This window comes from Streptomyces sp. NPDC024017 (assembly GCF_040638895.1).
In the GTDB taxonomy this organism is placed as follows: domain Bacteria; phylum Actinomycetota; class Actinomycetes; order Streptomycetales; family Streptomycetaceae; genus Streptomyces.
In genome coordinates this window covers 1-57,259 of record NZ_JBEZYZ010000008.1, presented here as the reverse complement: position 1 = coordinate 57,259, position 57,259 = coordinate 1, and the positions used below count along the sequence as shown (strand labels likewise).

General features: G+C 71.0%; 49 protein-coding genes, 1 tRNA gene and 1 rRNA gene (1 of these 51 cut by a window edge). 18 read left to right on the top strand and 33 right to left on the bottom strand.

The annotated features are described in order from the left end of the window. The 5 genes from AB0G20_RS22370 to miaA all read right to left on the bottom strand — a co-directional run. On the bottom strand, positions 1–861 hold the 5' portion of the coding sequence (locus AB0G20_RS22370; RefSeq protein WP_361305161.1) for a M1 family metallopeptidase. The gene continues 669 nt to the left of window position 1, outside the view; the window shows 861 of its 1,530 coding nt (coding positions 1–861); the start codon lies at positions 859–861; its stop codon lies beyond the left edge, outside the window. 130 nt (positions 862–991) lie between these two features. After that, complete coding sequence (locus AB0G20_RS22365; protein ID WP_361305159.1) at positions 992–3,166, bottom strand: HD domain-containing protein; 2,175 nt, start codon at positions 3,164–3,166, stop codon at positions 992–994. Between the two features lie 293 nt (positions 3,167–3,459). Further along, positions 3,460–4,332: a diaminopimelate epimerase gene (gene dapF, locus AB0G20_RS22360; protein WP_361305157.1), complete on the bottom strand. Its 873-nt coding sequence runs from the start codon at positions 4,330–4,332 to the stop codon at positions 3,460–3,462. A gap of 51 nt (positions 4,333–4,383) precedes the next feature. Continuing rightward, on the bottom strand, positions 4,384–4,896 hold the full coding sequence (locus AB0G20_RS22355; protein ID WP_361305824.1) for a hypothetical protein: 513 nt from the start codon (positions 4,894–4,896) through the stop codon (positions 4,384–4,386). A gap of 108 nt (positions 4,897–5,004) precedes the next feature. Continuing rightward, positions 5,005–5,943: a tRNA (adenosine(37)-N6)-dimethylallyltransferase MiaA gene (gene miaA, locus AB0G20_RS22350; RefSeq protein ID WP_361305155.1), complete on the bottom strand. Its 939-nt coding sequence runs from the start codon at positions 5,941–5,943 to the stop codon at positions 5,005–5,007. Between the two features lie 181 nt (positions 5,944–6,124). Between miaA and AB0G20_RS22345 the strand changes: the two genes are divergently transcribed. Next, positions 6,125–6,403, top strand: coding sequence for a hypothetical protein (locus AB0G20_RS22345; RefSeq protein WP_361305153.1), 279 nt, complete (start codon positions 6,125–6,127; stop codon positions 6,401–6,403). Between the two features lie 26 nt (positions 6,404–6,429). Beyond that, the gene (locus AB0G20_RS22340; RefSeq protein ID WP_361305151.1) at positions 6,430–6,771 is read left to right on the top strand and encodes an antitoxin; all 342 of its coding nucleotides are present in this window, start codon (positions 6,430–6,432) and stop codon (positions 6,769–6,771) included. A gap of 118 nt (positions 6,772–6,889) precedes the next feature. Here the strand turns inward: AB0G20_RS22340 and AB0G20_RS22335 are convergent, their stop codons facing one another. From AB0G20_RS22335 to AB0G20_RS22320, 4 genes are all read right to left on the bottom strand, one after another. After that, complete coding sequence (locus tag AB0G20_RS22335; RefSeq protein WP_361305149.1) at positions 6,890–7,603, bottom strand: class III extradiol dioxygenase subunit B-like domain-containing protein; 714 nt, start codon at positions 7,601–7,603, stop codon at positions 6,890–6,892. A 58-nt stretch (positions 7,604–7,661) separates the two neighbouring features. Beyond that, on the bottom strand, positions 7,662–9,179 hold the full coding sequence (miaB, locus tag AB0G20_RS22330; protein WP_361305147.1) for a tRNA (N6-isopentenyl adenosine(37)-C2)-methylthiotransferase MiaB: 1,518 nt from the start codon (positions 9,177–9,179) through the stop codon (positions 7,662–7,664). 63 nt (positions 9,180–9,242) lie between these two features. Then, positions 9,243–9,896: a response regulator transcription factor gene (locus AB0G20_RS22325; RefSeq protein WP_361305145.1), complete on the bottom strand. Its 654-nt coding sequence runs from the start codon at positions 9,894–9,896 to the stop codon at positions 9,243–9,245. Further along, positions 9,896–10,957, bottom strand: a complete 1,062-nt coding sequence (locus tag AB0G20_RS22320; RefSeq protein ID WP_361305143.1) for a sensor histidine kinase — start codon at positions 10,955–10,957, stop codon at positions 9,896–9,898. The genes AB0G20_RS22325 and AB0G20_RS22320 overlap by 1 nt, the downstream gene beginning before the upstream one ends. A gap of 110 nt (positions 10,958–11,067) precedes the next feature. Here AB0G20_RS22320 and AB0G20_RS22315 point away from each other — a divergent pair, with 110 nt between their 5' ends. Beyond that, positions 11,068–11,553 (top strand): TrkA C-terminal domain-containing protein, encoded by a 486-nt coding sequence (locus AB0G20_RS22315; RefSeq protein ID WP_361305141.1) that lies wholly within the window; start codon positions 11,068–11,070, stop codon positions 11,551–11,553. A 4-nt stretch (positions 11,554–11,557) separates the two neighbouring features. Next, positions 11,558–12,775 (top strand): cation:proton antiporter, encoded by a 1,218-nt coding sequence (locus tag AB0G20_RS22310; protein WP_361305139.1) that lies wholly within the window; start codon positions 11,558–11,560, stop codon positions 12,773–12,775. 65 nt (positions 12,776–12,840) lie between these two features. Here the strand turns inward: AB0G20_RS22310 and AB0G20_RS22305 are convergent, their stop codons facing one another. Beyond that, entirely contained in the window at positions 12,841–13,248 is a 408-nt protein-coding gene (locus tag AB0G20_RS22305; RefSeq protein ID WP_361305137.1) for a MazG nucleotide pyrophosphohydrolase domain-containing protein, read from the bottom strand. A 97-nt stretch (positions 13,249–13,345) separates the two neighbouring features. Here AB0G20_RS22305 and AB0G20_RS22300 point away from each other — a divergent pair, with 97 nt between their 5' ends. Further along, positions 13,346–14,347, top strand: a complete 1,002-nt coding sequence (locus AB0G20_RS22300; protein WP_361305135.1) for a TAXI family TRAP transporter solute-binding subunit — start codon at positions 13,346–13,348, stop codon at positions 14,345–14,347. 28 nt (positions 14,348–14,375) lie between these two features. Here AB0G20_RS22300 and AB0G20_RS22295 read toward each other — a convergent pair whose 3' ends face one another. Together AB0G20_RS22295 and AB0G20_RS22290 are read right to left on the bottom strand one after the other, a co-directional pair. Next, positions 14,376–15,782, bottom strand: a complete 1,407-nt coding sequence (locus tag AB0G20_RS22295; protein WP_361305133.1) for a HAMP domain-containing sensor histidine kinase — start codon at positions 15,780–15,782, stop codon at positions 14,376–14,378. Between the two features lie 9 nt (positions 15,783–15,791). After that, positions 15,792–16,478 (bottom strand): response regulator transcription factor, encoded by a 687-nt coding sequence (locus AB0G20_RS22290; RefSeq protein WP_361305131.1) that lies wholly within the window; start codon positions 16,476–16,478, stop codon positions 15,792–15,794. Positions 16,479–16,768: 290 nt separating this feature from the next. Between AB0G20_RS22290 and AB0G20_RS22285 the strand changes: the two genes are divergently transcribed. From AB0G20_RS22285 to AB0G20_RS22250, 8 genes are all read left to right on the top strand, one after another. Then, positions 16,769–17,545 carry an amino acid ABC transporter ATP-binding protein gene (locus AB0G20_RS22285; RefSeq protein ID WP_361305129.1) on the top strand — a complete coding sequence of 259 codons (777 nt, stop codon included), beginning with the start codon at positions 16,769–16,771 and terminating at the stop codon, positions 17,543–17,545. 77 nt (positions 17,546–17,622) lie between these two features. Next, on the top strand, positions 17,623–18,468 hold the full coding sequence (locus AB0G20_RS22280) for a glutamate ABC transporter substrate-binding protein (protein WP_361305127.1): 846 nt from the start codon (positions 17,623–17,625) through the stop codon (positions 18,466–18,468). Positions 18,469–18,600: 132 nt separating this feature from the next. Next, positions 18,601–19,278, top strand: a complete 678-nt coding sequence (locus tag AB0G20_RS22275) for an amino acid ABC transporter permease (protein WP_361305125.1) — start codon at positions 18,601–18,603, stop codon at positions 19,276–19,278. Continuing rightward, a complete protein-coding gene (locus tag AB0G20_RS22270; protein ID WP_361305123.1) occupies positions 19,275–20,183 on the top strand; it encodes an amino acid ABC transporter permease in 909 nt (302 codons plus the stop codon). The genes AB0G20_RS22275 and AB0G20_RS22270 overlap by 4 nt, the downstream gene beginning before the upstream one ends. A gap of 279 nt (positions 20,184–20,462) precedes the next feature. After that, complete coding sequence (locus AB0G20_RS22265; RefSeq protein ID WP_361305121.1) at positions 20,463–22,070, top strand: FAD-dependent monooxygenase; 1,608 nt, start codon at positions 20,463–20,465, stop codon at positions 22,068–22,070. A gap of 18 nt (positions 22,071–22,088) precedes the next feature. After that, on the top strand, positions 22,089–22,250 hold the full coding sequence (locus tag AB0G20_RS22260) for a putative leader peptide (RefSeq protein ID WP_324605734.1): 162 nt from the start codon (positions 22,089–22,091) through the stop codon (positions 22,248–22,250). Between the two features lie 96 nt (positions 22,251–22,346). Next, on the top strand, positions 22,347–22,883 hold the full coding sequence (locus AB0G20_RS22255) for a cysteine dioxygenase (protein WP_361305119.1): 537 nt from the start codon (positions 22,347–22,349) through the stop codon (positions 22,881–22,883). Next, a complete protein-coding gene (locus tag AB0G20_RS22250) occupies positions 22,880–23,302 on the top strand; it encodes a rhodanese-like domain-containing protein (RefSeq protein WP_361305117.1) in 423 nt (140 codons plus the stop codon). The genes AB0G20_RS22255 and AB0G20_RS22250 overlap by 4 nt, the downstream gene beginning before the upstream one ends. Positions 23,303–23,413: 111 nt before the next feature. Here AB0G20_RS22250 and AB0G20_RS22245 read toward each other — a convergent pair whose 3' ends face one another. The 5 genes from AB0G20_RS22245 to AB0G20_RS22225 all read right to left on the bottom strand — a co-directional run bounded on the left by AB0G20_RS22245 (position 23,414) and on the right by AB0G20_RS22225 (position 27,919). Next, positions 23,414–23,869 carry a GNAT family N-acetyltransferase gene (locus AB0G20_RS22245; RefSeq protein ID WP_361305115.1) on the bottom strand — a complete coding sequence of 152 codons (456 nt, stop codon included), beginning with the start codon at positions 23,867–23,869 and terminating at the stop codon, positions 23,414–23,416. Positions 23,870–23,977: 108 nt separating this feature from the next. After that, positions 23,978–24,796 (bottom strand): recombination regulator RecX, encoded by an 819-nt coding sequence (gene recX / locus AB0G20_RS22240; protein ID WP_361305113.1) that lies wholly within the window; start codon positions 24,794–24,796, stop codon positions 23,978–23,980. Between the two features lie 3 nt (positions 24,797–24,799). After that, the gene (gene recA / locus AB0G20_RS22235) at positions 24,800–25,924 is read right to left on the bottom strand and encodes a recombinase RecA (protein WP_361305111.1); all 1,125 of its coding nucleotides are present in this window, start codon (positions 25,922–25,924) and stop codon (positions 24,800–24,802) included. Positions 25,925–26,301: 377 nt separating this feature from the next. Continuing rightward, complete coding sequence (locus AB0G20_RS22230) at positions 26,302–27,567, bottom strand: AI-2E family transporter (protein ID WP_361305109.1); 1,266 nt, start codon at positions 27,565–27,567, stop codon at positions 26,302–26,304. A 157-nt stretch (positions 27,568–27,724) separates the two neighbouring features. Next, entirely contained in the window at positions 27,725–27,919 is a 195-nt protein-coding gene (locus AB0G20_RS22225; RefSeq protein ID WP_361305107.1) for a DUF3046 domain-containing protein, read from the bottom strand. 80 nt (positions 27,920–27,999) lie between these two features. Between AB0G20_RS22225 and AB0G20_RS22220 the strand changes: the two genes are divergently transcribed. Further along, on the top strand, positions 28,000–28,944 hold the full coding sequence (locus AB0G20_RS22220) for a hypothetical protein (protein WP_361305105.1): 945 nt from the start codon (positions 28,000–28,002) through the stop codon (positions 28,942–28,944). On the opposite strand, the gene AB0G20_RS22215 is transcribed toward AB0G20_RS22220, so the two are convergent. The 3 genes from AB0G20_RS22215 to AB0G20_RS22205 are packed head-to-tail and all read right to left on the bottom strand — an operon-like array spanning position 28,945 to position 30,829. Continuing rightward, positions 28,945–29,256 (bottom strand): AzlD domain-containing protein, encoded by a 312-nt coding sequence (locus AB0G20_RS22215; protein ID WP_361305103.1) that lies wholly within the window; start codon positions 29,254–29,256, stop codon positions 28,945–28,947. Continuing rightward, entirely contained in the window at positions 29,253–29,975 is a 723-nt protein-coding gene (locus tag AB0G20_RS22210) for an AzlC family ABC transporter permease (protein ID WP_361305101.1), read from the bottom strand. The genes AB0G20_RS22215 and AB0G20_RS22210 overlap by 4 nt, the downstream gene beginning before the upstream one ends. A gap of 23 nt (positions 29,976–29,998) precedes the next feature. Continuing rightward, positions 29,999–30,829 (bottom strand): AraC family transcriptional regulator, encoded by an 831-nt coding sequence (locus AB0G20_RS22205; RefSeq protein WP_361305099.1) that lies wholly within the window; start codon positions 30,827–30,829, stop codon positions 29,999–30,001. A gap of 117 nt (positions 30,830–30,946) precedes the next feature. On the opposite strand from AB0G20_RS22205, the gene AB0G20_RS22200 reads away from it, so the two are divergent. From AB0G20_RS22200 to AB0G20_RS22190, 3 genes are read left to right on the top strand one after another with little or no spacing between them, the layout of a single operon-like run. Further along, positions 30,947–35,863 carry an ATP-dependent helicase gene (locus tag AB0G20_RS22200; protein ID WP_361305097.1) on the top strand — a complete coding sequence of 1,639 codons (4,917 nt, stop codon included), beginning with the start codon at positions 30,947–30,949 and terminating at the stop codon, positions 35,861–35,863. A 59-nt stretch (positions 35,864–35,922) separates the two neighbouring features. After that, positions 35,923–36,744, top strand: coding sequence for a DNA-formamidopyrimidine glycosylase family protein (locus tag AB0G20_RS22195; RefSeq protein ID WP_361305095.1), 822 nt, complete (start codon positions 35,923–35,925; stop codon positions 36,742–36,744). A gap of 32 nt (positions 36,745–36,776) precedes the next feature. Next, complete coding sequence (locus AB0G20_RS22190; protein ID WP_361305093.1) at positions 36,777–37,541, top strand: SDR family NAD(P)-dependent oxidoreductase; 765 nt, start codon at positions 36,777–36,779, stop codon at positions 37,539–37,541. A gap of 288 nt (positions 37,542–37,829) precedes the next feature. On the opposite strand, the gene AB0G20_RS22185 is transcribed toward AB0G20_RS22190, so the two are convergent. The 10 genes from AB0G20_RS22185 to AB0G20_RS22140 all read right to left on the bottom strand — a co-directional run bounded on the left by AB0G20_RS22185 (position 37,830) and on the right by AB0G20_RS22140 (position 53,062). Further along, entirely contained in the window at positions 37,830–38,123 is a 294-nt protein-coding gene (locus tag AB0G20_RS22185) for a hypothetical protein (RefSeq protein WP_361305091.1), read from the bottom strand. 199 nt (positions 38,124–38,322) lie between these two features. Continuing rightward, entirely contained in the window at positions 38,323–38,793 is a 471-nt protein-coding gene (locus AB0G20_RS22180; protein WP_361305089.1) for a DNA starvation/stationary phase protection protein, read from the bottom strand. 250 nt (positions 38,794–39,043) lie between these two features. Continuing rightward, the gene (locus AB0G20_RS22175) at positions 39,044–39,424 is read right to left on the bottom strand and encodes a helix-turn-helix transcriptional regulator (protein WP_003993396.1); all 381 of its coding nucleotides are present in this window, start codon (positions 39,422–39,424) and stop codon (positions 39,044–39,046) included. Positions 39,425–39,533: 109 nt separating this feature from the next. Then, positions 39,534–40,079: a CinA family protein gene (locus AB0G20_RS22170; RefSeq protein ID WP_361305087.1), complete on the bottom strand. Its 546-nt coding sequence runs from the start codon at positions 40,077–40,079 to the stop codon at positions 39,534–39,536. Next, positions 40,076–41,029 carry a CDP-diacylglycerol--glycerol-3-phosphate 3-phosphatidyltransferase gene (pgsA, locus tag AB0G20_RS22165; protein ID WP_361305085.1) on the bottom strand — a complete coding sequence of 318 codons (954 nt, stop codon included), beginning with the start codon at positions 41,027–41,029 and terminating at the stop codon, positions 40,076–40,078. Before pgsA ends, AB0G20_RS22170 begins: the two co-directional genes overlap by 4 nt. Next, positions 41,026–42,525: a 30S ribosomal protein S12 methylthiotransferase RimO gene (gene rimO / locus AB0G20_RS22160; RefSeq protein WP_361305083.1), complete on the bottom strand. Its 1,500-nt coding sequence runs from the start codon at positions 42,523–42,525 to the stop codon at positions 41,026–41,028. Before rimO ends, pgsA begins: the two co-directional genes overlap by 4 nt. A gap of 93 nt (positions 42,526–42,618) precedes the next feature. After that, entirely contained in the window at positions 42,619–43,467 is an 849-nt protein-coding gene (locus tag AB0G20_RS22155; RefSeq protein WP_361305081.1) for a RodZ domain-containing protein, read from the bottom strand. A gap of 263 nt (positions 43,468–43,730) precedes the next feature. Next, positions 43,731–46,484, bottom strand: coding sequence for a DNA translocase FtsK (locus AB0G20_RS22150; RefSeq protein ID WP_361305079.1), 2,754 nt, complete (start codon positions 46,482–46,484; stop codon positions 43,731–43,733). 127 nt (positions 46,485–46,611) lie between these two features. Continuing rightward, complete coding sequence (locus tag AB0G20_RS22145; RefSeq protein WP_361305077.1) at positions 46,612–47,292, bottom strand: response regulator; 681 nt, start codon at positions 47,290–47,292, stop codon at positions 46,612–46,614. A 307-nt stretch (positions 47,293–47,599) separates the two neighbouring features. Further along, on the bottom strand, positions 47,600–53,062 hold the full coding sequence (locus tag AB0G20_RS22140; RefSeq protein WP_361305075.1) for a HAMP domain-containing protein: 5,463 nt from the start codon (positions 53,060–53,062) through the stop codon (positions 47,600–47,602). Positions 53,063–53,442: 380 nt separating this feature from the next. Here AB0G20_RS22140 and AB0G20_RS22135 point away from each other — a divergent pair, with 380 nt between their 5' ends. After that, a complete protein-coding gene (locus AB0G20_RS22135; RefSeq protein ID WP_361305073.1) occupies positions 53,443–56,196 on the top strand; it encodes a SpoIIE family protein phosphatase in 2,754 nt (917 codons plus the stop codon). Positions 56,197–56,239: 43 nt separating this feature from the next. On the opposite strand, the gene AB0G20_RS22130 is transcribed toward AB0G20_RS22135, so the two are convergent. The 3 genes from AB0G20_RS22130 to rrf form a co-directional block, all read right to left on the bottom strand. Then, a tRNA-Thr gene (locus AB0G20_RS22130) sits at positions 56,240–56,315 on the bottom strand. Between the two features lie 75 nt (positions 56,316–56,390). After that, on the bottom strand, positions 56,391–57,053 hold the full coding sequence (locus tag AB0G20_RS22125; RefSeq protein WP_361305822.1) for a DegT/DnrJ/EryC1/StrS family aminotransferase: 663 nt from the start codon (positions 57,051–57,053) through the stop codon (positions 56,391–56,393). A 114-nt stretch (positions 57,054–57,167) separates the two neighbouring features. After that, positions 57,168–57,259 (bottom strand): 5S ribosomal RNA (rrf, locus tag AB0G20_RS22120); the annotation flags it as partial.

The following is a 57,259-nucleotide window of genomic DNA, read 5'->3' as shown; positions in this document are numbered from 1 at the left end:
GTACGTCTCGAAGGGGTAGCGGCCGACCTTGCTCTCCATCCAGGCGATCTGGCCGGGGGTCTTCTCCAGCCAGGGTTCGAGCGCCTTGCGGTGCTCGGTCGGGACGACATCCCGTACGGGCAGCCCGTGCGGGCCGGTGCGGTGCAGCACCGTGGAGCGGCCGATGGAGACCTGGGTGAGCTCGGTGGCCATGGGGTGCTGGGTGCGGTAGGTCCAGGTCGTGGACCCGCCGGACTTGTCCACGCCGGCGGGCAGCCCGTTGGCGACGGCCGTGTGACCGTCGGGAGCGGTGACCCGGATGGTGAACATCGCCTTGTCGGAGGGGTGGTCGTTGCACGGGAACACCAGGTGCGCGGCGTCGGCCTGGTTGGCCATGGCGAGGCCGTCCGCAGTGCGCACCCAGCCGCCGTCGCGGCCCTCGACGGGCACGGGATCACTGGTGTGCCGCACGGTGATCCGCATCCAGTTGCCGTCCGAGACCGCGTCCTCCGGCGTGATCACCAGGTCCTCGCCGGCGGTGCGGAACTCCGCGGGGTCGCCGTCGACCTCGACCGACTCGACCGTGCCGTGGGCGAAGTCCAGGTTGACGCGGTCCAGGTCGGCTGTCGTCCAGGCGTCGATGGTGGTGACGGCCCGCAGCGGCTCGCTGTTGCTGCCCGGATAGGTGAAGGAGAGGTCGTACGACGCCACGTCGTAGCCGGGGTTGCCGAGGTGCGGGAAGAGCCGGTCGCCTACGCCGAGCGGGACGACGGGGGCGCTCGCGGCGACGAGGCAGACGGAGATCGCCGAGGTGAGCAGGGCGGCGGCGGTCCAGGGCCGACGGGTGGGGGTGGTGGCCTGGCTGTGGGGGGTCAGGAGCATGCCCCACGGCTATCAGCGCGCGGGCGAGCGGCGGGGACGGCGCGCTTCCGTCCCACCCGAACCGGGGACCGGGGCCTGCGCCGGGTGCCGTCCCCGCCGCCCGCGAGGCCGTCCGGACGCCCGGGCCGGTTCAGCCGCCCTGGGGCTGCGGTTGCGCCCGGCTGACGTCGTACACCCCGGCCACATTGCGCATCGCGCGCATCAGGGCGGGCAGGTGGCCGGCGTCCGGGAGCTGCACGGTGTAGGTGTGCCGCACCTGCTGCTGGGTCGGGGGCTCGACGGTCGCCGAGACGATCTCGGCGCCCTCGGAGGCCATGGCCTCGGTGAGGTCGGCCAGCAGATGGGGACGGACGAACGATTCGGCGACCAGGGTGACCCGGCACTCGGCGGCCTCCCCCCAGCGCACGCCCACCTCCGCGCGCCCCCCGTCCTTCATACGCGCCACCGCGGCACACTCCACCCGGTGCACCGTGACCGCTCCCCCGCGCACGGCGAAGCCGGTGATGTCGTCCGGCGGTACGGGCGTACAGCAGCGGGCGAGCCGGACGGTCGCGCCGGGCAGGTCGGCGAGGACGGTGCCGGTGGCGGAGCGGTCGGCGGGCTGGCCGGAGGCCGCCTCCGGCTCGTGTACGTCGGCGGGCCGGAGGGCTGTCCGGTCCTCGGCGATCCGGGCCTCGCTCTGCTGGGACTCCGCCTGGACCGGGTGGGCGGCCAGCCACCGCTGGATGGCGATCCGGGCCGCGGGCGTGTGGGCGTGCTCCAGCCATTCCCGGGAGGGCTCCGACACCGCGTCCTGGCCCATGAGGAGCTGGACGGTGTCGCCGTCCTTCAGGACGGTGCTCAGCGTCGCCAGGCGGCCGTTCACCCGGGCGCCGATACAGGCGTGCGCGTCCTCGCCGTACTGCGCGTACGCGGCGTCCACGCAGGTCGCTCCCTCGGGCAGGCCGAGCGTGCCGCCGTCGGGCCGGAAGACGGTGATCTCACGGTCCTGGGCGAGGTCCTCGCGCAGGGTCGACCAGAAGTGGTCGGGGTCGGGTGCCGCCTCCTGCCAGTCGAGGAGCCGGGAGAGCCAGCCGGGGCGGGTGGGGTCGACGCGCTCGCCGTCGGCCGGGTCGTCGGGGGCCGGTGCGTAGGGGTTTCCGAGGGCGACGACACCGGCCTCGGCGACCTTGTGCATCTGGTGCGTGCGGATGAGGACCTCGACGACCTGGCCGTCCTCACGCGCCACGGCGGTGTGCAGCGACTGGTACAGGTTGAACTTCGGTACGGCGATGAAGTCCTTGAACTCCGAGACCACCGGCTTCATACAGGTGTGCAGTTCACCCAGGACGCCGTAACAGTCGGCGTCCTCGTTCACCAGGACCAGGACGCGGCCGAAGTCGGAGCCGCGGAGCCGGCCGCGTTTGCGGGAGACGCGGTGCACCGAGACGAAGTGGCGAGGCCGGATGAGGACTTCGGCCGGGATGTCCGCCTCGCGGAGCACACCGCGCACCTCGTCGGCGACCTCGGCGAGCGGGTCGTCCGTGCGAGCCGCGTTGCGGACGATCAACTCCCTGGTCTGCGCGTACTCCTCGGGACGCAGGATCGCGAAGACCAGGTCTTCCAGTTCGGTCTTGAGCGCCTGGACGCCGAGCCGTTCGGCGAGCGGGATGAGCACGTCACGTGTCACCTTGGCGATGCGCTCCTGCTTCTCGGGGCGCATGACGCCGAGGGTGCGCATGTTGTGCAGCCGGTCGGCGAGCTTGATCGACATGACGCGGACGTCGTTGCCGGTGGCGACGAGCATCTTGCGGAAGGTCTCGGGTTCGGCGGCAGCGCCGTAGTCGACCTTCTCGAGTTTGGTGACGCCGTCGACGAGGTAGCGGACCTCCTCGCCGAACTGGTCGCGGACCTGGTCGAGTGTCACGTCCGTGTCCTCGACCGTGTCGTGCAGCAGGGATGCCGTCAACGTCGTGGTCTCGGCGCCGAGTTCGGCGAGGATCAGGGTCACGGCGAGCGGGTGCGTGATGTACGGCTCGCCGCTCTTGCGCATCTGGCCGCGGTGCGAGGACTCGGCCAGCACGTAGGCGTGGCGCAGGGGTTCGAGGTCCGCTTCGGGGTGGTGGGCGCGGTGGGCCTCGACGACATGGCTGATGGCGTCGGGCAGCCGGCCACGGGCGGCGGGGCCGAGCAGGGCCGCGCGGCCGAGGCGGCGCAGGTCGATCCGGGGGCGGGCCTTTCTGCGGGGGGCTGTCGGCGTCACCGGTCCTGACACCGCGCCCGGCATCGGGCCTGGGGTCACGGAATTCGTGGCCTCCGCACTCATGGGCACCTCCGGCTGCGTCAACCGGCGGACGGGGTGCCCCAGGACACGGCTCAGGGGGCGGCTTCGGTCCCCCGTCCGGGCCGGTGCTTGATGCTACCGAGCCCACCACGCCCGACTGACCGCCTCTCGCCGAGCGTGAAACTGATCACCCATTCGAGGGACGAATGTGAGGTTTGTACCCCCATACGTCTCGACCCTCACGATGCGATTCCCGCCAAGTGGCCGGTTTCCAACGGTGGTTTCGGGTCGGGTGGCCGAAGGTGCGCGGGTGTTTCAGGACGACCGGCCCCGGCTCACACGGACGTGGCGGCTTCCAGCCAGTCCGCGTCGATCTCGCCCTCGGCCACGATCACGGCCGGGCCGGTCATCTCGATCTCGCCGTCGGGCCGCTCGGTGATCACCAGCGTGCCGCCGGGGACGTCCACGGTGTAGGTCGCGGGGGCGCCGGTGGCCGTCGGGTCGGCGCCGTCGCGGCGGGCGGCGGCCACGGCGACCGCACACGCGCCCGTACCGCACGAGCGGGTCTCGCCGGAGCCGCGTTCGTGCACACGCAGCGCGACGTGCCCGGGGCCGCGGTCGACCACGAACTCGACGTTCACCCCGTCCGGGTAGGCGGCGGCCGGGCTGAAGGGCGGCGGGGAGAGCAGATCACCGGCGTGCGCCAGGTCGTCCACGAAGGCGACCGCGTGCGGGTTGCCCATGTTGACGTTCCGCGCGGGCCAGCTGCGCTCGCCGACGCTCACCGTGACGTCGCCCTCGGGGAGCACCGCCCGGCCCATGCCCACGGTCACGTCTCCGTCCTTGGCGATGTGCACCGTCTTCACGCCCCCGCGCGTGGCGACCGCGAGGTCTCCCTCGGTCACGTGACCGGCGCGCTGGAGGTAGCGCGCGAACACCCGCACGCCGTTGCCGCACATCTCGGCGATCGAGCCGTCGCCGTTGCGGTAGTCCATGAACCACTCCGCCTCGGCCGCCATGCTCTTCGCCTCCGGGTGGGCGGCGGACCGCACGACGTGCAGCAGCCCGTCACCGCCGATGCCCGCGCGCCGGTCGCACAGGGCGGCGACGGCGGCCGGGGGCAGGTCGATGGCGTTCTCGGGGTCCGGGACGATCACGAAGTCGTTCTCGGTGCCGTGACCCTTGAGGAAGGCGATCCGCGTGCTCATGCCTCGATCGTAAGGGCTGCCTGCGACAGCGCCCGAACGCCCGTCCGGCGATCAGCGCAGTCGCGCCACGCGCCACACGGCCAGGACCACCACGAGGGCCACGACCAGGGCGTACGCGAGGACGACCCGCCAGTCGGGTCTGCGGCCGGAGCCGCGGGCCGGCAGGCCCGGCCAGGTGTAGCCGACGCGGCGGGCGGCCATCATGCCCCAGCCGGCCGCGCACGAGCAGATCAGCAGGCCCAGCATGGCGATGACGGCCCCGCTGTCGCCGAAGTCGAAGGCGAGCGGGAAGGCGAACATCAGGGAGCCGAGTGCCGCGAGGCTCACGATGGGTGCCAGCTGCCAGATGCGGAGCCGGCGCTGGGGGCGCAGCTCGACCTCGACCTCGTCGGCGAACATCTCGCCGGGCTCGGGGCCGTCGTCCGTCACACCCTGTGTCTCGTCGGGCCCGTCGGAGCTGAGGTGATCCGCCTCCTGCTCCGGCGCGTCCCCGCCCGCCGCCGCATCCCGCTCGGCGGTGATGTGATCAGTGCTTCGTGCGGTGTCGCGAGGGCCGGCCTCCATCGCCACGCGCCCTCCCAACTAGGACTCAACTCGGTCGATCGAAGCTCGATGATGGCACGCCGTCGAAGGACCGGATGACGGCCTGGGCGACCCGATGCCATGACGTGATCAGGCTGTAACCGGTCGTTCGACCAAGGACAGCGCGAGCTGCGGAAGTTCTGTGAGATCGGCCGCTGCCCCACTCAACCAGTGCACCCGCGGGTCGCGCCTGAACCATGAATCCTGACGGCGCGCGAAGCGCTTGGTGGCACGCACGGTCTCGGCCCGCGCTTCCTCGACGGTGCACTCCCCGGCGAGCGCCGCGAGGACCTGCTGGTAGCCGAGCGCACGCGAGGCCGTACGCCCTTCACGCAACCCCTGCGCCTCCAGCGCATGCACCTCGTCCACGAGGCCGGCATCCCACATCCGGTCGACCCGGCGCGCGATGCGCTCGTCGAGCTCGGGGCGGGCCACGTCGACGCCGATCTGGAGGGTGTCGTACACCGAGTCGTGGCCGGGGAGGTTGGCCGTGAAGGGCTTGCCGGTGATCTCGATCACCTCAAGGGCGCGCACGACCCGGCGGCCGTTGCTCGGCAGGATCGCGCGAGCCGCCTCGGGGTCGGCGGCGGCCAGGCGGGCGTGCAGCGCGCCGGAGCCGCGCAGCGCGAGCTCCTCCTCCAGGCGGGCGCGGACCTCGGGGTCGGTGCCGGGGAACTCCAGGTTGTCGACGGCCCCGCGCACATACAGGCCGGACCCTCCGACCAGGATCGGCCAGCGGCCCTCGGCGAGCAGCGCGTCGATCCGCTCCCGGGCCAGGCGCTGGTACTCGGCGACGGACGCAGTGACGGTCACGTCCCAGATGTCCAGCAGGTGGTGGGGGACGCCGTCGCGCTCCTCGGGCGTCAGCTTGGCGGTGCCGATGTCCATCCCTCGGTAGAGCTGCATGGAGTCGGCGTTGACGACCTCGCCGCCGAGACGCTGGGCCAGGAAGACGCCCAGATCGGACTTTCCGGCCGCAGTTGGTCCGACGACGGCGATGACTCGGGGGGCGGGGGGTGCACTGCTCACCGCCCCAGTCTCGCAAACCTCGAACCCTGGTCTCGAACGAGTTACGTGACGCGACGGCCGCGGGGTCGTTGCCCGTTGCGAGGTTCCTGCCGCCGGATCGCAGAGGCGGTGGCCCGGGCCGCGCAAACGGACGCACCGGGCAACACGGGATTTCGCCCGCACGAGTAACTTTGGAGTGGATATGGGCGTTTTTGCACGACTCCTCCGGCGGTCGAAGGCCACGGCGGAGACGCCTGCAGCCGAGGCTCAGACCGACACGGCGAAGGCCGGGCCCGAGACGGAGGCGGCCGAGGCCGCGGAGACGAAGGACACCGACGGAGCCGACGGAGCCGAGGAAGCGTCGAAGCCGGCTGCCGAGGCCACCACCGAGGTCACGGAGTCCGAGGGCGTCGACATCCCCAAGCAGCAGTCCACCGACAAGGCTGCCGACAACGAGGCCGGCGAGGGCGCCCGTACGTGACCGCCCCGCGCGAGGGAAGGTGAGCCATGGGTCTCCTGGAGAACGTGAAAGCCAAGCTGGGCCCGGCCGGGCGCAAGGTCTCGGATCTCGCACAGCGGCACGAGGGAAAGATCCACCACGGCCTCGACAAGGCCGCGCATGCCGTCGACAAGAGGACCAAGGGCAAGTACAGCGACAGGATCCAGTCGGGCACGGGCCGGGCCAAGGGCGCCATGGACCGACTCACGCACCATGGCGACCGCACACCTCACACACGCGGCACGACGACGCCGCCCGGGACAGGCCGGACGGCTCCCTCACGGGACGCGGCTCCCTCACGGGACGCGGGCGGCACTCCAGGTCCGGAGGCACCGCCTCCCACTTCCTGAGCGCGCATCGGCGCAGCTGGTCACGAGCGCACACCGGCATGCTGCAAGGCACATCGGCGGACGGCCGCGGAGCACGGGCTCCCGGCCGTCCGCCGTTTCCCGCGCCTTGCCGCCCGGTCTACGACCAGGCGGCGACGACGTATCCCACGCCGTACGGCGCGTCCTCGTACAGCAGGGAGCCCCCGAGGTCCGCGCCCTCGGCCGCGCCCGCCAAGACCTGCCAGGGGGCCCGGCCGGACACCTTCAGCTCGTGGGCCAGCCCGGTGTCCAGCGTGTGGAGGGCGGCCGCGTCCGCCGTGCCGAGCGCCCGGGCGATCTCCTCGTCGAAGGGCGCCGCCCGTTCGTCAAGGTAGCCCGGGGCCTTGAGCGTCCGGCACGCGCTGGCGTCACCCATCACCAGCAGGGCCACCCGCTCGTCCCGGGCGGCGATGTCCCTCCCGGTCCGCGCGCACAGCTCGGGCGGGTACGACTCCCCCACCCCGAGTCCCTCGACCGGGGCGTCGGACCATGCGGTCCGCTCCAGCAGCCAGGCCGCCACCGCCAGCGCGTACGGCAGCCGCGGTGCCGTGTCCGCGCCCTCGGCCGCTCCCAACCGTACGTCGAGGTCGACGCCGAAGCCCCGGAAGGACCCCGCTGTTCCCTCCGGGTACGTCTCGGGCCCGGCGCTGGCCACCGGGCCGACGACCACGAGCCGGCCGGGCCTGGCGGCGGCGAGCACGCCCAGCGCGTCCGTGCAGGCGGCCCGTGCGGCATCCAGTTCCGGGGCGGCACCGGCGGCGACCTCGGGGACCAGCAGGGGCGGGCAGGGGCAGACAGCGGCGGCGACAAGCATGATCGGCAGGGTAACTCTCAGGAGCCGCCGCCACCGCACAGGGCAGCGGCGGCCCGGCTCAGTCGCAGCCGCACCCGCTCGCCACGGCCTGCAGGGGCTCGGGGGCGCCGATCTTCGGCAGGCCCAGCATGACGCCGACGGGCTTGGTCTTCTCGGCCGCGTTCCGCTTCTCCCAGGCGTCGCCCGCGCGTGTGCGCCGCACGTCGAGCACGGGGCCCTCGGCGAGGAGGTGGTGCGGGGCGGCGTAGGTGATCTCGACCGTCACCACGTCGCCGGGGCGGACCTCCTGGTCCGGCTTGGTGAAGTGGACGAGGCGGCTGTCGGGCGCGCGGCCGGACAGGCGGTGGGTGGTGTCGTCCTTGCGGCCCTCGCCCTCGGCGACCATCAGCTCCAGCGTGCGGCCGACCTGCTTCTTGTTCTCCTCCCAGGAGATCTCCTCCTGGAGGGCGACGAGCCGCTCGTAGCGCTCCTGGACGACCTTCTTGGGGATCTGGCCGTCCATCTCGGCGGCCGGGGTGCCGGGGCGCTTGGAGTACTGGAAGGTGAAGGCCTGGGCGAAGCGGGCCTCGCGCACCACGTGCAGCGTCTGCTCGAAGTCCTCCTCGGTCTCGCCGGGGAAGCCCACGATGATGTCGGTGCTGATCGCGGCGTGCGGGATGGCGGCGCGGACCTTCTCGATGATCCCCAGGAAGCGCTCCTGGCGGTAGGAGCGGCGCATCGCCTTCAGGACCGGGTCCGAGCCGGACTGGAGCGGCATGTGCAGCTGCGGCATCACGTTCGGCGTCTCGGCCATCGCGGCGATGACGTCGTCGGTGAAGTCCCGCGGGTGCGGGGAGGTGAAGCGGACGCGCTCCAGGCCGTCGACCTTGCCGCAGGCGCGCAGCAGCTTGCTGAAGGCCTCGCGGTCGCCGATGTCGGAGCCGTACGCGTTGACGTTCTGACCGAGCAGTGTGATCTCGGAGACGCCCTCGGCGACCAGGGCCTCGATCTCGGCGAGGATGTCGCCGGGGCGGCGGTCCTTCTCCTTGCCGCGCAGGGCCGGGACGATGCAGAACGTGCAGGTGTTGTTGCAGCCGACGGAGATGGAGACCCAGGCCGCGTACGCGCTCTCGCGGCGGGTGGGCAGCGTCGAGGGGAACGCCTCCAGCGACTCGGCGATCTCGACCTGTGCCTCGTCCTGCACGCGCGCGCGTTCCAGCAGGACGGGCAGCTTGCCGATGTTGTGCGTGCCGAAGACGACGTCCACCCAGGGCGCCCTCTTCACGATGGTGTCGCGGTCCTTCTGCGCGAGGCAGCCGCCGACCGCGATCTGCATGCCGGGGCGGCTCGCCTTCTTCGGGGCGAGGTGGCCGAGGTTGCCGTACAGCTTGTTGTCGGCGTTCTCCCGCACGGCGCAGGTGTTGAAGACGACGACGTCCGCCTCGCCGTTCGAGCCCTCGGGGGCGCGGACGTAGCCCGCGTCCTCCAGCAGTCCGGACAATCGCTCGGAGTCGTGGACGTTCATCTGGCACCCGTAGGTGCGTACCTCGTACGTGCGCGTGCCGCCCACTGACTGGCTCCGGTCGATGCTGCTCATGGGGACAAGGGTAGGCGGTCGGCGAAGGTGACTCGTCCGCCTGTGGACAACCCCGCATCCGGCTCAGGGCTCGATGAGTCCGGCCCTGATCGCGTACCGGGTCAGCTCCAGGCGGTCGCGCATGCCAAGTTTCTGGAGGAGGTTGGCCCGGTGGCGCTCGACCGTCTTGGCGCTGATGAAGAGGAGTTCGCCGATCTCCTTCGAGGTGTGGCCCTCGGCGACCAGCTTGAGGATCTCCTCCTCGCGTTCGGTGATGGCCCGTTCCGGCAGGCCGTCGCCCCGGTGCAGCCGCTCCAGGTAGGAGCGGACGAGGGCGCGTTCGGCGCCCGGGTAGATGAACGGCTCGTCGCGCACGGCCGCCCGGCAGGCCTCGACCAGGTCGCGGTCGGCGACGGACTTGAGGACGTAGCCGCCGGCTCCGGCCCTGAGTGCCTCGAAGAAGTACTCCTCGTTGTCGTACATGGTCAGGATCAGGATGTGCAGGTCGGGCAGTCGGCGGGAGAGTTCCCGGGCGGCCTGGAGGCCGGTCATCCTGGGCATGGCCACGTCCAGGACGGCCAGGTCGACAGCGGTCTCGCGGGCGCGCGCGACGGCCTCGGCCCCGTCGCCGGCCTCGGCGACGACCGTCAGGTCCGGTTCCCCGTCGAGGATGAGGCGCACGCCCCGGCGCACGAGGGTGTGGTCGTCGGCGAGCAGGACACGGATCGGTGGGGCCATCAGCCGGGTCCTTCGGTCACCGGCACGCGCACCGTCACCGGCACGCGCAGCCGTACGTCGGTGCCCCCGCCCGGCGCCCGTTCCAGGGTCAGAGCGGCGCCGATCAGCAGGGCGCGTTCGCGCATGCCCGTGAGGCCGGCGCCCTCGGGGGCGTCGCCGAGGCCCCTGCCGTTGTCGCGTACGAGGAGTTCGACGCCGCCGGGGACCGGCTGGAGGCGGAGTTCGGCGCGGTCGGCCGCGGCGTGCCGGGCGGTGTTGGTCAGGCCCTCCTGGGCGACTCGGTAGACGACGAGTTCCGCTTCCGGGGGCAGGGCGGGGAGCTCGCCGGTGACGTGGTGGCGCACGGTCAGCCCGTGGGTCGTGAACTCGCCGGTGAGCGACCGCAGCGCGCTGGCCAGCCCTAGCTCCTCCAGGACCCCGGGGCGCAGGCGGCGGGCGATGCGGCGGATCTCGTCCAGGCCGGCCCGGGTCGCCTCCTGCGCCTGGCCCACCTCCTCGCGAAGGTCCTCGGGCGCCCGGTCGGCGACGCGCTTGAGCTGGAGGAGGACGGCGGTCAGGGTCTGCCCGACCTCGTCGTGGAGCTCCCGCGCGATCCGGTGCCGTTCGCTCTCCTGTGCGGACAGCGCACGGGCGGCGCCCGCGGCCCGCTCGGCCTCCAGCCGGTCGAGCATCGTGTTGAACGTCGTGATCAGCCCGGCCGTCTCCGCCGGTCCCGCGACCACCGGCCGGGAGCCCGGGCGCAGCAGGTCCGCGGTGGCCATGGCCCGGTCGAGGCGCTGCAGGGGCACCAGGCCGAATCGCAGGACGAGCGCGTTGCCGGCGAGCAGCACCACCAGGCCGCCGAGCAGAACGATGGCCTCGCCCACGAGGACGGGGGTGGACACGGTGACCGGGCCGAGCAGCAGCGCCGTGGCCACGACCAGGCCGGCGGCGTTGAGCGAGAAGATCCGCCAGAACAACGACACGCTTCCGGATCCGCTCCTTCCCGCCTTCGCGCGGTGCACCGCCCCCGCCACCGTCTCCGGCGACCGGCCGCTGCGTATATCCGTCACAACACCCATGTCGTCACCGTACGGCCGGATGGGAGCATGCGGACTTGACCCGTCCGATGGTCGAGACCGCTCATCAGACCGACAAAGTGCAACGAACGAGATGAACAAGGGGAAGCAACGTGTCAGCTCCGCGCCTGAGGGCGACGCCGCTACCGGGGATCGGGGTCCAGTACGACCTGGAGACCCGGGAACACCGCCATCTGTCGGTGGTGGCGCATCGCGACGGCACGCGCACGGTGAACGTGTACCGGTCCGACGACCCCGACTCGTGTGCACAGTCCCTGCGGCTGACCAGCTCGGAGGCCGGTTCGCTGATCGACGCGCTGAAGCCGTCCCACCACAGCCCGAGCCTGCTGTACACCACGGACCTGGGGCTGGTCGCCGAGCGGATCGAGGTGGCCGCGACCTCGCACTGGAACGGGCGGGTGCTGGGCGACATGCGGATGCGGACGGAGACGGGCGCGTCGGTGGTGGCGGTGCTGCGCCGGGCCGAGGCCATCCCGTCGCCCGCGCCGGACTTCCGCCTGGCCGGCGGTGACACGCTGATCGTCGTCGGGACCCGTGAGGGCGTCGACGCGGCGGCGACCATACTCGGGCGGGAGTGAGCCGTTGCACTCCGCGGTTCTGCTCATCGAGTTCGGTTCCATCATTCTCGGCCTCGGCCTGCTCGGCCGGTTCGCCGCCCGGTTCCGGCTCTCGCCGATCCCCTTGTACCTCCTGGCCGGTCTGGCCTTCGGTGAGGGCGGGCTCCTGCCGCTGGGCGCGAGCGAGGAGTTCGTCGCCACGGGCGCGGAGATCGGTGTCATCCTGCTGCTGTTGATGCTGGGCCTGGAGTACACGGCGAGCGATCTGGTCTCCAACCTCAAGACCCACTACCCGTCCGGTCTGGTCGACTGCGCCCTCAACGCGTTGCCCGGGGCGGCCGTGGCGCTGCTGCTCGGCTGGGGTCCGGTGGCCGCCGTCGTGCTGGCCGGTGTCACCTGGATCTCGTCGTCCGGCGTGATCGCGAAGGTGCTCGGCGATCTGGGCCGGGTCGGCAACCGGGAGACGCCGGTGATCCTCAGCGTGCTGGTGCTGGAGGATCTGGCGATGGCGGTCTACCTGCCCATCGTCACGGCGCTGGTGGCGGGAGCCGGGCTGATGGCCGGCGGTGTGACCCTGGCGATCGCGCTGGGCGCGGCGGGGTTCGTGCTGTTCCTGGCCCTGCGCTACGGCAGGGTCATCTCGCGGTTCGTCTCCAGCGACGACCCGGAGAAGCTGCTGCTGGTGGTGCTGGGCCTGACGATCCTGGTCGCGGGTGTCGCGCAGCAGCTCCAGGTGTCGGCGGCGGTCGGGGCCTTCCTGGTGGGCATCGCGCTGTCGGGGGAGGTCGCGGAGGGTGCGCACACCCTGCTGAGCCCCCTGCGTGACCTGTTCGCGGCGGTCTTCTTCGTCTTCTTCGGGCTGCACACCGACCCGTCGAGCATCCCGCCCGTCCTGCTGCCCGCCCTCGGACTGGCCGCCGTCACCGCGCTGACGAAGATCGCCACCGGGTACTGGGCAGCCCGCCGGGCCGGGATCTCCGTCAAGGGCCGCTGGCGGGCGGGCGGCGCGCTGGTGGCCCGCGGCGAGTTCTCGATCGTCATCGCCGGTCTGGCCGTCGCGGCGGGTGTCGAACCGTCCCTCGGCCCCCTGGCCACGGCCTACGTGCTGATCCTGGTCGTTCTCGGTCCGCTCACCGCGCGCTACACGGAGCCGGTGGCGACCTGGTGGGCCCGGCGCCGCGAGCCCCAGCGCCCGGAGCCCGCGCCCCGGGCGGCCGAGGCCGAGGCACCGGTCGCCGACTGAGGAGGGAGTGAGCCGGGCGGCCCGGGTCCTGGTGACCCGGTGCGTGCTCCCCGGGACGACCCGGGTCAGGCGTCGCCGCCCGGCACCCATCCCTGTCTGCGCAGCACCCCCGGCACGTCCGGCGCCTCGTAGTGCTCCCCCTTGAGGACCTTGCCGTCCTCGCGGCGGGAGACCGAGCCGTCGGGGCCGATCTTCGTCATGTTGGAGCGGTGGATCTCGGCGAGCACCGCATCCAGGTCGATGCCGTGCACGAGGGCGGTGCCGTACGCGACGTAGACCACGTCGGCCAGCTCGTGGGCGAGCCGGTCGAGCGGGCCCCGCACCGAGACCTCGGCGACCTCCGCGGCCTCCTCCGCGAGAAGTTCGCCGCGGTGGGCCGCGAGTTCCGGGGAGACCTCCGTCGGCGTACTGCGGGCGTCCAGGCCGAAAGCGCGGTGGAATTCACGGACCAGGTCGGCGGGCGAAGAGCTCATGGGGGCGACTGTAGTGACGGCCACTGACACTCCCCGCCCTCACCCTGTGCCCCCCTGCCCTGGTCAGGGGAGCACCCCGGCTGGCAGGATCGCCCGCATGTCCAGAACGCTCCCCCCTATCGGCAGGCGCCGGGCCCTGCAGGGCGGCGCCGCCGCCCTCGTGGTCCTCGGCCTGCTGCTGTGGTGGCTGCGCCCCTGGGCCGAGGAGCCGCCGAGCGGGACCATCACGTTCAGCACGGGCACCCGCGCGGGGGTCTACCACGAGTACGGGGAACTCCTGCGCAACGAGATCGACAAGGACATGCCCGACCTGAAGGTGCGGCTGCTGACCAGCGCCGGATCGCAGGAGAACGTCGCCGACGTGGCGACCGGCAAGGCCGACTTCGCGATCGCCGCCGCCGACGCGGTCGCCACGTACAAGCTCGACAACGGCCCGGGCGCCGACCGGCTGCGCGGCCTCGCCCGCCTGTACGACGACTACGTCCAGCTCGTCGTACCGCCCGATTCGGACATCCGTTCCGTCGCCGACCTGCGGGGCAAGCGCGTGGCCATAGGGCTGCCCGACTCCGGCGTACGGCTGATAGCCAACGGTGTGCTCAAGGCGGCCGGTATCGACCCGGAGAAGGACATCGAGCCGTCCTCGGACGGCATCGACACCGGGCCCAAGCGGCTGGGGCACGGCCTGGACGCGTTCTTCTGGTCGGGCGGGCTGCCCACGGACGGTCTCAGCCGGCCGGCCAAGAAGTCCGCATCGGCCTTCCGGTTCGTGCCGATCGACGCCACGCTCGTGGCCAAGCTGCACGACCAGCGCGGCGCCACGCGCTACTACCGCGCCACCAAGATGCCGGAGTCGGCCTACCCCACCATCCAGCGCGGCCACGCGGTACCGACCCTGGCGGTGTCCAACATGCTGCTCACACGCAGCGACATGGATCCGCGGCTCACCGAGTGGCTCACCCGTACGGTGCTCGACAGCCGGGACCTCATCGGGGCGACCGTCCACTCCGCCCAGCTGGTCGACGTCCGCACGGCGATCTACACCGACCCGCTGCAGCTGCACGTCGGCGCCCAGCGCTACTACCAGTCGGTCAAGCCGTAGCGCGTGGACCCTCCGCCGTCGCCTTCCGTCAAGCCGTGGGCGCCGACCTCGGCACCGCCACCGTCACCTTCAACCCGTGCGGCTCGTGACGGTCGTACGCGATCGAACCGCCGCCCGCCGCGAGCAACGCCCGCGAGATGGACAGCCCGAGGCCCGAGCCCTTGATGTTCTGATGCCGGCCGCTGCGCCAGAAGCGGTCGCCGACGCGGGCCAGCTCCTCGTCGGTGAGGCCCGGGCCGTGGTCGGTGACGACGACGGTGGAGGTGACGCCGTGGGAGGCGACGGTCACCCCGACGGTCTGGCCCCCGGGCGTGAACTTCACCGCGTTGTCGATGACCGCGTCCAGCGCGCTGGACAGGGCGACCGGGTCGGCCCAGGCGGTGGTGGGTGGGCAGTCCCCCACCAGGCGTACGCCCTTGGCCTCGGCGGTCGGGGCCCAGGCCGCCAGGCGTTCCGCGGCGAGCTCACCGATGTCGGTGATCTTCAGATCCGCCTCGGTGTGCTCGGCCAGCGCCAGGTCGAGCAAGTCGTCCAGGACCTGCGCGAGTCGCTTGCCCTCGGCCTGGACCGAGGCGATCTCCTTGTTGCCCTCGGGCAGTTCGAAGGAGAGCAGCTCGATGCGCAGCAGCAGCGCCGCGAGGGGGTTGCGCAGCTGGTGCGAGGCGTCGGCGACGAAGGCGCGCTGCTGCTCCAGCACGTCCTCGACGTTGTCGGCCATCTCGTTGAACGACCGGGCCAGGCGCCTGAGTTCCGGCGGCCCGCCGGCGGCCGCGACCCGGGACTTGAGCCGCCCGGTGGCGATGTCGTGGGTGGTGGCGTCCAGGACCCGTACGGGCTTGAGCACCCAGCCGGTCAGCCGCAGGGCGGCACCGACGGCCAGCAGCATCGCGGCGAACTCGCCGGCGCCGATGACCAGCCAGCCGTGCAGCGTGCGCGAGCGCATCTGCCCGGTGGGCGAGTCGGTGACGACGACCGCGACGACGTCCCCGTCCCGGATGACCGGCGAGGCCACCACGAGGTTGCGTCGCTGCCAGGGCCACACCTGCTTCGGGTCGTGGCTGCGGCGGCTGAGCTTCGCCTCGTCGAAGGCGTCCCGGACCTCGCCCTCCTTGGGCAGGGACCACTTGGCCGGTGCGTGGGCCATGGGCCTGCCGGTGCGGTAGAAGACACCGGAGCGGATGCCGTAGACCTCGTAGTAGCTGCGCAGCTCGCTGCTGAGGGTGGCCAGGCGCTCGTTCTCGAACGCGCCGGTGGTGCCCTCGGGCGAGTCGGTGACGAACTGGGCTAGGGCGGCGAAGCGCGCCGTGTCGTCGATCCGGTCGACGACGACCTTCTGCTGCTGCGCGCCGGCGAGACTCACGGCCAGCGGGATGCCGAGAGCGAGCAGCACGGCCGCCATCAGGATGATGAGCAGCGGGAGCAGACGAGTGCGCACCCGGCCCCGCTACCCGGCAGGCGCGACGAGCCGGTAACCGACTCCGCGTACGGTCTCGATGAGAGCCGGCATGCGCAGCTTGGCGCGCAGGGACGCGACGTGTACCTCCAGGGTGCGCCCGGTCCCCTCCCAGCTGGTCCGCCACACCTCGCTGATGATCTGCTCCCGGCGGAAGACCACTCCGGGCCGCTGCGCGAGCAGGGCCAGCAGGTCGAACTCCTTGCGGGTCAGCTGGATCACCGCCCCGTCCACAGTGACCCTCCGGTTGGGCAGCTCGATGTGCACCGGGCCGAGCCGCAGCTCGGTCTCGATGCCGCTGGAGGTGTCCTCGTGGGAGGTCCGCCGGCTCACGGCATGGATACGGGCGAGCAGCTCCCCGGTGTCGTAGGGCTTCACCACGTAGTCGTCGGCGCCCAGGTTGAGGCCGTGGATGCGGGAGCGCACGTCGGAGCGGGCGGTGACCATGATCACCGGGGTGGCGGTGCGCTTGCGGATCTTGCCGCAGACCTCGTATCCGTCCTGGTCGGGCAGGCCGAGGTCGAGGAGGACGACGCCGAAGCAGTCGCCCTCGGGAACGAGTGCCTGGAGGGCCTCCTCACCGCTGCGCGCGTGCGTGACGTCGAACCCGTGCCGCGCCAGAACCGCCGACAGGGCGGCGGCGACGTGGTTGTCGTCCTCGACGAGCAGCAGTCTCATCCGGGCCCCCTTCGGTTCACTGGCCGTACGATCTAGATGTGTACAAAAACGTGTGCACGCGCGCGCGTGCACCTTGTGCAGTCACGCTGATGGATGAGGACGGCGTCAAGAGGGTTCCGGTTGCGGACGCCTTCCGTTACCCGGCTGGTATGAGCGCCGCTCCCAAGTGCTACGACACGTGTCCGATTGCTATCGGATCGTGATGCTCAGATTCCCCTCAGATGTAATGACGCAGGTCGTACGGGGTTACTACTGTCCTCCGAAACCGAGGAGGACGGAGCCTGAGAGCGATGACCGAAGTATCGGTGGCCAAGGAAGATGTGGCCGCGACCGGAGAACTGGTCGTCCTGAAGAGCGTCAACAAGCACTTCGGCGCGTTGCACGTACTCCAGGACATCGACCTGACGATCGCCCGCGGTGAAGTCGTCGTGGTCATCGGACCCTCCGGGTCCGGCAAGTCCACCCTGTGCCGCACCATCAACCGCCTGGAGACGACCGACTCCGGCACGATCACGATCGACGGCAAGCCCCTGCCCGCCGAGGGCAAGGAGCTGGCAAAGCTCCGCGCCGATGTCGGCATGGTCTTCCAGTCCTTCAACCTCTTCGCGCACAAGACCGTGCTCGAGAACGTGATGCTCGGCCAGATCAAGGTCCGCAAGAAGGACAAGAAGGCGGCCGAGGCGCGGGCCCGCGCCCTGCTCGACCGGGTCGGCGTGGCCGCGCAGGCCGAGAAGTACCCGGCGCAGCTCTCCGGCGGCCAGCAGCAGCGCGTCGCCATCGCACGGGCGCTGGCCATGGAGCCGAAGGTGATGCTCTTCGACGAGCCGACCTCCGCGCTCGACCCCGAAATGATCAACGAGGTGCTGGAGGTCATGCAGCAGCTCGCCCGCGACGGTATGACGATGATCGTTGTCACCCATGAGATGGGTTTCGCACGATCGGCTGCAAACCGCGTGGTGTTCATGGCGGACGGCCGAATCGTCGAGGAGGCTGCGCCCGACCAGTTCTTCAGCAACCCGCGCAGCGACCGTGCCAAGGACTTCCTGTCGAAGATCCTGCACCACTGACGGCGCGGGTCGCATTCGCCCCGATCCGCGTCACCCGCAACGACGGTTTTCTCTCTTCACGGCAAAGGATGTTCACCATGAAGCTCCGCAAGGTCTCCGCTGCGGCCGCCACCGCTCTTGTCCTCGCCCTGACCGCCACAGCCTGTGGTGGCGACGACGGCGGTGACTCCAACGGCTCCGGCTCCGGCGGCGGCGACAAGATCAAGATCGGCATCAAGTACGACCAGCCCGGTCTGGGCCTGAAGGAGCCCGACGGTTCCTTCTCCGGCTTCGACGTGGACGTGGCGACGTACGTGGCCAAGGAACTGGGCTACGAGCCCGACCAGATCGAGTGGGTCGAGACCAAGAGCGCCGACCGTGAGAACGCGCTGTCCCGCGGCGACGTGAAGATGATCGCGGCCACGTACTCGATCACTGACGAGCGCAAGCAGAAGGTCGACTTCGCCGGTCCGTACCTGCTGGCCCACCAGGACCTGCTGGTGAAGGCGGACTCGGACATCAAGGAGGGCACCGACCTCAACGGCAAGAAGCTTTGCTCGGTGACCGGCTCCACCTCGGCTCAGAACGTCAAGGACGAGATCGCGCCGAAGGCCCAGCTCCAGCAGCTCGGTGGCTACTCGGAGTGCATCGCGGGTCTGCAGAGCGACCAGCTCGACGCCCTGACGACGGACGACGCGATCCTCGCCGGCTTCGCGGCGCAGGAGCAGTACAAGGGGCAGTTCAAGCTCACCGGCCTCAAGCTGAGCAACGAGAACTACGGCATCGGTGTGAAGAAGGGCGACACCGCGACCGTGAACAAGATCAACGATGCTCTGAAGAAGATGGTCAGCGACGGCGCCTGGGAGAAGGCCGTCAAGGACAACTTCGGGCCGGCGAACTACAAGAACGAGCCTGCCCCGAAGATCGGCCAGATCGTCCAGTAACGCGGGACTCCGCCGACGCAGGATCCCCGCGATCACAGCGGGGATCCGCAGGCGCGCCGCCGCCCCTAGCTCCTCCGGCGGCGGCGCGGCACGTCCGCTGCCCAAGCCACACACCCGGAAGCGCGGGAGATCGTGTTCGACTTTCTATCTGACTATGACGACCCGACCCTGTTGGGTGCCTTCTGGGTCACGGTGCAGCTCACCGTCCTCTCGGCCATCGGATCCCTGATCTGGGGCACCCTGCTGGCGGCCATGCGGGTCAGCCCTGTTCCGCTGATGCGCGGGTTCGGCACCGCCTATGTGAACATCGTCCGGAACATCCCCCTCACCGTCATCATCGTCTTCACCTCACTCGGCCTCGCCAACATCTTCGGCGTGACGATGGGCGCACCCGACGACTTCGAGACCAAGGCGTTCCGCTTGGCGGTCCTCGGCCTGGTCGCCTACACCGCCGCCTTCGTCTGCGAGGCGATCCGCTCCGGCATCAACACAGTGCCTGTCGGCCAGGCGGAGGCGGCCCGTGCCATCGGGCTGAGCTTCAGCCAGATCCTGCGGCTCATCGTGTTGCCGCAGGCATTCCGCTCGGTTATCGGGCCGTTGGCCAACGTGCTGATCGCGTTGACCAAGAACACCACCGTGGCGGCCGCGATCGGCGTGGCTGAGGCCGCCCTCCTGATGAAGGAAATGATCGAGAACGAGGCACAGACGCTGCTCATCGGCGCGATCTTCGCCTTCGGGTTCGTGGTACTGACTCTGCCCACCGGCCTGTTCCTCGGCTGGCTGAGCAAGCGACTGGCGGTGAAGCGATGACGTCCGTTCTTTACGACGCCCCGGGCCCGAGGGCCAAGCGGCGCAACGTGCTCTTCTCGGTGGTCTTCTTCGTCCTGCTGGCCCTGCTTCTGTGGTGGATCTGGCAGACCATGGACGAGAAGGGCCAGCTGGAGTGGGCTCTGTGGAAGCCGTTCACCACATCCGAAGCGTGGACGACGTACCTGCTGCCCGGCCTGGCTGACACCCTGAAAGCCGCGGCCCTCTCCATGGTCATCGCCCTCCCGCTGGGCGCCGTCCTTGGCATCTCACGCATGTCCGACCACCGCTGGGTGCGTATCCCGGCCGGCGCGGTGGTCGAGTTCTTCCGGGCGATCCCGGTGCTGCTGCTGATGCTGTTCGCGAACGAGTTCTACGTCCGCTCCACGGGCATCCCGAGCGATGAGCGGCCCCTCTACGCAGTGGTAACCGGCCTGGTGCTCTACAACGCCTCGGTCCTCGCCGAGATCGTGCGCGCCGGCATCCTGTCCCTGCCCAAGGGACAGTCGGAAGCCGCTATGGCGATCGGTCTGCGCAAGAGCCAGACGATGTCGAGCATCCTGCTCCCGCAGGCCGTCACCGCGATGCTGCCCGCCATCGTCAGCCAGTTGGTCGTCATCGTGAAGGACACCGCGCTGGGCGGCGTGATGCTCGGGTTCACCGAGTTGCTCAACACGCGCAGCACCCTCGCGGCCAACTACGCGAACGTCATCCCCAGCTTCATCGTGGTGGCGGTCATCTTCATCGTGCTGAACTTCATCCTCACCTCCTTCGCCTCCTGGCTGGAGGGCAGGCTGCGCCGCAGCAAGCGGAGCACGGGTGCTGTTCTCGGTGCAGACAAGGTCGACGACGTGAACGCGGCCGAGGTGGGCGGGACCTACGGCACCGGTGCCGGTGGCTCCATCTGACAGCCCGACAACCTCCCTCCTGTGGCCCGCCGGGTATCCGGCGGGCCACAGTTGTGCCGAGCCAGAAGCCGGTCGGTGACCCCCACCCCTGACACCCCCTCAAGTGACGAGCGCGTCACCCCGCTACCCTTGTTGCGGTGCATGATCGCCACCAGCCCCTGGTCACTTGACGCAAGCACCGGCAATGGGTTGCATACGTTCTGTGATCGTGCACCCTGCTCCAACTTCCTGTTCACCTACGTCTCTCAGGACACCACCGCGGGCAGGGGGCGCCGCGCCGTGGACCCGGTGATCATCGTCGGAGCGGGGCCCGTCGGGCTCACGCTCGCCCTGGCGCTGGCGCGTCAGGAGGTGCCGTGCGTCGTCCTCGACGAGGGCCCGGGCAAGGACGAACCCCGCGCGTCGCGCACCGTCGTCCTGCGCGAGGACACCGCCGCCCTCGTGGAACGGCTGACCGGCATGCCCCTCGCCCGAGCCGGTGCGCACTGGGCCGGATGGCGGTCGATGCGGCGCAAGCAGGTGATGCGCGAGATCGTCTTCGACGGCACCGAGCCCGCTCCCCTGCACATCGCCCAGCACGTGCTGACCGGCGCCCTGCGCGCCGCCCTCGCGGACGAACGGCTCGTCAAGGTCGCCGTGGAGAGCCGCCTCGACGGGATTGAGCAGGAGTCCTCTGGCGTCACGGCCCACACGCGCGGCCCCAAGGGCACGTGGTGGCGCGGCAGCTACCTGGTCGGCTGCGACGGCCCCCGCTCGACCGTACGCAAGCTCCAGGACATCCGCTTCCCTGGCCGTACGGCGGTGGAACGTCACGCCGTCGCCGCGCTCCGTACGGAACTGCCCTGGCACGACGAGGCCTTGCTGCACCGTCTGCCGCCCTGGCGCATGTCCGGACCCTCGGCCGGCGAGGTCACCGCGCGCCCCCTGCCGGACGGTGTCTGGCGCCTGGACTGGCTCCTGCCGCCCGGCAAGGACCTGGTCACACCCGAGCTGCTGCTCACCCGCATCCGGGAGACCCTGGCGGGCTGGGCGGGCGGCACGACCCCGCCGTACGAGCTGCTGGACACCGGTGTCCACACCGTCCACCACCGGCTGGCCCGCCGCTGGCGCGCCGACCGCGTCTTCCTCGCCGGGGACGCGGCCCACCTGCTCGGCGCGCTGGGCACGCACGGGCTCGACGAGGGCCTGCGGGATGCCGACAACCTCGCCTGGAAGCTGGCCCTGGCTTGGCACCACGGGCCGCACGAGGCGCTCCTCGACAGCTACCAGACGGAACGGCGGGCGGTCGTCGCCGCCCGGCTCCGCGCCGCCGACCAGGCACTGCCGCTGCTGCGCGGCGGTGGAGGGCTGCGTGCCGTCGTCCCCGGCTCGTCCCGGGGCCACGACGCCCTTCTCACCGAGGGCCACCTGGGGCACGGTCAGCTCGGCGCGCCGGGGGCGTACGCCGACTCGCCCCTCGCGCCCCAACACCTCGAAGGGCAGGTCCCGGTCGACACGCCGCTCGGCGCACCGGTCACCGACGTACGGGTCACCGCGGAGGACGGCACCTTCGTACGGCTGCGGGACCGGCTCGGCCGCGGCGCGCTGCTCGTGGTGCTGATCGCGCCGGGCACGGGCGTCTGGGAGCGCAAGCACTGGGTCGGGGCGGGCATCATGCCGCAGCTCGCGGCGGCGGTCACGGCACTGCCGCACCCCGCCGAGCTGCTCGTCGCCGAGAGCTATCCGGGCGCGGCCGCACACACGGTGCTTCTGGTGCGCCCCGACGGGCACCTCGTCACCGCCCTGGGCGGAGTGCGCCCGGCGGACCTGTACGCGGCGGCGGAGGCCACCGTGGGCGGACCGGTGAAAGCGCAGGCAGAGGCCGGTGCCTCGGCCGGCTCACGCTGACGTCGGCCCGGAAGTGATGTGCTCACTGTCACGGTGCGTCCGCATGGTGACAGTGAGTTGACCCGTCCGGGCGGTCATGGTGTACTCCGGTGCGTGACCGACACCTGTGTGCGCCTGTGGCGGAGGGTCCATATGGACCTCCTCCGCTATGCGGGCTGCGTGTGTCGCCCGTCCTGCTGACTTCGCATTCCTCTTCCCTATGCGCGCGCCGCGCCCTGTCTGCCGGCTGCCGCGCCTTGCCCGCGAACCCTCATCAGGACCTTCAGGACGGCACCCGTGTCTGTATCCCCTTCTGCGACCCCCTCTGTCTCCGCCGGTCCGGCTCCCAGCCAGGCCGACCTCTACGACTTCGTCCGGCGCACGGCCGCCGACACCGAGCTGATCGACTCCCTGCCGCTCGACCCGGAGGGCCGTACGTGGGTGCGGCTGGAGGGGCCCGGCGGCAGTGAGGCCTGGCTGATCGGCTGGCCGCCCGGCACGGGCACCGGCTGGCACGACCACGCCGACTCGGTCGGCGCCTTCCTGACCGCGTCGGGCGAACTCAAGGAGAACTCGCTCGCCGCGCGGCTGCCCACCGACGGCTGGAAGACCCTGGAACTGTCCGAGGACGTGGACCGGGAACGCCGGCTGGGGGCCGGTCAGGGCCGCGCCTTCGGCCGGCACCACGTCCACGAGGTGCTCAACGAGTCCACCGACCGGCACGCGATCTCCGTCCACGCCTACTACCCGCCCCTGCCGCAGATCCGCCGCTACAGCCGCAGCGGTCCGATCCTGCGACTCGAGCAGGTCGAGCGACCGGAGGACTGGCAGTGAGCGCCCCCACACCCGGGCCGACGAGCCGCGACACCCAACCGCCCGTCGGCATCGACGAGTTGCTGGAGCGGGTCCGGACGGGCTACGAGCGGATCGAACCGCAGGAGGCGTACGAGGCTGCCCAGGCCGGTGACGCGCTCCTGGTCGACATCCGCTACGCCGCCCTGCGCGAACGGGACGGGCTCATCCCCGGCGCCCACGTGGTCGAGCGCAACGAACTGGAATGGCGCCTCGACCCCCAGGGCAGTCACCACCTCCCCGAGGCCACGAGCCACGCCCTGCGCATCGTCGTGATCTGCAACGAGGGCTACGCGTCCAGTCTGGCGGCCCAATCCTTGCACCAGCTGGGACTGCACCGGGCCACGGATCTGGTCGGGGGCTTCCAGGCTTGGCGGGGGGCGGGGTTGCCGGTGGAGTGAGCTCCGGGGGTGGCTGCGAGGGGGCTGGTCCTGCGGGCCCCGGCCCTCAACGCAGGAGCGTCAGCTGTTGGCCTCGCCATCTGAGGCCCCTGAAGCCACTCCGGCCTTCGGTCACGCGCCCCCGCTCGATGGGATGTAGCGGCGGAAACCCTCTGCCAGGGCATGGAAGCCGCATGCTTCGTAGAAGGTGTGAACGTATTCGTCGTCCGCCGCCAGCAGCTGGACTTTGTAGCAGCCCGTCGACTCACCCAGCCGAACGGCAGCCTCCATCAGCTGACGGCCGACACCGCGCCGTTGGAAGGAGCCGGCCACCACGACGTTCTCCACGAACAGGATGGCCCGGCCACCGCGCGTGAGGTTCGGCATGACGATGCAGTCCGCCGTCCCGGCCACAGTGCCGCCGACGTCAGCCACCAGGACCGTACGCCCTTCCTGCCTTGCTATGGCTGCCCAGATGGCATCTGCGGACGCCCGAGGCAACGGCGCATCGTCCGGATTCAACTCGCCGTACAGAGCCAGCAGCGCTGACACGTCCGCCTCAGCCGCTGACCGCACATTGATCTTCATGCACTGAGCCTAGGACGGGCGCAGCCCGCACACGCCGCAGCAGTTGCTCGTTCAAACACATGCGACTGCAGTCCCCTCAGAGCTCGCCCGCGTCAGCGGCACAGCCCCTCAGGCCCCCTCGTCCCCCAGGAACTCCGTGTCCTCCCCCTCCTCCTCCAGCGCTTGCCGGACCACCCGCAGGGACATGCCCTCGGGGTAGCCCTTGCGGGCGAGCATGCCCGCGAGGCGGCGGAGCCGTTTGTCGCGGTCGAGTCCGCGGGTGGAGCGGAGCTTGCGCGCGACGAGTTCTCGCGCGGTCTCCTCTTCCTGCTCGGAGTCGAGCTGGGAGACGGCCTCGTCGATCAGCGTGGAGTCGACGCCCTTGGTCCGCAGCTCCCGGGCGAGCGCGCGCCGGGCCAGCCCTCTGCCGTGGTGGCGGGACTCCACCCAGGCGTCCGCGAAGGCACCGTCGTTGATGAGGCCGACCTCTTCGAACCTCGACAGCACCTCCTCGGCCGCCTCGTCCGGGATCTGCCGCTTGCGCAGGGCGTCGGCGAGTTGCTTGCGGGTCCGCGGGGTCCCGGTGAGCAGGCGCAGGCAGATCGCCCGAGCCCGCTCCACCGGGTCCCCTGGAGGCGCCTCCTGCTCGGCCCTCGACGAGGAGGGGGCACCTCCGTCCTCGGCATCAGCCGCCGCCTCACCGAAGTCACGCCGACGACGACCGCGCCTGCCGCGCGGCCCGCCGTCACGCGAGCCGCCTCTGGGTGAGCCGCCCCCGTGCGGGCCGGTGTCGTCCACGTCCCCGTACAGCCGGTCGCCCTCGTGTGGCGTGTCCCCGGGGCCGTCCACCCCGTCCACGGCTGAGCTGGTGTCGCCTCCGGTGCCCCTCCCCCGTGGGACACCGGAAGCCGCGTACTCGTACTCCGCCCAGTCGGTTCGCCGTGTCACGGGTCAGCTCTTGGCTGCGGCGGCCTTGGACTTGGCCGTCTTGGCCGGTGCGGGAGCGGGGACGGCAGGCGCCGCGTCGGCCGGCGCGGAGACCGCGGCGTCCGTGCCCGGCTCGGCGGCCGGCTCCTCGGGACGCACGCCGACGCCCAGCTTCTCCTTGATCTTCTTCTCGATCTCGTTGGCCAGGTCGGGGTTGTCCTTCAGGAAGTTGCGCGCGTTCTCCTTGCCCTGGCCGAGCTGGTCGCCCTCGTACGTGTACCAGGCGCCGGCCTTGCGGACGAAGCCATGCTCCACACCCATGTCGATCAGGCCGCCCTCGCGGCTGATGCCGTGGCCGTAGAGGATGTCGAACTCGGCCTGCTTGAAGGGCGGGGCGACCTTGTTCTTGACGACCTTGCAGCGGGTGCGGTTGCCGACCGCGTCCGTGCCGTCCTTCAGGGTCTCGATGCGGCGGATGTCGATGCGCACCGAGGCGTAGAACTTCAGCGCCCGGCCACCGGTCGTGGTCTCCGGGGAGCCGAACATCACGCCGATCTTCTCGCGGAGCTGGTTGATGAAGATCGCGGTGGTCTTGGACTGGTTGAGCGCGCTGGTGATCTTCCGCAGGGCCTGGCTCATGAGACGGGCCTGCAGACCGACGTGGCTGTCACCCATCTCGCCCTCGATCTCCGCGCGAGGGACGAGCGCGGCGACGGAGTCGATGACGATGAGGTCGAGGGCACCGGAGCGGACCAGCATGTCCACGATCTCCAGGGCCTGCTCGCCGTTGTCCGGCTGGGAGAGGATGAGGTTGTCGATGTCGACGCCGAGCTTCTTCGCGTACTCGGGGTCGAGTGCGTGCTCCGCGTCGACGAAGGCGACCTGGCCTCCGGCCTTCTGCGCGTTCGCCACCGCGTGCAGGGTCAGGGTGGTCTTACCGGAGGATTCCGGTCCGTAGATCTCGACGACACGGCCGCGGGGCAGGCCGCCCACGCCGAGGGCCACGTCCAGGGCGGTGGACCCGGTCGAGATGACCTCGATGGGCTCATTGGTCCGGTCGCCCATGCGCATGACCGCGCCCTTGCCGAATTGCCGTTCAATCTGTGCGAGTGCGGCATCCAGGGCCTTCTCGCGGTCGGTTCCTGCCATGGGTTCCACCCGATTTGCTTGAGTCGATCGCTTCACGTCAAAGACGCTAACGCCTGCCACTGACAATGCGCCCCGACGCACGTCCGGCCTGTGGATAACTCGGGCATTTCTCTACCCAAAGTACGTCGAAATGCCCTTCGTTGAGCCTCGCCGGTGCCTCCATAAGAATGGATGTTCGATTTTCGTGTCAAGCGCACCACGCGGCACTCCCGGGACCGGGCCGACGCCTCCCGTCCCGTGTCCCGGCGCCCCGCTGTTGGCCTTCCCTCAGCGGCCGACTCCACGCCTCCGGTCACGGTCGACGGCATCCCACCCAGTGGTGCGCACCATCGCCGGCCGCCCCTGCCCGGCTGCCGCTCGACCTGTCGGCGACGAGATCAGGAGGAGCTCTGCCCGGGCCCCCGGCCCTGCGGCCGCTCCGCCTCCCGGCGCCGTTCCCACAGTCCCCTCGCCCGTGTGAGCAGGCCCGGTCCCTCTCCCCGTCGCCGGTGGCCGTGCACCCGGGGGTCGTCCGTGACGTCGTAGCGCTTCACATACGCCCCCAGGAAGGCCTGAAGGGTGGCGATGGCGGGGATGGCGATCAGCGCCCCGACGGCGCCGAGGAGGGCGGTGCCGGCGACGACCGAGCCGAAGGCGACGGCGGGGTGGATGTCGACGGTCTTGGAGGTCAGCTTGGGCTGCAGCACGTAGTTCTCGAACTGCTGGTAGATCACGACGAAGACCAGCACCCACAGCGCGTACCAGGGATCCACCGTGAACGCGATCAGCATGGGCAGGGCGCCCGCGAGATACGTGCCGATCGTGGGGATGAACTGCGACACCAGGCCCACCCACACGGCGAGCACGGGCGCGTAGGGCACGTCCAGGGCCTGGAGCAGGACGAAGTGCGCCGCGCCGGAGATCAGTGCCATCAGGCCGCGGGAGTAGATGTAGCCGCCGGTCTTGTTCACGGCGATCTCCCACGCGCGCAGCACCTCGGCCTGGCGGGCGGGCGGCAGGACCGAGCAGATCGCGCGGCGCAGTCGCGGGCCGTCCGCGGCGAAGTAGAACGAGAACAGGGCGACCGTGAGCAGCTGGAAGAGACCCCCGATGACCTGGGCGGACACGTCCAGGACGCCCGTGGCGCTGTTCTGGACGTAGTTGCGCAGCCAGTCGGAGCGGAGCAGGCCCTCCTGGATGTCGACGCGCTTCAGGTCGGTCTTGAAGTGCGTGTTGATCCAGTTGATGACGGAGTCGAGGTACTCGGGGAAGCCCTCGATCAGTTTGATGATCTGGTCCGCGAGGACGGAGCCGAGCAGGGTGACGAAACCGGCCGACACGATCATCACGCCGATGAAGACGATGAACGCGGCAAACCCCCTGCGCATGCCGCGCGAGGCCATCCAGCTCACCGCGGGCTCTATGGCGAGCGCCAGGAAGAACGCGATGAGGATGTTGATCAGCAGGCCGGTGAGCTGGTGGAAGGCCCAGCTGCCCAACTGGAACACGGCGACGAGGGCGAGCGCGAGCACCATGGCGCGGGGCAGCCAGCGCGGCATACGGCCGTTCGCCCCGGCCCCGCCGACCGGAGGCCGGACGGGCGGCGTCGTACCGGAAGCTGGGGACTGCTGGGCTGCCTGCCCGGTCTCGTCAGTGGGTGCCACGGTCCAAGTCTGGCCCACGCCACCGACAGCCGTCTGCCCGCCTGCGATCTTCGTGCCCGGTCAACGACGTCCGAGGCCGGCCCGGCCGGTGCGGCCCGTGGCCTCCGAGGTCGGCCGACCTTGCCGGCCGGCGGTCTGCGCAGCTCATCGGCAACGGTCAGCGCCTCTCCCGGGGCACATCCATCACCGAGCAGACCACCTGCCAGACCTCCTTGGCGTCCCAGCCCGCCGCCAGCGCCTCGTGGACCGTGCGCCCGCCCAGCTCGGACATCACGTGGTCGCGCGCGAAGGTTTCGGCGTAACCGGAACCGAAATGCTCCGCCATCCGCTGCCAGAAGACCGTCAACCGCATGCCTCCAGTATCCCGCCCCTGAGGGTGGGCCTGAGCCGGGACCGCCTGCCGGCGCCGCTTCGCGCCCTACGGTCTGACCCATGGCCGAATCAGGAGCTACCGAACTCCCCCCGACGCCCCCGCCGCACAGCCCCGTCACGCGCGCGGAGCGTTTCGTCTGGCTCACCGCGCGCGTGCTCGAGCAGCGCCGCTTCGCCCACCACTTCCGGGGCGCCGCCGCCGACCCGGTGGAAACCGCCCTGGACGCCTACCGCAACGACGACGGCGGATACGGCCACGCGCTGGAGCCCGATCTGCGCGGCCCGGTCAGCCAGCCGCTGCACACCGCGCACGCCCTGCGTGTCCTGGACGCTGTCGGACGCTGCGCCGGCCAGCGCGTGGAACGCCTGTGCCGCTACCTGACGTCCGTCTCCACTCCCGACGGCGCCCTCCCGGCGATCCACCCCAGCCAGCGCGACTACCCCACGGCCCCCTTCGTGACGGTGGTGGACGACCCGCCCAGCGACCTCCTGGCCACCGGGCCGGTGGTGGGGCTGCTGCACCGCAACGAGGTGTGGCACGCCTGGCTGTTCCGGGCCACGGACTTCTGCTGGCAGGCGGTCGAGTCCCTGGAGAAGTCGCACCCGTACGAGATCGAGGCCGCCGTGGCCTTCCTGGACGCCGCCCCCGATCGTCCGCGTGCGGAGGCGGCCGCCGACCGTCTCGGCCGCCTGGTCCGCCAACAGCGCCTCGCGGCCCTCGACCCCGACGGCCTGGACGCGTATCCGGTGTCTCCCGGCTACGCCCCGGGGGAGCACCACTTCCCGTACGACTACGCGCGGACGCCGCGCTCGCTCGCTCGCGCGTGGTTCACGGACGACGAGATGGGCCGCTCCCTGGACCACCTGGCGGCCCAGCAGCAGGAGGACGGCGGCTGGCCCGTCCGGTGGCGCCACTGGGCCCCGGCCCCCGCCCTGGAGGCACGCCCGCTGGTGACGATCGAGGCTCTGCGCGTGCTCAGCGCGTACGGCCGCGCCATCGACTGATCATCCCGCCCCGATGGCCCGCACCCCCGCGGTCACCAGCACGGCCGCGGCGACGACGAGCAGGAACGGGGCACGCAGCAGCAGCGCCACGGCCGCGGCGGCGAGTCCGGCGGCCCGCGCGTCCAGCACCAGCGTCTGCCCGTCGGCGAAGGTCTGCTGGGCGGTGAGGGCCGCGAGCAGCGCGACAGGCAGCAGCGCGGCGAGGCGTTTGACGACGGGCCGCTCCAGGGCCCCTGCGGGCACCAGGAGCCCGGCCAGCTTGACGGCGTAGCACCCGAGGACGGTCGCCCCGATCGCGATCCAGATGTTCACCGCACGTCCCCCTGTCCCCTGCGCCGGCCGTCCGCCCACAGCACGGCCGGCGCCGCCAGCGCGGCCAGCAGCACCGGCACCCCGGCGGGCAGCACGGGCAGCAGTCCGAGCCCGAGCAGTACGGCGAGCCCGGCTACGGCCCGCTCGGTGCCGGTCTTCAGCATCGGCGCGAGCAGCGCGAGAAACACCGCGGGCCCGGCGGCGTCCAGGCCCCACGCGTCGGTGTCCCCGATGGCCTCGGCGCCCAGGGCACCGAGCAGTGTGGTGAGGTTCCACAGGATGTAGAGGCTCAGCCCGGTCACGGCGAACCCGAGTCGCGCGGCACGCCGGGTGGGCTGGGCGAGGGCGACGGCGGCCGTCTCGTCGATCACCCACTGGGCGGCGAACGGCCGCACCGCGCGCGGGAGGGCCAGCAACTGCGACAGACGCAGGCCGTAGAAGGCGTTCCGCACGCCCAGGAAGAAGGCCCCGGCGGCGGCGGTGAACGGGCTGCCCCCGGCCGCGAGGGCCCCCACCAGGGCGAACTGGGACGCCCCGGTGAACACCAGAAGACTGAGCGCGCACGTCTGCAGCAGCGTGAGTCCGCTGCCGGCCGAGGTCACTCCGAAGGCGAACCCGGACAGCCCGACGGCCACCCCGACACCCAGGGCGTCGCGTACGACGGCCCGGTCCGCCTTCCCGACATTTTCCGTATCTCTGAGAGCTGTCCGATCTGCCACGCGCCGCACGCTACGGGCAGCGGCTACCGCAGGTCTTGTACGTTCTTGCGCTCCCGCTGGTACGCCCCCGGGGGCACGCCGACCATCCGGCTGAAGTGCCGGTTGAGATGCGGCTGGTCGGTGAAACCGACGGCCAGGGCGACCTCCGAGGGCGCCGTCCCCATGTCCAGCAGCTGTCGCGCCCGGCGTACGCGCGCGTCCGTGAGCCAGGCGTGCGGCGGCATGCCGTAGACGTCCCTGAAGGCCCGCAGCAAGGCGAACGGGCTGGTCCCGAGATCGGCCGCCAGTTGCTCCAGGGTCGGCGGCTGTGCCATCCGCTCTTCCAGCACACCACGCGCGCGTGCCGCGATCCGGGCTCCCGCCGTGCGTACCTCCCGCTGCGGCATGGGCCCGCCGTTCAGCCGCAGCAGCCTGGTCACGGCGACCCGCAGCAGTGTGTCCGCGGCCAGCGCGTTGCCCTCGTCGGCGGCCCGCAGCACCTGGTGCACCAGACCGACGGCGTACGGATCGTCCATCACCGGGCTGACGAACCCGGGTGTGCCCCGCAGCGTCGTCGTCTCGGCCGCGATCTCGGCCACCACGTCGACCGACGGGTACACGGCCCCGTAGCGCCACCCCTCGGGCACTCCGGCCCGCCCGGTGTGCGGCGTATCCGGATTGACCAGCGCGAGCGCCCCGGCCCCGGCGTACTGGTCGCCCCCGCCGTGGTGGAACACCTCCACTCCGTCGGCGATCGCGGCGATCACGAAGTTCTCGTGCGTGTGCCGCACGAACGTCTTGCGCACGTACCGGGCCCGCAGCAGATCGACCCCGGGCAGCTCGTCGTACTGCCAATGCCGTGCGCGCTCGTTCATACGACCATTGTCCGCGGCGGGTGGACGACGCGGTGCCGCCCCGGCCCGTCCGGCGGCGAAACGGCAGGCCGCGAGGCGGCGAGGCCCGTTGTCAGTGCCGAGGTGCACGATGGACGCATGCCCAGCAATGCGCACCGAGCCCTGGACGGCTTCTCCCCCGCGACCCGCGCCTGGTTCACGGGTGCCTTCTCCGCGCCCACCGCGGCCCAGGCCGGTGCGTGGCAGGCCATCCACGAGGGCTCGGACGTGCTGGTCGTAGCCCCCACCGGCTCCGGCAAGACGCTTGCCGCCTTCCTGGCCGCTCTGGACCAGCTGGCCTCGGCGCCTCCCCCCGCGGACCCCAAGAAGCGCTGCCGCGTCCTGTACGTCTCCCCGCTGAAGGCCCTGGCGGTGGACGTCGAGCGCAACCTGCGCAGCCCGCTGACCGGCATCCGCCAGGAGTCGGTGCGCCTCGGCCTGCCCGAGCCCGAGGTCAAGGTGGGCATCCGCTCGGGCGACACCCCGGCTGCCGAGCGCCGCGCCCTGTCGACCCGCCCGCCGGACATCCTGATCACGACCCCGGAATCGCTGTTCCTGATGCTGACGTCGGCCACGCGCGACGCGCTGGCGGGTGTGGAGACGGTGATCCTCGACGAGGTGCACGCGGTTGCCGGCACCAAGCGCGGCGCTCATCTCGCGCTCTCCCTGGAGCGGCTGGACGACCTCCTCCCGAGGCCCGCCCGCCGGATCGGCCTCTCCGCGACGGTCCGCCCGGTGGACGAGGTGGCCCGTTTCCTCTCGCCTCGCCGCAAGGTGGAGATCGTCCAGCCGGAGTCGGGCAAGGAGTTCGACCTGTCCGTGGTCGTCCCGGTCGAGGATCTGGGCGAGCTGGGCGGCTCCCCGGTGGCGGACGGCCAGGAGGGCGCCGAGCGCCCGTCCATCTGGCCGCATGTGGAGGAGCGGATCGCCGACCTCGTCCAGTCCCACCGCTCCACGATCGTCTTCGCGAACTCGCGCCGCCTCGCGGAGCGCCTCTGCAACCGCCTGAACGAGATCGCGTACGAACGCGCCACGGGCGAGACCCTCGACGAGCACCACTCGCCCGCCGAGCTCATGGGCGGCTCGGGAGCAGCCCAGGGCGCCCCCCAGGTCATCGCCCGTGCCCACCACGGCTCGGTGTCCAAGGAGCAGCGCGCCCTGGTCGAGGAGGACCTCAAGGCTGGGCGCCTGCCCGCGGTCGTGGCCACCTCCAGTCTCGAACTGGGCATCGACATGGGCGCGGTGGATCTGGTCGTGCAGGTGGAGTCGCCGCCCTCCGTCGCCTCCGGCCTGCAGCGCGTGGGCCGGGCGGGCCACCAGGTGGGCGCGGTCTCCACCGGCGTGGTCTTCCCGAAGTACCGCGGCGACCTGGTGCAGGCGGCGGTGGTCACCGAGCGCATGCGCACCGGCTCCATCGAGTCCCTCAGGGTCCCCGCCAACCCGCTGGACGTCCTGGCCCAGCAGGTGGTCGCCATGACGGCCCTGGACACGTGGCAGTTCGACGATCTCCTCGCCGCGGTCCGCCGGGCCGCCCCCTTCGCCTCGCTGCCCGAGTCGGCCTTCACGGCGGTCCTCGACATGCTGGCGGGCCGCTACCCGTCCGACGCGTTCGCGGAGCTGCGCCCGCGCGTGGTCTGGGACCGGGTCACCGGCGAGATCACCGGCCGGCCCGGCGCGCAGCGCCTCGCCGTCACCTCCGGCGGCACGATCCCCGACCGAGGTCTCTTCGGCGTCTTCCTCGCGGGCGCCGACCCCAAGAAGGGCGGCGGCCGGGTCGGCGAGCTCGACGAGGAGATGGTCTACGAGTCCCGCGTCGGCGACGTCTTCACCCTCGGCACCAGCTCCTGGCGCATCGAGGACATCACCCGCGACCGCGTCCTGGTCTCCCCGGCCCCGGGCGTACCGGGCCGGTTGCCTTTCTGGAAGGGCGACCAGCTGGGCCGCCCGCTGGAACTGGGCCGGGCGGTGGGCGCGTTCCTGCGCGAGGTCGGGTCGCTGCCCGAGGACGACGCCCGCCTGCGCCTGCTCGCCGCCGGCCTGGACGCCTGGGCGGCGGACAACGTGCTCTCCTACCTGGACGAGCAGCGCGAGGCCTGCGGCCACATCCCGGACGACCGGACGATCGTCGTGGAGCGCTTCCGCGACGAGCTCGGCGACTGGCGCGTGGTGGTGCACTCCCCCTTCGGCGCCCAGGTGCACGCCCCCTGGGCGCTCGCGCTCGGCGCCAAGCTCTCCGAGCGGTACGGCATGGACGCCCAGGTGATGCACGCCGACGACGGCATCGTGCTGCGCCTGCCGGACGCCGACCTGATGGGCCTGGACCTGCTGGATCAGGAGCCGGTCAAGATGGGCCGGGAGTACGACGCCGAGCAGGCCCCTGTGGGCGCGGCGGACGTCGTCTTCGACAAGGGCGAGGTCGACCAGGTCGTCACCGACCAGGTGGGCAGTTCCGCCCTGTTCGCCTCCCGCTTCCGCGAGTGCGCCGCCCGCGCGCTGCTGCTGCCGCGCCGCAACCCGGGCAAGCGCACCCCGCTGTGGCAGCAGCGGCAGCGCGCCTCGCAGCTGCTGCAGGTGGCGAGCGAGTTCGGCTCGTTCCCGATCGTCCTGGAGGCGGTCCGCGAGTGTCTCCAGGACGTCTTCGACGTCCCCGGCCTCGTCGAGCTGATGGGCGACCTGGAGTCCCGCAAGGTCCGCCTCGTCGAAGTCACCACTGCCGAACCGTCCCCCTTCGCGCGCTCCCTCCTCTTCGGCTACGTCGCCCAGTTCCTGTACGAGGGTGACTCGCCGCTTGCCGAGCGCCGCGCCGCCGCCCTGTCGCTTGACTCCCGGCTGCTGGCCGAGCTGCTGGGCCAGGCGGAGCTGCGCGAGCTGCTGGACGCGGAGGTGCTGACCGAGCTGGAGCGGGAGCTGCAGTGGCGCACCGAGGACCGCCGCGTCAAGGACGCCGAGGGCGTCGCGGACCTCCTCCGCCTCCTCGGCCCGCTCACGGACGCGGAACTGGCCGAGCGGGGCGCCGAACCTCAGTGGGCCCAGGAGCTGGCGGGCGCCCGCCGCGCCATCAGGGTCCGGATCGCGGGCAGAGACCACTGGGCGGCGATCGAGGACGCGGGCCGCCTGCGCGACGCGCTGGGCACAGCGCTGCCGGTCGGCGTCCCGGAAGCCTTCACGGAGCCCGTCAAGGACCCGCTCGGCGACCTCCTCGCGCGCTACGCCCGCACCCACGGCCCGTTCACCTCGACCACGGCTGCCGCACGCTTCGGCCTGGGCGTCGCCGTCACCGAGGGCGCCCTCCAGCGGCTCGCCGCTGCGGGCCGGGTCGTCCAGGGCGAGTTCCACCCGGCGGGGATCGGCCAGGAGTGGTGCGACGCCGCCGTGCTGCGCCGATTGCGCCGCCGCTCCCTGGCCGCCCTGCGGCACGAACTGGAGCCGGTGCCACCGGCCGCGCTCGCCCAGTTCCTCCCCCAGTGGCAGCACATCGGCAAGGGGCACTCCCTGCGCGGCATCGACGGGCTGGTCCGGGCCATCGAGCAGGTCCAGGGCGCGTCCGTGCCGGCCTCCGCCCTGGAGAAGCTGGTGCTGCCGTCCCGGGTCGTGAACTACAGCCCGGCGATGCTGGACGAGCTCACGGCCGCCGGAGAGGTGGTCTGGGCCGGGGCGGGCTCCCTCCCCGGCAAGGACGGCTGGGTCTCCCTCTACCTGGCGGACGCGGCCCCCCTGCTCCTGCCTCCCCCGCACCCCCTGGAGCTGACCGCGCTGCACCAGTCCGTGCTGGACACCCTCTCCGGCGGCTACGGCCTGTTCTTCCGCCAGATCGCCGACCAGGTCCGCGCCACCACCCACCCCGAGGCCGCCGATCCTCAGCTGGCCGACGCCCTCTGGGACCTGGCGTGGTCCGGCCGCCTGACGAACGACACGCTCACGCCCATGCGTTCGCTGCTGGGCTCGGGCCGCACCGCGGGCTCCACGGCCCACCGCGCCAAGCGCTCGGTCCCGCGCGGCCGCTATGGCTCCCTGACGGCCGCGGCCCGTACCGCGTCCCGCTCCGGCCCGCCGACGGTCGCCGGCCGCTGGTCCCTGCTCCCGGCCCACGAACCGGACCCCACCGTCCGGGCCCATGCCCTCGCCCGCACGCTCCTCGACCGGCACGGCGTGGTCACCAGGGGCGCGGTCTCGGCGGAGGGCGTCGAGGGCGGCTTCTCGGCGACGTACCGCGTTCTGTCCGTCTTCGAGGAGAGCGGTCAGGCCCGCCGCGGCTACGTGGTGGAGGGCCTCGGCGCCGCGCAGTTCGCGATGGACGGCGCGGTGGACCGCCTGCGCGCGGTGTCCAATTCCCGCGACCGCGGCGAGGACCTGCCCGGCCCGCCTCCCGGCTCCGAACCCGATCCGTTCCCGGCCCATGACTTCGCCGGGCCGGACGACTCCGCCCCGCTTTACGATCACACCGACGACCCCGGCCCCGACGGTTTCCCAGGCCTGGGCGCCCCCTACGACACGCCTGAGCCCTCCCCGGGCGAGTGGGTCTCACCCCGCGACTACGCCCCGCAGGCCGCCCCGCCCTGGCAGAACGGCGGGCGCGCGGCGTACGACCAGGGGTTCCCGGGCCGCCGTACCCGCTCTGACGGTGCCTCCCAGGCCGTCGTCCTCGCCGCCGCCGATCCGGCGAACGCATACGGCGCCGCCCTGGCCTGGCCCGAGCCCCCGACCGGCGCCGGGCACAAGCCGGGCCGCAAAGCGGGCTCCCTGGTGGTGCTCGTCGGCGGCGAGCTGACGCTCTACATGGAGCGCGGTGGCAAGACGCTGCTGGCCTGGGCCGCCGACCAGGACGGCGTTCCCGCCGACGATCCCCGTCTGCGCAGCGCCGCGGAGGCCCTCGCCGCGGCAGCCCGCGCGGGCTCGCTCGGCACGGTCACGGTGGAGCGCATCAACGGCGCCCAGGCCCTGACCTCCCCCATCGGCACCCTGCTGGAAGGAGCGGGCTTCATCGCGACGCCCCGAGGGCTCCGCCTGCGCGCCTGACCGCCACCCACCCACAGCCGCTCCGGGGCGGCACGCGTCCGCCGTGCCACCCTTGACCCATGCCCGAAGGTGACACGGTCTGGCAGGCCGCGAGGCGGTTGCACGACGCCCTCGCGGGCAAGGTGCTGACCCGCAGCGACCTCAGGGTGCCCCGCTTCGCCACGGCCGACCTCACGGGCCGTACGGTCCTGGACGTCACCCCGCGTGGCAAGCACCTCCTCACCCGTATCGAGGGCGGCCTGACGCTGCACTCCCATCTGCGGATGGACGGCTCCTGGAAGGTGTACGGGAACGGCCAGCGCTGGAGCGGCGGCCCCGGGCACCAGATCCGCGCAATCCTCGGCACCACCGACCGCACGGCCGTCGGCTACCGCCTTCCCGTCCTGGAGCTCCTGCGCACGACCCAAGAGCACCGTGCGGTCGGCCACCTCGGCCCCGACCTCCTGGGCCCCGACTGGGACCCCGACCGGGCGCTCGCCAACGTCCTCCAGGACCCCGCCCGCGAACTGGGCGAGGCTCTGCTCGACCAGCGCAACCTCGCCGGCATCGGCAATGTCTACAAGAGCGAGCTCTGCTTCCTGCTCGGCGTCACCCCCTGGCTCCCGGCCGGCGACCTGCCCGCCGACCGCGCCGCGAAGCTGCCCGCGCTCGCCAAGAAGCTGCTGGAGGCCAACCGCGACCGCCCCATCCGCAGCACGACGGGCAGCCGCGGCCAGGACCTCTTCGTCTACGGCCGGGCGCCCCGCCCCTGCCTGCGCTGCCGCACCTCGATCCGCGTAGCCGACCAGGGCGACGGCTCCCGCGAACGCCCCACCTACTGGTGCCCCACCTGCCAGCCGGGCCCCGCCCCGACCCCGACCCGGCGCAACCGCACCAATTGACGACCCGTCAGAAACGCTCGTACGGTCCCTGTATGCCCGTCACGGCGTACGACCTCACCGGCCGCACCGCGTTCGTCACCGGCGCCGCGAGCGGCATCGGCCGCGCCTCGGCGCTCCTGCTCGCCGAGGCGGGCGCGACCGTGCACTGTGCGGACCGCGACGCCGATGGCCTGCACGACACGGCGGCTCTGATCAAGGACGGCGGCGGCACCGCCCGCACCCACACCCTCGACGTCACCGACCGGACCCTGCTGAGGCAGGCCCTCGCCTCCTGCGAGCGCCTGGACGCCCTGGCCGCGGTCGCCGGGATCATGCACAGCAGCCCCGTGCTGGAGACCCGGGACGAGGACCTCGACCGGGTACTGAACGTCAACTTCAAGGGAGTCCTGTACGCCTGCCAGGAGGCCGCCCGCCTGATGATCGCCCAGGGCACCCGGGGCAGCATCGTCACCATGGCCTCCGGCGCCGTCGACACAGGCGGCCCCGGACTGCTCTGTTACGGCGCGGCCAAGGCGGCGGTGGTCCAGCTGACGAAGACCCTCGCGACGGAGGTCGGCCGGCACGGCATCCGCGTCAACGCGGTCGCCCCGGGCTGGATCCGCACACCGATGACCGACCGCCACGACAGCGCGGCCCAGGCGCACACGGAGTCCGTCATGGCCCGCATGTCACCCCTGGGCCGCGTCGGCGAGCCCGAGGACATCGCCCACGCGGTCCTCCACCTGGCCTCCGACGCCTCGGCCTTCACAACGGGCCAGATCCTCCGCCCGAACGGGGGCGTGGCAATGCCGTGGTGACCCGACCCCGCCGACCTACGACGTACAGCCCCGGCCCCGGCCCGCCGACCCCGCATCCCACTCAGGGCACGCGGCCGACCACCGCGACTCTCGCTCTTGGACGCCGACTGATCGACGCGCCCATCCGGGCAGGGCCGCCGGCTGCCGACACACACCCGGGCACGCGGCCGACAGCCGCGGTTCCCGAAGACCACCGCTCTCACCCGCACAGGCCGACCAGCCCGCAACCCAACCGAGGCACGCCCTTGGCCCACCACCCCTCACGCAACAAGCGCCGCAGCGAAGCCCCTACGCTCCCCTCGACTTCACCCCCGCCGCACCCCCAGCCCCGGCCCCGGCCCCGGCCCCCCAGATCCTCCGCCACCGCCCCGCCCCCACAACCCCCCGCGCCCTCCGCTTGGGCACGCAATGCACGGGCAGCACGCTCAGCCCCCACCCCCCGGCCGCGACCGCCGCCTCCAGCACCCCCGCCTCAGGTACGGCCACCAGCCGCAACACGGCCCACCACCACAGCGCCCCCAGCCCGAGCACGGCCCCACGGACCCCCCAGCTCCGGCTCCCCCAGCGCGCTATCCCCGCCATGGCCGCCACCTCCAGCCCGACGGTATGCAGCCACCCGGATCCGCGGACAGGGCGCACCACAGGCACACGAGCGCACCGCGCACACCGCACAGGCCTCTCAGGCCGCGCACGCGCACCCGACGCGCGCCGCGCAGCCCTCCGCGCCGAGCGGAGGCGGCACTCTCGCCCGGCCCGTCACTTGCTCCCGCGCGCTCTTCCGTCACCCGTTCTCGGCCTGGAACATCCAGTGATGCTTCTCCAGGTCGGCCGTGATCCCGATGAAGATGTCCTGGCTCACCGGATCCGGCTCCCCGGTCGACTCGACCCGCTCCCGCATCCGCGCGATCACCGCACCCAGCGCCTCGACGAGCGTGCTCACGGCGGTCGTGTCGTCGACCCATCCTTCGGGGGTCACCCCGATCCCGCTGCCGACGGCCACCGTCGCGGCACGCCCGTCAGGAGAGATCCCCAGGGCCGCGGCGCGCTCCGCCACGGTGTCGGAGTACTTCCGCGCGGTGTCGACGACCTCGTCGAGCTGGAGATGCACGGAACGGAAGCGTTGCCCCACCACGTTCCAGTGAATCTGCTTCGCCACGAGGGCGAGATCCACCAGATCGACAAGGGCACCTTGCAGCGCCTCGGACACGGTCTTCAGGCTCGCGTCCGACAACGGGCTCTTCACGACGTACATCCGCACCTCCGAGGACTGCCCCCGCCATCCCTTCAACGATGACCGCCGCACGCCACACCGGCAAACGCACACAAATCCGACACTGCCTCCGCGAGGCGGCGCCTGTCGGCCCCCACGCAAGCGAAAACCCCGGGCGGCACCCCTCCGGATCTCCCGGAGCGGCCCGGCCGGGGCCTCAGCACTTCTCAGCGCCTGTACTTCTCAGCGCCTGTTCGGCACCACCTGTCTCATGCAACGCAGGCGTGAAGCCTCACGCGGCGACGACGTCCACCGCTTCGGCAGGCGCCTTGATGGTCACCCGTTCCGGTGGCACACCGGTCACCGAAACGGAACCCAGCATCGGGCGAACCGGCGTGGGTACAGGCTCGCTGGGGGTGGCCGCAGCAGACTGGGCCAGCTCGGCGAGGGCGAGCTCGTCGCTCACTTCCCGCATGAGCTCGGACATCCGTACGTCCAACGCGTCGCAGATGGCGGAGAGCAGCTCGGAGGAAGCCTCCTTCTGCCCCCGCTCCACCTCGGAGAGATAGCCGAGTGAGACTCGGGCGGACGAGGAGACTTCGCGCAGAGTACGGCCCTGGCGCTGGCGCTGCCGACGCAGCACGTCACCCAGCAGGCGACGGAGCAGAATCATCGGTGGCTCCCTCCTCGGACCGCGTAGCCGCATCCATTACGCCCCACCGTACCGCCTTGCGCCGCGGCCGTGCGGGGAGCGATGTCGTGTTCACTCAGGGCTGCAAACATCAAAACCCCCCGTTCCGTTCCGTATCCTGTGCCCGCTCATTCCCAGTCTGTTCGCCCGCAAGCTCCTTCAGGAGCAGTGCGAGTACGCTCCGTACACTCTCTCTACGAATTTCCGCGCGGTCGCCGTTCAACCGCAGAGCCTCCACTTTTCCGCCGCCGGCAGAACCGGAATCGGCTCCGACGGGTCCGTCCACGGCGACGAAGACCGTGCCGACGGCCTGTCCGTCCTGCGGCTCGGGACCCGCGACTCCGGTGGTCGCGATGCCCCAGTCGGTGCCGAGCGCCTTGCGAACGCCGACCGCCATCTGGGCTGCGACCTGCGGATCCACCGCCCCGCGCGCCGCCAGCAGGGTGGCGTCGACGTCGAGCAGGTCGTGCTTCAGGTCGGTGGCGTAGGCGGTCACGGAGCCCCGGAAGACCTTGGACGCCCCGGGGACGGATGTGATCTCCGCCGCAACGAGGCCACCGGTCAGCGACTCCGCGACGGCGAGCGTCTCGCCCTTCACCGTGAGTAGTCTCACCACGTCGGTGGCCGTGGAACTCACGCTTCCTTCTCCTCCAACGCGGCCTTGCGCTCGGCGATTCCCTGCCTGCGCAGCACAATGGCTTGTTTTACATAGTCGAGGCCTGTCACCACGGTCAGCACGACCGCCGCGGCCATCACCCACCACCTCAGGGTGGCCAGCCACCCCGTCAGCGCCAGCACGTACATGCCCACGGCCACGCCCTGGGTGAGGGTCTTCAGCTTGCCTCCGCGGCTGGCGGGAATGACGCCGTACCGGATGACCCAGAAACGCAGCAGGGTGACGCCGAGTTCCCGGCCGAGGATGACGCCCGTCACCCACCAGGGCAGATCGTCCAGCGCGGACAGGCAGATCAGCGCCGTTCCCATGATCGCCTTGTCGGCGATGGGGTCGGCGATCTTCCCGAAGTCCGTGACCAGGTTGTACCTGCGCGCCAGGTGACCGTCGAACAGGTCGGTGATCATGGCGATGGCGAAGGCGGCCCAGGCGAGGGCCCGCCACGCCGGGTCGTATCCACCGTCGGCGAGCATCAGCGCGACGAAGGCCGGTACGAGGACCAGCCGGAGCATGGTCAGGAGGTTGGCGATGTTCCAGACACTGGCCTGGTTGACGGCCGCGGCCGCCAGCTTTCCGCCCCGCGCTGACTTCCCGTCGCCCTGGTCGTCGACGCCGGCGCTCTGCGCGCCCTCATCGACGACAGCCCCGGCACCATCCGCGACGGGCACCGAACCATGGCCCATGACGAACGCCGGACCATGCACCTCACCGGGCCCGGCATCCTGGCCCGCACCGGAGACCCCGCCATGACCCGCGTCGGACGCCGCACCGGACGCCCCGCCTTCAGCCGACCGCGCGGCCGCACGCCCCACCGCCGCCCCGGGAACCTTCCCCGAGGCCGCAGCGGCCGCACCGGCCGCTGCCCTCCTCGCGCCGGAGGAGCCTCCCGCCGCGGATGCCGGGACACCGGTCATCTGCCCGCCTCCTCACTCCACGCAGGCGACGTGAGCGAGCCCTGCAGCGGCTCGGCCACCAGGTCGACACCCTCCGTACCGACCACCTTCGCCTCGACCATACGGCCGATGCGCAGACCCGCGCCGCTCGTGAGCAGCACCTGGCCGTCCGTCTCGGGCGCCTGGTGCTCCGCACGGCCGTACACGCCGTCCTCGTCGACGGACTCGACGAGGACCCGCACGGTCTGGCCGACGCGGTCCTCGGCTCGCTGCGAGACGAGTTCCTCGGCCAGTCGCGAGATGTGAGCCAGCCGCTCGGCGACGACGTCCTCGTCGAGCTTGTCGTCGTAGGTCGCCGCCTCGGTGCCCTCCTCGTCGGAGTAGCCGAAGACGCCGATGGCGTCCAGCCGCGCGCCGTTCAGGAACCGCTCCAGCTCGGCGAGGTCGGCCTCGCTCTCGCCGGGGAAGCCGACGATGAAGTTGGAGCGCACACCGGCCTCGGGCGCCTTGCTGCGGATGGTGTCGAGCAGCTCCAGGAACCGGTCGGTGTCGCCGAAGCGACGCATCGCGCGCAGCACGCCGGGCGCGGAGTGCTGGAAGGACAGGTCGAAGTAGGGCGCGACCTTCGGGGTCGAGGTCAGCACGTCGATGAGGCCGGGCCGCATCTCGGCCGGCTGGAGGTAGCTGACGCGGACGCGCTCGATGCCGTCGACTTCGGCGAGCTCGGGCAGCAGCGACTCCAGCAGACGGATGTCGCCGAGGTCCTTGCCGTAGGAGGTGTTGTTCTCGGAGACCAGCATGATCTCCTTCACGCCCTGCTCCGCAAGCCACCGCGTCTCGTTCAGCACGTCGCTCGGACGGCGGGAGATGAAGGAGCCGCGGAAGGAGGGGATGGCGCAGAAGGAGCAGCGGCGGTCGCAGCCGGAGGCGAGCTTCACGGAGGCGACCGGGGAGCCGTCCAGACGGCGGCGCAGGGGTGCGCGCGGACCGGAGGCCGGAGCGAGGCCCTCCGGGAGATCCGCGGGCGCGACGGCGGGCTCGGCCGGGCCGTGCCCGGGCAGCGCGACCTCGGCCGCCGACTCCTGGCGCTCCGCCGGGCTGATCGGCAGCAGCTTGCGCCGGTCGCGCGGGGTGTGCGAGGCGTGGATGCCGCCGTTGAGGATGGTCTGGAGGCGGTCGGAGATGTCCGAGTAGTCGTCGAAGCCGAGCACGCCGTCGGCCTCGGGCAGTGCTTCGGCGAGTTCCTTGCCGTACCGCTCGGCCATGCAGCCCACCGCCACGACGGCCTGGGTTCTGCCGTGTCCCTTGAGGTCGTTGGCTTCGAGGAGGGCGTCGACGGAGTCCTTCTTGGCGGCTTCGACGAAGCCGCAGGTGTTCACGACGGCGACGTCCGCGTTCTCGGCGTCCTCCACGAGCTGCCAGCCGTCCGCCTCCAAACGGCCTGCGAGCTCCTCCGAGTCCACCTCGTTACGGGCGCAGCCAAGGGTGACCAGTGCGACGGTACGGCGTTCAGGCATGGGCTCAAGACTACTTCGTCCCGCTGACACCCCACGTCGACGGGGTTGGCCGTTTCCCGGCCAACCCCGTATCAACTGGACCTTTCGGACCGGTCACCCGGCCTCGGGGTCGCCCTTCGTGTACGTCAGGCGTTCGACGGACCCGGGCTGGAAGTCCTCCTCGATCTTCTTGCCGTTGACGAAGAGGTCGATCGCGCCGGCGTCTCCGAGGACGAGCTGGACCTTCGAGCTGTCCTGGAAGGTCTTGGTGTCGCCCTGCTTGAGGACGCCGTCGAAGATCATCCGTCCGTTGTGGTCCTTGGCGGCGATCCAGCTGCGGCCGTCGGCGGCGACCACCCGGACCGTCACCTTGTCCTGCGGCGCGGCCGCGATGGCGCTGTCGGACGACTCGGGCTTGGGGTCGGCGGGCTTCTTGGTCTTGGTGGTCGGGGAGGCGGAGTCGCTGGGCGTGGAGCCCTCGGCCACGTTCGCCTCGTTGCCGCTGTCGTCGCCGCCCTGGAACATCGTGAAGCCGACGAAACCGATCACGGCGACGATCGCGGCGACCATGGCCGCGGTCCAATTGGGACCCCGCCGCTCCGGACGGATACGTTCCGCCTCGAAGAGGGGAGCGGCCGGGGTCGGTGCCGGACGCCCGCCGTGCTCGTCGCCGTGCTGGGCGAGCAGCGGCTCGGGATCGAGGTGGACAGCCTTGGCCAGGGTCCTGATGTGCCCACGGGCGTAGACGTCCCCGCCGCAGGCGGTGAAGTCGTCCGCCTCGATCGCGTGCACGATGTTCATGCGGACCCGGGTGGCGCTACTGACGTCGTCGACGGTCAGCCCGGCGGCGATACGAGCCTGCTGCAGGGCACGGCCGATGGAGGGGCGGGCTTCCTCGCGGTCGGGTTCGACGTGCTCGTTTTCGAACGGACGCTCGTCTTCAGGGGAGTTGCCGATGGACACGGGGGCGCCTTTCGAGCGTGTAGCCGCCTGTGCTGGAAGTTCAGTCTAGGGGGGTACCAAAAGGGTGGGGCAACCGGGCGGTGTCACTTTGTACGCCATCGGAATGGCCCGACATTCCGATGGTGGGGTCGCAGGGTGTCGCTTCCCTCAACTTGACGTACGCCGATGGGAAACGGTTGCTCGATGATCCCTTACGGGTGAGTCACGATCCGGACACCCGATTGCCGTAACGCCCCGTGAGGCGATCACCGTGTCCCGTTTCCCTACCCTTCAGACTCCCCCCGGATCAGGGCGAGCACGCCATCCAGCTCATCAGGCTTCACAAGAACGTCACGAGCCTTCGAACCCTCGCTCGGTCCGACGATGTTCCGGGACTCCATCAGGTCCATCAGCCGGCCGGCCTTGGCGAAGCCCACGCGCAGCTTGCGCTGGAGCATGGACGTCGACCCGAACTGCGTGGAGACGACCAGCTCGGCCGCCTGGCACAGCAGGTCGAGGTCGTCGCCGATGTCCTCGTCGATCTCCTTCTTCTGCTTGGTGCCCACGACGACGTCGTCCCGGAAGACCGGCGTCATCTGGTCCTTGCAGTGCCGGACGACACCCGCGATCTCCTCCTCGGTGACGAACGCGCCCTGCATACGGGTGGGCTTGTTGGCCCCCATGGGCAGGAACAGCCCGTCGCCCTTGCCGATGAGCTTCTCGGCGCCGGGCTGGTCGAGGATGACGCGCGAGTCCGCCAGCGAGGACGTGGCGAACGCCAGCCGCGACGGGACGTTCGCCTTGATCAGACCGGTGACGACGTCCACGGACGGCCGCTGGGTGGCGAGCACCAGGTGGATGCCGGCCGCGCGCGCGAGCTGGGTGATGCGCACGATCGCGTCCTCGACGTCCCGCGGCGCGACCATCATCAGGTCGGCGAGCTCGTCGACGATGACCAGGAGGTACGGGTAGGGCTGGAGCTCGCGCTCGCTGCCCTCGGGCGGCTTGACCTTCCCCTCGCGCACCGCGCGGTTGAAGTCGTCGATGTGCCGGTAGCCGTACGCCGCCAGGTCGTCGTAGCGCAGGTCCATTTCCCGTACGACCCACTGGAGCGCCTCGGCGGCCCGCTTGGGGTTGGTGATGATCGGCGTGATCAGGTGCGGGATGCCCTCGTAGGCGGTCAGCTCGACGCGCTTGGGGTCGACCAGGATCATCCGGACGTCCTCGGGGGTCGCCCGCATCATGACCGAGGTGATCAGGCAGTTGATACAGGACGACTTGCCGGAGCCGGTGGCGCCGGCGACCAGCATGTGCGGCATCTTCGCCAGCGAGTGCATGACGTAGCCGCCCTCGACGTCCTTGCCGAAGGCGACCAGCATCGGGTCGTCGTCCTCGGCGGACTCCGCCAGACGGAGTACGTCTCCGAGGTTGACCATCTCCCGGTCGGTGTTGGGGATCTCGATGCCGACCGCGGACTTGCCGGGGATGGGGCTGATGATCCGCACGTCCGGGCTGGCGACGGCGTAGGCGATGTTCTTGGTCAGCGCGGTGATCCGCTCGACCTTCACGGCGGGGCCGAGCTCGACCTCGTAGCGCGTGACCGTCGGCCCGCGGGTGAAGCCGGTGACGCTGGCGTCCACCTTGAACTCGGTGAAGACCGTGGTCAGCGACTCGACGATGAGGTCGTTGGCGGCGCTGCGGGACTTGCCGGGGCCGCCGCGCTCCAGCAGGTCGAGCGACGGAAGGGAGTACGTGATGTCGCCGGAGAGCTGGAGCTGCTCCGCGCGCGGGGGCAGGTCGCGGGGTTCGGCGGGCGGGGACTTGGTGAGGTCGCGGACGCCGGGCTTCGGCTTCTGCGGCTCGGGCTTGTCCTGCTCGGTCCTGTCCTGCTTGCGCTTGTCCTGCTGGGGCCGGGCGGCCGGGACGGGCGTCGGCGTGGTCGCCTCCTGGTCCCCCACCCGTACGCCCTGGGTGAGGTCGGCGACGATCGGCGAGGGCGGCATGCCGTGCAGCACGGCGCCGTCGAGCGCAGCGGCGGCCGCCGCTGCGACGTCCACGGCGTCCCTGTGCCGGTCCATGTCGGGCTGCGGCACCGCCGAGCGCCGGGGGCGGCCACGGCGCCGCGTGAGCGCCTCCTGCTCGGCGCTGTCCGGGTCGTACGCAGCGGGCGCCGGCGCGCGCCTGCCGCGCGGGCGCGCGGGCAGGGCCTCGCGCCACTGCTCGTCGTAGCGCTCGTCGTCCTCGGCGAAACCGAACTCGTCCTCGGCCGGGTCGCGGACGATCCCGAGCCGCACCCCGAGCAGCCGCAGCCGCTGCGGAATGGCGTTGACCGGGGTCGCCGTGACGACCAGCAGCCCGAAGACCGTCAGCAGCACCAGCAGCGGTACGGCGAGCACGTCGCCCATGGCGTACGACAGCGGCGTCGCCATGGCCCAGCCGATGAGGCCGCCGGCGTCCCTTATGGCCTGCATGCCGGCATCGCGGGCGGGCGAGCCGCACGCGATGTGGACCTGGCCGAGCACACCGATGACGAGCGCGGACAGGCCGATGACGATGCGTCCGTTGGCCTCGGGCTGCTCCGGGTGGCGGATGAACCGCACGGCGATGACCGCGAGCAGTATCGGCACGAGCAGGTCGAGCCGGCCGAAGGCGCCGGTCACCAGGATCTCGACGAGGTCGCCCACGGGGCCCTTGAGATCGGCCCAGGTGCCCGCGGCGACGATCAGCGCGATGCCGAGCAGCAGCAGGGCGACACCGTCCTTGCGGTGGGCCGGGTCGAGGTTCTTGGCGCCCTGCCCTATGCCGCGGAACACGGCGCCGACGGCGTGCGCCACGCCGAGCCACACGGCGCGCACGAGCCGGTAGATGCCACCGGTGGGGCTGGGTGCCGGCCTGGGCGCGACCTTCTTGGCCGCGGCCTTCCTGGCGGGCGCCTTCTTCGCGGGAGCCTTCTTGGCGGCGGCCTTCTTCGCCGGAGCCTTCGCGGCCGCCTTCTTCGCGGGCGGCGGCTTCTTGGCTGCGGAGGGACGTGAGGCCATGGGTGTGAGGTTACCGGTGGAGACGACGGGGGACACGCGTGTCTACGGCTTCACCCGTTCGTGTCGCTTCGGGAGAGGCGCGAAATTGACGCGCGGTCACGGGCTGGCAATCCTGCCTGTGCGTGCGTCAGTTCTGCGAGGACACCGAGGAGGTGCTCCCGGTGCCCGGCTCCAGCGCGTCCAGCGCCCGCCGCAACCCCGTGAGCTTACGCTCCAGATGAGCCGCCGTGGCCACCGCGGCGGCGTCCGTCGACTCATCGTTGAGCTGTTTGGTCAGCGCTTCGGCCTGCTCCTCGACGGCCGCGAGCCGTGCGGAGAGCTCCGCGAGCAGCCCGGCCGACTCCTTGGCCTCCCCGCCCGCGTCATTGCCGTTGCCCTCCAACTGGAGCCGCAGCAACGACGCCTGCTCCCGCAGCTGGCAGTTCTTCATGTACAGCTCGACGAAGACGGAGACCTTCGCGCGCAGCACCCACGGGTCGAACGGCTTGGAGATGTAGTCCACCGCACCCGCCGCGTAACCCCGGAAGGTGTGGTGCGGGCCGTGGTTGATCGCCGTGAGGAAGATGATCGGGATGTCCCGGGTCCGCTCACGGCGCTTGATGTGCGCGGCTGTTTCGAAGCCGTCCATGCCCGGCATCTGGACATCCAGCAGGATGACCGCGAAGTCGTCCGTGAGCAGCGCTTTGAGCGCTTCCTCCCCGGACGATGCCCGCACCAGCGTCTGATCGAGCGCAGAGAGGATCGCCTCCAGCGCAAGCAGATTCTCCGGCCGGTCATCGACCAGGAGGATCTTGGCCTTCTGCACCATGGCCCGCCCTCCTCGCCCCGGCGTGGGGCCTCCCCTGTCCGCAGGACCTGTGGAAGCACCGGTGGGTGCCGCCCCAGGGGACGACTCCCTTTCGCCGCCCGTCCTTGTGCCGGTCATCGTAGCCGCACCCCGCCCGTCGCCACACCCTGTCACCGTGATGTCACTGTGCACGTAGCAGAAACGCAGCAGGAGACCAGAAGGTTCCCCGGATCTTGTACTTCTACACGACTATGCGCACACCGAGTCGGCAACTCCGCGTGAACACCGAACCTTCCCGGCATGGTCGCGCAACTGCCCAACGTTCCCCTCATTCCCCTCGCATCCACTGATCCATCACCGCCAGCAGGTGATCGGGGTCGACCGGCTTCGTCACGTAGTCGGAAGCGCCCGACTCGATCGCCTTCTCGCGGTCGCCCTTCATCGCCTTCGCGGTCAGGGCGATGATCGGCAGCCCGGCGAACTGCGGCATCCTGCGGATCGCCGTGGTGGTCGCGTACCCGTCCATCTCGGGCATCATGATGTCCATCAGCACGACCGCCACGTCGTCGTGCTGCTCCAGGACCTCGATGCCCTCACGGCCGTTCTCGGCGTACAGCACGGACAGGCCGTGCTGCTCCAGGACGCTGGTCAGGGCGAAGACGTTGCGGATGTCGTCGTCGACGATCAGGACCTTCTGACCGCCGAACCGGATGCCGCGGTTCGGCCTCGGCGCCGGCTCCTGCTCGGCCGGCGTCCACTGCTCCAGCTGCGCGGGACGCGGCGGCAGCTCCGGCATCCTGCGGCGCCGCCGGAACAGAGCCGCCGGCCCGTTCTGCGTCTCGCGGTACGACGTCACCTCGGCCGGCGCCTCGGCCTCGACGTCCGACAGCTCTGACGCCGACGCCACCAGGCCGCCGGCCTCGATGGCGGGCAGTTGCTGCTGGTAGCCCTGTGGCGGCAGTTCGCTGGGGTGCAGCGGGAGGTACAGCGTGAACGTCGAGCCACGGCCCGGCTCGCTCTGCGCGTGGATCTCACCGCCGAGCAGCTGCGCGATCTCCCGCGAGATGGACAACCCGAGGCCCGTACCGCCGTATTTGCGGCTGGTGGTCCCGTCGGCCTGCTTGAACGCCTCGAAGATCACCCGCATCTTGCTGGACGCGATGCCGATCCCCGTGTCGGTCACGGAGAACGCGATCAGCTCGGCGTCCGGATCGGTCAGCGACCCGGTCTCCAGCAGCTGCTCCCGGATCTTCTGCGGCACGTCGTCCCGCGCCGGCCTGATGACCAGCTCCACCGACCCGGAGTCGGTGAACTTCACCGCGTTCGACAGCAGGTTGCGCAGCACCTGCAGCAGCCGCTGTTCGTCGGTGTGCAGCGTCGCGGGCAGCTCCGGCGAGACCCGCACCGACAGGTCCAGGCCCTTCTCCGCCGTCAGCGGCCGGAAGGTGGCCTCCACGTAGTCCACCAACTGGACGAGCGCGATCCGCGTCGGGGAGACGTCCATCTTGCCCGCCTCGACCTTCGACAGGTCGAGGATGTCGTTGATGAGCTGGAGCAGGTCCGAACCGGCCCCGTGGATCGTCTCGGCGAACTCGACCTGCTTCGGGGAGAGGTTCCCCTCGGCGTTGTCGGCGAGCAGCTTGGCCAGGATCAGCAGCGAGTTGAGCGGCGTACGCAGCTCGTGCGACATGTTCGCCAGGAACTCGCTCTTGTAGCGCATCGACACCGCGAGCTGCTCGGCGCGCTCCTCCAGGACCTGCCGCGCCTCCTCGATCTCGGTGTTCTTCACCTCGATGTCGCGGTTCTGCTGGGCCAGCAGCTCGGCCTTCTCCTCCAGTTCGGCGTTGGACGCCTGGAGGGCCTTCTGCCGCTGCTCCAACTCGGCCGACCGCTCACGCAGTTGCTCGGTCAGCTCCTGCGACTGCGCCAGCAGCAGCTCGGTCTTGGTGTTGACGGAGATGGTGTTGACGCTCGTCGCGATCATCTCGGCGATCTGGTTGAGGAAGTCCTTCTGGATCTGCGTGAACGGCGTGAAGGACGCCAGCTCGATGACGCCGAGCACGCTGCCCTCGAACAGCACCGGCAGCACGATCACCTGTGCGGGCGGCGCCTCACCGAGCCCCGAGGAGATCTTCAGATAGCCGCTCGGCGCGTTCTCCACCAGGATCGTGCGCTTCTCCTCGGCGGCCGTCCCGACCAGCGCCTCACCCGGCTGGAACGAAGTCGGCATGGAGCCCATCGAGTAGCCGTACGAACCGAGCATGCGCAGCTCGTACTGGTCCTCGTCCGCGGCGTTCATGTCCTCGCCGTCGACGAGCGGCATCGCCACGAAGAACGCGCCGTGCTGCGCGGACACCACCGGCGTCAGCTCGCTCATGATCAGCGAGGCCACGTCCTCCAGGTCCCGGCGGCCCTGCATCAGCGCGGAGATCCGGGCCAGGTTGCCCTTGAGCCAGTCCTGCTCCTTGTTGGCGATCGTGGTGTCGCGCAGGTTGGCGATCATCTTGTTGATGTAGTCCTGGAGCTCCTGGATCTCCCCGGACGCGTCCACGTCGATCTTCAGGTTCAGATCGCCGCGGGTCACCGCGGTCGCCACGCGCGCGATGGCACGCACCTGCCGGGTCAGGTTCCCGGCCATCTCGTTCACCGACTCGGTCAGGTCCCGCCAGGTGCCGTCCACGTCACGCACGCGTGCCTGGCCGCCGAGCTGCCCTTCCGTGCCCACCTCGCGGGCGACCCGGGTGACCTCCTCCGCGAAGGACGACAGCTGGTCGACCATCGTGTTGATGGTCGTCTTCAGCTCCAGGATCTCGCCGCGCGCATCGATGTCGATCTTCTTCGTCAGGTCACCCTTGGCGATGGCCGTGGTCACCATGGCGATGTTGCGCACCTGACCGGTCAGGTTGGACGCCATCTGGTTCACGGACTCGGTGAGGTCCTTCCACGTACCGGCCACACCGGGTACGTGCGCCTGCCCGCCCAGGATGCCGTCCGTGCCCACCTCACGGGCCACCTTGGTGACCTGCTCGGCGAACGAACTCAGCGTCTTGACCATCGTGTTGATGGTGTCGGCGAGCTGCGCGACCTCACCGCGCGCCTCGATGGTGACCTGCCGCGTCAGGTCACCGTTGGCGACCGCCGCCGAGACCTGGGAGATGTTCCGCACCTGAGTGGTGAGGTTCTTCGCCATCAGGTTGACGTTGTCGCTCAGGTCCTTCCAGATGCCCGTGACACCCGGCACATGCGCCTGGCCGCCCAGGATGCCCTCGGTGCCCACCTCACGGGCCACGCGGGTCACCTGCTCGGCGAAGGACGACAGCTGGTCCACCATCGTGTTGACGGTCGTGACCAGTTCGAGGATCTCGCCCTTGGCGTCGACGGTGATCTTCTTCGACAGATCACCCCGGGCCACCGCGGTCGTGACCTCGGCGATGTTGCGCACCTGGATGGTCAGGTTGTTGGCCATGCCGTTCACGGACTGCGTGAGGTCCTTCCAGGTGCCGGAGACGCCCTGCACCTCGGCCTGGCCGCCCAGGATGCCCTCCGTACCCACCTCACGGGCCACACGCGTGACCTCCTGGGCGAACGACGACAGCTGGTCCACCATCGTGTTCAGGGTGTTCTTCAGCTCCAGGATCTCCCCGCGCGCGTCCACGTCGATCTTCTGCGACAGATCACCCCGGGCCACCGCGGTCGCCACCTGCGCGATGTTGCGCACCTGCGCGGTGAGGTTGCCGGCCATGCCGTTCACGGAGTCCGTCAGGTCGCGCCACACACCGGCGACCCCGGGTACCTGCGCCTGACCGCCCAGTCGGCCGTCCGTACCCACCTCACGGGCGACCCGGGTCACCTGGTCGGCGAAGGCCGAGAGCTGGTCGACCATCGTGTTGATGGTGTTCTTCAGCTCCAGGATCTCCCCGCGCGCGTCCACGTCGATCTTCTGCGACAGATCACCCCGGGCCACCGCCGTCGTCACCTGCGCGATGTTGCGCACCTGGGAGGTGAGGTTCCCGGCCATGGAGTTGACGGAGTCGGTGAGCTCCTTCCACGTACCGGACACGCCGTCCACCCGGGCCTGACCGCCGAGACGGCCCTCAGTACCCACGTCCCGGGCCATCCGGGTCACCTGGTCGGCGAAGCTCGATAGCTGGTCCACCATCGTGTTCACGGTGTTCTTCATCTTGAGCATCTCGCCGGAGACGTCGACCGTGACCTTCTGCGAGAGGTCGCCGTTGGCCACCGCCGTCGTCACCTGCGCGATGTTCCGCACCTGTCCGGTGAGGTTCCGGAACGCCGTGTTGACGGAGTCCGTCAGGTCCTTCCATGTCCCGGCCACACCCGGCACCTGCGCCTGACCGCCCAGCTCACCCTCGACACCGATCTCTCGCGCCACACGCGTCACTTCGGCACCGAAGGCGGACAGCTGGTCGACCATCGTGTTGACGGTGTTCTTCAGCTCCAGCATCTCGCCGGCCACGTCGACCGTGACCTTCTGCGACAGGTCGCCGTTGGCCACCGCCGTCGTCACCGCGGCGATGTCCCGCACCTGAGTGGTCAGATTCCGGAAGACCGTGTTCACCGAATCGGTGAGGTCCTTCCACGTCCCCGCGGCCCCCGGAACGTTCGCCTGACCGCCCAGCCGCCCCTCGGCCCCGACCTCGTTGGCCACACGCGTGACCTCGTCCGCGAAGATCCGCAGCGTCTCGGTCATCTGGTTGATCGTCTCGGCGAGCTGCGCGACCTCGCCCCGCGCCTGCACGGTCACCTTCCGCGACAGATCACCGTTGGCGACCGCCGTCGTCACCTCCGCGATCCCGCGCACCTGGGCCGTGAGGTTCCCGGCCATGGTGTTCACCGAATCGGTGAGTTCCTTCCACACACCGTCGACCCCGGGCACCTGCGCCTGCCCGCCCAGAGCGCCCTCCGTGCCCACCTCACGGGCCACCCGGGTCACCTCGGAGGAGAACGCCGACAGCTGGTCCACCATCGTGTTGACGGTGTTCTTCAGCTCCAGCATCTCGCCGGCCACCTGGACCGTGACCTTCCGGGACAGATCACCCTTGGCGACCGCCGTCGTCACCAGCGCGATGTCCCTCACCTGGGCCGTCAGCCGGTACGCCATCGTGTTGACGGAGTCGGTGAGGTCCCGCCACGAACCCGACATGCCCCGCACGCGAGCCTGCCCGCCCAGCTTGCCCTCGGTGCCCACCTCACTGGCCACACGCGTGACCTCGTCGGTGAACGTCGACAGCTGGTCGACCAGGTTGTTGACGGTCCGCCCGACCTTCAGGAACTCGCCCCGCAGCGGCTGACTGTTCCCGTCCGGTACCAGCGTGCGCAGCTCCATCCGCGGCGACAGATCACCCTCCGCCACCGCGGACAGCACCCGGCCGACCTCGGAAACGGGCCGCACCAGGTCGTCCACCAGGGCGTTCGAGTTGTCGATCGCGGTCGCCCAGGAACCCTCGCAGGCACCCGTCTCCAGCCGCTCGGTGAGCTTGCCCTCGCGACCCACCATCCGCCGCACCCGCGACAGCTCACCCGTCAGGTGCAGATTGCGGTCGGCCACCTCGTTGAAGACCGCCGCGATCTCGGCCATCACGCCGTCCCCGGACACCGTGAGCCGCTTGCGGAAGTTCCCGTCCCGCATCGACACCAGGGCCGCCATCAGCCGGTTCAGGGCCGCCGTGTCCACCTCGGTCGTGCCACTACGCACCTTGCCCTGGTTGATCGGGGACTGTCCGCCTTTCGCGCGCGTCTTCTTTCCACGCGTCGCTGCGCCAGACTCCACTGTGTCCCTCCCGCAGGGGTCGACCGTCACTGCTGTGCTCGGGTACCACGCTCGGCGTACCAGTTACTACTGCGTATTCTCCGCCCTGCATACCAGGCCGTTACCAGGGGGCTGCTGCCCAAGGTCGGTGTCGGGCACACAGCCTGCCCGGACCTTCACAAGAAGCTTGCCCAGTGTTTCACCCCGGCCGAACCAGGCCATAACAGTTCGGCAGCTTCGCACATCGTCCGCACACCCTCCGGACGGAAACACCGCAGACCGGCATCCGCATGGACCGCGAAGGTAAGTAACCTTGCATCCGGCTGTCCAGCCGCGCCGGTCCGTCCGGCCTGGGCGGTGGCACGAAGACGAGCGGGCATCGGAGGGGCGGCCGCACACACATGACCACCGGACTGATCCCTGGGGAACAGCCCCCGGACCCCGGGCCGACGGGCAGCCTGCCGCAACAGCGGGGCGAGCCGGCCGGCCACGCAGCCCAGCACGTCGAGAACCGGTCGAGGAGTTCTGTGATCACCGCGCGCGCGGCCGCCAGTTTCGAGCCCGTCGGGCGATCTGTCGCGAGCGCCCGCTCCTTCGTCCGCGACACCCTCCAGGGCTGGGGCTTCGCCGACATCGTCGACGACGCCGTCGTTCTCACCAGCGAACTGGTGACCAACGCCGTGGTCCACGCCGGCACCTCCGCCGACGTGCTGTGCCTGCGCAGCGACGAGGGCGTACGCATCGAGGTCGCCGACCGCTACCCCGAACGCGAGATCCCCCTCCAGGCCACGGCCATCAACATGGGCAGCCCCGACCGCGAGGGCGGCCGCGGCCTCCAGCTGTGCGCGGCCCTCGCCGGCCGCTGGGGCGTCGAATACACCCCCACCCACAAGACCGTCTGGTTCCAACTGGACCTGCCCGCACGCGTAGTGGGCACCCGCGCGGCCGGACCGGTCCTCCCCTCCGACCTCCTCCCCCTCGCCGACGCCAGGGTCCGCGTGGCCGTCGTCCAGATCGACCGCACCGGCCACATCACCGCCTGGAACGAGGACGCCGAGGAACTCTTCGGCTACCCGGCCGAGCAGGTCACGGGCAAGCCCCTGACCGACCTCGCGGCCTGGCCGCACACCCCCGGCACCAGCACCGGCATCGCGGAGGCCCTCCGGCTCTCCCGCTGGGAAGGCAGCTACGGCATCCGCGCCGCCACCGGCCGCGTCACCCCCGTCTACGCCTCCCACCTGCGCGTCCGCGACACCGGCGGCGAACCGTCAACCGTGTGCCTCCTGGTACGGGACCACGAACGGGCCGTTCTTCAGACGCCCCTGCGTGTCCCCGCCTCCGACACCTCGACCACCTCCGAGGGCCAGGGCACCGACCCCTTCGAGGTGTTCATCGGCTACCCCGCCCCGGACGACCTCGACGGCCTCCTCCAGCGCACGGTGGAGCGCGCCCGCGACATGCTCGACGGCGACTCGGCGTTCCTCCTGCTGGCCACCGACGACGAGACGGAGCTGGAGGTCCGCGCCTCCACAGGCCTGCCCTCGGCACGCCAGCGCTTCGCCCGCGTCCCCGTCGAGGCGGGCCCCGGCCGCTACGGTTCGGCCCGCATGCCGGCCGTCCACGACGACCTGACGGCGGTCCCCGGCGCGGTGCCGTTGCTGAACGGCACGGGCATGCGCTCGATCGTCACGGTTCCGCTGAAGGTCGAGGGCCGCCTCACCGGCTCCCTCGGCGTCGCCGCCGAAGCCCCCGGCAGATACTCCAACGAGGAGGCCTTGCGCCTCCAGTTCGCCGCCGACCGCATCGCACTCGCCGTCGAATCGGCCCGCCTCGGCGAACTGGAACGCCTGCGCCGCGGCTCCCTGAACTTCCTGGTCGAGGCCTCCGATCTGCTCGCCGGCACCCTGGACCGCGACCAGACCCTGGCCTTGATGGCCCAGATGACGGTCCCCACCCTCGCCACCTGGTGTGCCGTCTACACGATCGCCCACCAGGCTTCGGAGCCGTACCTGTCGTACGTCCTGCACGAGGACGAGGAACTCATCGACGGCATCAAGTCCCTGCTGTCGAAGGTCCCCCCGCCGGACCCGGTCCCCACCCCCGGCGCCCGCGTCTGGACGGCCCCCGGCGAAGTGGCCCACCAGGCGGCCCTGCGCAGTTCCATGCGCAGCCTCGGCCTCAGCGGCGGCCCGACCCGCCAGGTCACGCCCGGCATCGGCCCGACCCTGGCCACCGCTTCCGCCGTCGGCGGCGAGACGGTGGTCCTCCCCCTGGTCGCCCGCAACCGCGTCATCGGCATGCTGACGCTCGGCAAGCCGACCGACGAACACTTCCGCCAGGAGATCCTGGAACTCGCCGAGGACCTCTCCCGCCGGGCCGCCCTTGCCCTGGACAACGCCCGCCTCTATTCGGAGCGCACGGCGATCAGCCAGGCCCTTCAGCGCAGCCTCCTGCCTCCGGAGCTGCCCGTGATCGACGGCGTCGAGGTCGAGGTCATCTACCGCGCCGCCGGCGAGGGCAACGAGGTCGGCGGTGACTTCTACGACGTCTTCCCCATCCGCGACGGCGCCTACGGCTTCGCCATCGGCGACGTCTGCGGCACGGGCCCGAACGCGGCAGCGGTCACAGGCCTGGCCCGCCACGCCCTGCGCCTCCTGGCCCGCGAGGGTCTCAGTGGCCCGACGGTCCTGGAGCGCCTCAACTCCGCGATCCTCGACGAAGGCGCCCGCAGCCGCTTCCTCACGCTCCTCTACGGCGAGATGCGCCCGCAGGAGGACGGCAGCGCGGAACTGAAGGTGGTCTGCGCCGGCCACCCGCTGCCGCTGCGCCTGCGCCAGGACGGCACGGTCGAACCGGCCGCGGAACCCCAGCCGCTCCTCGGCGTCATCGAGGATCTGGAGCTCTACGAGCAGACCGTCACCCTCGACCCGGGCGACGTCCTCCTGTGCGTCACGGACGGCGTCACCGAACGCCGAGAGGGCGCCCGCATGCTCGGCGACGACGGCCTCGCCGACGTCCTCACGAGCTGCACGGGCCTGACGGCCGGCGCGGTCGCGGCCCGCATCATGCGGGCGGTGGAACGCTTCGCGTCGGACGCCCCTTCGGACGACATGGCGATCCTGGCGATGCGCGTCCCGGGCCTCCACAAGGACTAGGGAAACGCAAAAGGCCCCACCCGTGAGGGTGGGGCCTTTTTGATGGAGCCCCCAAACGGAATCGAACCGTTGACCTTCTCCTTACCATGGAGACGCTCTACCGACTGAGCTATAGGGGCCTGTTGCTTTTGCGAGGTCTCCCCCGCGGCAACGGAATAGATCATACCCCGAACAGGCCCGTGCTCCCAACCACGTCAGAAGGCGGGCTGCAGAAGCCCTCCGAGGGCGTTGCAGGCGGACACGATCCGCTGCATGTCCCGCTTGGTCAGCGACGCATCCACGGGCAGCGCAAGGGTCTCGTCCGAGGCCCGCTCGGTCTCCGGAAGCGAAACGCACCGCCGGAATTCGGGCAGCCGGTGCACTGGCGTCTTCACCGGCACCCGGCACTCAACTCCCCTGGCCCGCACGGCCCGCGCGAAGGCGTCCCGATCGGGTCGCCCATTGCCCGGAACCCGCACGACGTACTGCTGATAGGTGTGCCCGTCACCGTCCTCCGGCGTCCGGACACCCCGCAGCTTGGCATCGAGGTAGGAAGCCCGCGCCCTGCGCTGGGCTATCTCGTCGTACGGCGCCTCGGACTCCCCTTGCTCCAGCACCAGGAGTCCGTGCCGCTGTCCGAGGGCGTGCAGCCGCGCGATGTCGGCGAGCCGGCCGAAGCGGTGTACGGCAACCACGGCCGCGGTCCGCGAAGTTACCGTCGCTTCCACAGCAGCGGCGTCGAGGCAGTAGGTGGCGGGGTCTATGTCGGCGAACACCGGCAGCGCCCCGGCCATGGCCACGGCCTCGGCGACCTCGACGTTCCCGAACGCCGGCACGACGACCTCGTCACCGAGTCCGACACCGGCGGCCCTGAGCATTGCAGCAGTACCCATGCTGTGAATGCTGGTTGCGCAACGTGAACTTCAAGTGACGCAGAACAAAAAAGGGCTGGACCCGGAACCGAAGTTCTGGGTCCAACCCTTTCAATGATTGTTCGGCGGCGTCCTACTCTCCCACAGGGTCCCCCCTGCAGTACCATCGGCGCTGTAAGGCTTAGCTTCCGGGTTCGGAATGTAACCGGGCG

Excerpts from the sequence above, each read along its gene's own strand:
- AB0G20_RS22365 (WP_361305159.1), bottom strand. The coding sequence starts at position 3,166 with ATGAGTGCGGAGGCCACGAATTCCGTGACCCCAGGCCCGATGCCGGGC.
- dapF (WP_361305157.1), bottom strand. The coding sequence starts at position 4,332 with ATGAGCACGCGGATCGCCTTCCTCAAGGGTCACGGCACCGAGAACGAC.
- AB0G20_RS22355 (WP_361305824.1), bottom strand. The coding sequence starts at position 4,896 with ATGGAGGCCGGCCCTCGCGACACCGCACGAAGCACTGATCACATCACC.
- AB0G20_RS22345 (WP_361305153.1), top strand. The coding sequence starts at position 6,125 with ATGGGCGTTTTTGCACGACTCCTCCGGCGGTCGAAGGCCACGGCGGAG.
- AB0G20_RS22340 (WP_361305151.1), top strand. The coding sequence starts at position 6,430 with ATGGGTCTCCTGGAGAACGTGAAAGCCAAGCTGGGCCCGGCCGGGCGC.
- AB0G20_RS22335 (WP_361305149.1), bottom strand. The coding sequence starts at position 7,603 with ATGCTTGTCGCCGCCGCTGTCTGCCCCTGCCCGCCCCTGCTGGTCCCC.
- miaB (WP_361305147.1), bottom strand. The coding sequence starts at position 9,179 with ATGAGCAGCATCGACCGGAGCCAGTCAGTGGGCGGCACGCGCACGTAC.
- AB0G20_RS22325 (WP_361305145.1), bottom strand. The coding sequence starts at position 9,896 with ATGGCCCCACCGATCCGTGTCCTGCTCGCCGACGACCACACCCTCGTG.
- AB0G20_RS22320 (WP_361305143.1), bottom strand. The coding sequence starts at position 10,957 with ATGGGTGTTGTGACGGATATACGCAGCGGCCGGTCGCCGGAGACGGTG.
- AB0G20_RS22305 (WP_361305137.1), bottom strand. The coding sequence starts at position 13,248 with ATGAGCTCTTCGCCCGCCGACCTGGTCCGTGAATTCCACCGCGCTTTC.
- AB0G20_RS22300 (WP_361305135.1), top strand. The coding sequence starts at position 13,346 with ATGTCCAGAACGCTCCCCCCTATCGGCAGGCGCCGGGCCCTGCAGGGC.
- AB0G20_RS22290 (WP_361305131.1), bottom strand. The coding sequence starts at position 16,478 with ATGAGACTGCTGCTCGTCGAGGACGACAACCACGTCGCCGCCGCCCTG.
- AB0G20_RS22285 (WP_361305129.1), top strand. The coding sequence starts at position 16,769 with ATGACCGAAGTATCGGTGGCCAAGGAAGATGTGGCCGCGACCGGAGAA.
- AB0G20_RS22280 (WP_361305127.1), top strand. The coding sequence starts at position 17,623 with ATGAAGCTCCGCAAGGTCTCCGCTGCGGCCGCCACCGCTCTTGTCCTC.
- AB0G20_RS22270 (WP_361305123.1), top strand. The coding sequence starts at position 19,275 with ATGACGTCCGTTCTTTACGACGCCCCGGGCCCGAGGGCCAAGCGGCGC.
- AB0G20_RS22245 (WP_361305115.1), bottom strand. The coding sequence starts at position 23,869 with ATGAAGATCAATGTGCGGTCAGCGGCTGAGGCGGACGTGTCAGCGCTG.
- recA (WP_361305111.1), bottom strand. The coding sequence starts at position 25,924 with ATGGCAGGAACCGACCGCGAGAAGGCCCTGGATGCCGCACTCGCACAG.
- AB0G20_RS22225 (WP_361305107.1), bottom strand. The coding sequence starts at position 27,919 with ATGCGGTTGACGGTCTTCTGGCAGCGGATGGCGGAGCATTTCGGTTCC.
- AB0G20_RS22220 (WP_361305105.1), top strand. The coding sequence starts at position 28,000 with ATGGCCGAATCAGGAGCTACCGAACTCCCCCCGACGCCCCCGCCGCAC.
- AB0G20_RS22205 (WP_361305099.1), bottom strand. The coding sequence starts at position 30,829 with ATGAACGAGCGCGCACGGCATTGGCAGTACGACGAGCTGCCCGGGGTC.
- AB0G20_RS22200 (WP_361305097.1), top strand. The coding sequence starts at position 30,947 with ATGCCCAGCAATGCGCACCGAGCCCTGGACGGCTTCTCCCCCGCGACC.
- AB0G20_RS22195 (WP_361305095.1), top strand. The coding sequence starts at position 35,923 with ATGCCCGAAGGTGACACGGTCTGGCAGGCCGCGAGGCGGTTGCACGAC.
- AB0G20_RS22190 (WP_361305093.1), top strand. The coding sequence starts at position 36,777 with ATGCCCGTCACGGCGTACGACCTCACCGGCCGCACCGCGTTCGTCACC.
- AB0G20_RS22185 (WP_361305091.1), bottom strand. The coding sequence starts at position 38,123 with ATGGCGGGGATAGCGCGCTGGGGGAGCCGGAGCTGGGGGGTCCGTGGG.
- AB0G20_RS22180 (WP_361305089.1), bottom strand. The coding sequence starts at position 38,793 with ATGTACGTCGTGAAGAGCCCGTTGTCGGACGCGAGCCTGAAGACCGTG.
- AB0G20_RS22175 (WP_003993396.1), bottom strand. The coding sequence starts at position 39,424 with ATGATTCTGCTCCGTCGCCTGCTGGGTGACGTGCTGCGTCGGCAGCGC.
- pgsA (WP_361305085.1), bottom strand. The coding sequence starts at position 41,029 with ATGACCGGTGTCCCGGCATCCGCGGCGGGAGGCTCCTCCGGCGCGAGG.
- rimO (WP_361305083.1), bottom strand. The coding sequence starts at position 42,525 with ATGCCTGAACGCCGTACCGTCGCACTGGTCACCCTTGGCTGCGCCCGT.
- AB0G20_RS22150 (WP_361305079.1), bottom strand. The coding sequence starts at position 46,484 with ATGGCCTCACGTCCCTCCGCAGCCAAGAAGCCGCCGCCCGCGAAGAAG.
- AB0G20_RS22145 (WP_361305077.1), bottom strand. The coding sequence starts at position 47,292 with ATGGTGCAGAAGGCCAAGATCCTCCTGGTCGATGACCGGCCGGAGAAT.
- AB0G20_RS22135 (WP_361305073.1), top strand. The coding sequence starts at position 53,443 with ATGACCACCGGACTGATCCCTGGGGAACAGCCCCCGGACCCCGGGCCG.
- AB0G20_RS22125 (WP_361305822.1), bottom strand. The coding sequence starts at position 57,053 with ATGCTCAGGGCCGCCGGTGTCGGACTCGGTGACGAGGTCGTCGTGCCG.